General features: G+C 47.4%; 49 protein-coding genes and 1 pseudogene (2 of these 50 running past the window's edge). 29 read left to right on the top strand and 21 right to left on the bottom strand.

Features of this window, described 5'->3' with window-relative positions; translation table 11 throughout:
* On the bottom strand, window positions 1-221 hold the 5' portion of the coding sequence (locus Q0V21_RS06680) for an alkaline phosphatase (protein WP_079351174.1). It extends 1,426 nt beyond the left edge of the window; 221 of the gene's 1,647 nt are visible here — the first part of the coding sequence; its start codon is at window positions 219-221; its stop codon lies beyond the left edge, outside the window.
* A 259-nt stretch (window positions 222-480) separates the two neighbouring features.
* On the opposite strand from Q0V21_RS06680, the gene Q0V21_RS06675 reads away from it, so the two are divergent.
* Window positions 481-2,115, top strand: a complete 1,635-nt coding sequence (locus tag Q0V21_RS06675; protein WP_079351219.1) for a carboxylesterase/lipase family protein — start codon at window positions 481-483, stop codon at window positions 2,113-2,115.
* Window positions 2,116-2,262: 147 nt separating this feature from the next.
* Here the strand turns inward: Q0V21_RS06675 and Q0V21_RS06670 are convergent, their stop codons facing one another.
* Window positions 2,263-3,849, bottom strand: coding sequence for a choice-of-anchor I domain-containing protein (locus tag Q0V21_RS06670; RefSeq protein WP_301878133.1), 1,587 nt, complete (start codon window positions 3,847-3,849; stop codon window positions 2,263-2,265).
* Window positions 3,850-4,081: 232 nt separating this feature from the next.
* On the opposite strand from Q0V21_RS06670, the gene Q0V21_RS06665 reads away from it, so the two are divergent.
* A complete protein-coding gene (locus Q0V21_RS06665) occupies window positions 4,082-5,038 on the top strand; it encodes a helix-turn-helix transcriptional regulator (RefSeq protein ID WP_301878132.1) in 957 nt (318 codons plus the stop codon).
* A 110-nt stretch (window positions 5,039-5,148) separates the two neighbouring features.
* Window positions 5,149-6,336, top strand: a complete 1,188-nt coding sequence (locus tag Q0V21_RS06660; protein WP_301878131.1) for an MFS transporter — start codon at window positions 5,149-5,151, stop codon at window positions 6,334-6,336.
* Between the two features lie 215 nt (window positions 6,337-6,551).
* Here the strand turns inward: Q0V21_RS06660 and Q0V21_RS06655 are convergent, their stop codons facing one another.
* The 3 genes from Q0V21_RS06655 to Q0V21_RS06645 all read right to left on the bottom strand — a co-directional run bounded on the left by Q0V21_RS06655 (window position 6,552) and on the right by Q0V21_RS06645 (window position 7,834).
* Window positions 6,552-7,109, bottom strand: coding sequence for a DUF1697 domain-containing protein (locus Q0V21_RS06655; RefSeq protein ID WP_301878129.1), 558 nt, complete (start codon window positions 7,107-7,109; stop codon window positions 6,552-6,554).
* Between the two features lie 73 nt (window positions 7,110-7,182).
* Window positions 7,183-7,617 (bottom strand): hypothetical protein, encoded by a 435-nt coding sequence (locus tag Q0V21_RS06650; protein ID WP_301878127.1) that lies wholly within the window; start codon window positions 7,615-7,617, stop codon window positions 7,183-7,185.
* The gene (locus Q0V21_RS06645; RefSeq protein ID WP_301878126.1) at window positions 7,595-7,834 is read right to left on the bottom strand and encodes a hypothetical protein; all 240 of its coding nucleotides are present in this window, start codon (window positions 7,832-7,834) and stop codon (window positions 7,595-7,597) included. The genes Q0V21_RS06650 and Q0V21_RS06645 overlap by 23 nt, the downstream gene beginning before the upstream one ends.
* A 249-nt stretch (window positions 7,835-8,083) precedes the next feature.
* Here Q0V21_RS06645 and Q0V21_RS06640 point away from each other — a divergent pair, with 249 nt between their 5' ends.
* The 3 genes from Q0V21_RS06640 (at window position 8,084) to Q0V21_RS06630 (ending at window position 10,816) form a co-directional block, all read left to right on the top strand.
* The gene (locus Q0V21_RS06640) at window positions 8,084-8,890 is read left to right on the top strand and encodes an alpha/beta fold hydrolase (RefSeq protein ID WP_079351180.1); all 807 of its coding nucleotides are present in this window, start codon (window positions 8,084-8,086) and stop codon (window positions 8,888-8,890) included.
* A gap of 30 nt (window positions 8,891-8,920) precedes the next feature.
* Window positions 8,921-9,922: a sensor domain-containing diguanylate cyclase gene (locus Q0V21_RS06635; RefSeq protein ID WP_079351181.1), complete on the top strand. Its 1,002-nt coding sequence runs from the start codon at window positions 8,921-8,923 to the stop codon at window positions 9,920-9,922.
* A gap of 63 nt (window positions 9,923-9,985) precedes the next feature.
* Complete coding sequence (locus Q0V21_RS06630; RefSeq protein WP_079351182.1) at window positions 9,986-10,816, top strand: methyl-accepting chemotaxis protein; 831 nt, start codon at window positions 9,986-9,988, stop codon at window positions 10,814-10,816.
* An 89-nt stretch (window positions 10,817-10,905) separates the two neighbouring features.
* On the opposite strand, the gene Q0V21_RS06625 is transcribed toward Q0V21_RS06630, so the two are convergent.
* Complete coding sequence (locus Q0V21_RS06625) at window positions 10,906-11,400, bottom strand: nuclear transport factor 2 family protein (RefSeq protein WP_079351183.1); 495 nt, start codon at window positions 11,398-11,400, stop codon at window positions 10,906-10,908.
* A 159-nt stretch (window positions 11,401-11,559) separates the two neighbouring features.
* Between Q0V21_RS06625 and Q0V21_RS06620 the strand changes: the two genes are divergently transcribed.
* Window positions 11,560-12,114 (top strand): TetR/AcrR family transcriptional regulator C-terminal domain-containing protein, encoded by a 555-nt coding sequence (locus tag Q0V21_RS06620; protein ID WP_301878124.1) that lies wholly within the window; start codon window positions 11,560-11,562, stop codon window positions 12,112-12,114.
* A gap of 38 nt (window positions 12,115-12,152) precedes the next feature.
* Here the strand turns inward: Q0V21_RS06620 and Q0V21_RS06615 are convergent, their stop codons facing one another.
* The gene (locus Q0V21_RS06615) at window positions 12,153-13,088 is read right to left on the bottom strand and encodes a right-handed parallel beta-helix repeat-containing protein (RefSeq protein ID WP_301878123.1); all 936 of its coding nucleotides are present in this window, start codon (window positions 13,086-13,088) and stop codon (window positions 12,153-12,155) included.
* Complete coding sequence (locus Q0V21_RS06610; protein WP_301878121.1) at window positions 13,078-13,647, bottom strand: DUF1565 domain-containing protein; 570 nt, start codon at window positions 13,645-13,647, stop codon at window positions 13,078-13,080. The genes Q0V21_RS06615 and Q0V21_RS06610 overlap by 11 nt, the downstream gene beginning before the upstream one ends.
* 204 nt (window positions 13,648-13,851) lie before the next feature.
* Between Q0V21_RS06610 and Q0V21_RS06605 the strand changes: the two genes are divergently transcribed.
* From Q0V21_RS06605 to Q0V21_RS06595, 3 genes are read left to right on the top strand one after another with little or no spacing between them, the layout of a single operon-like run.
* On the top strand, window positions 13,852-14,508 hold the full coding sequence (locus tag Q0V21_RS06605) for a DUF2625 domain-containing protein (RefSeq protein WP_301878119.1): 657 nt from the start codon (window positions 13,852-13,854) through the stop codon (window positions 14,506-14,508).
* 32 nt (window positions 14,509-14,540) lie between these two features.
* Window positions 14,541-14,678, top strand: a complete 138-nt coding sequence (locus Q0V21_RS06600; protein WP_301878117.1) for a hypothetical protein — start codon at window positions 14,541-14,543, stop codon at window positions 14,676-14,678.
* Window positions 14,653-14,985 (top strand): SMI1/KNR4 family protein, encoded by a 333-nt coding sequence (locus Q0V21_RS06595; RefSeq protein WP_301878115.1) that lies wholly within the window; start codon window positions 14,653-14,655, stop codon window positions 14,983-14,985. The genes Q0V21_RS06600 and Q0V21_RS06595 overlap by 26 nt, the downstream gene beginning before the upstream one ends.
* Window positions 14,986-15,103: 118 nt before the next feature.
* Here Q0V21_RS06595 and Q0V21_RS06590 read toward each other — a convergent pair whose 3' ends face one another.
* Both Q0V21_RS06590 and Q0V21_RS06585 read right to left on the bottom strand, forming a co-directional pair.
* On the bottom strand, window positions 15,104-16,447 hold the full coding sequence (locus Q0V21_RS06590) for an MFS transporter (RefSeq protein WP_301878114.1): 1,344 nt from the start codon (window positions 16,445-16,447) through the stop codon (window positions 15,104-15,106).
* Window positions 16,448-16,687: 240 nt separating this feature from the next.
* Window positions 16,688-19,339 (bottom strand): cation-translocating P-type ATPase, encoded by a 2,652-nt coding sequence (locus tag Q0V21_RS06585; protein WP_301878112.1) that lies wholly within the window; start codon window positions 19,337-19,339, stop codon window positions 16,688-16,690.
* A 443-nt stretch (window positions 19,340-19,782) separates the two neighbouring features.
* Here Q0V21_RS06585 and Q0V21_RS06580 point away from each other — a divergent pair, with 443 nt between their 5' ends.
* From Q0V21_RS06580 to Q0V21_RS06570, 3 genes are all read left to right on the top strand, one after another.
* On the top strand, window positions 19,783-21,396 hold the full coding sequence (locus tag Q0V21_RS06580; protein WP_301878111.1) for a helix-turn-helix domain-containing protein: 1,614 nt from the start codon (window positions 19,783-19,785) through the stop codon (window positions 21,394-21,396).
* A 112-nt stretch (window positions 21,397-21,508) separates the two neighbouring features.
* Window positions 21,509-22,483, top strand: a complete 975-nt coding sequence (locus tag Q0V21_RS06575) for an ABC transporter substrate-binding protein (protein WP_079351190.1) — start codon at window positions 21,509-21,511, stop codon at window positions 22,481-22,483.
* Window positions 22,484-23,521, top strand: coding sequence for an NAD(P)/FAD-dependent oxidoreductase (locus Q0V21_RS06570; RefSeq protein ID WP_079351191.1), 1,038 nt, complete (start codon window positions 22,484-22,486; stop codon window positions 23,519-23,521). It begins immediately after the preceding gene.
* A 113-nt stretch (window positions 23,522-23,634) separates the two neighbouring features.
* Here Q0V21_RS06570 and Q0V21_RS06565 read toward each other — a convergent pair whose 3' ends face one another.
* The gene (locus Q0V21_RS06565; protein ID WP_301878109.1) at window positions 23,635-24,348 is read right to left on the bottom strand and encodes a MerR family transcriptional regulator; all 714 of its coding nucleotides are present in this window, start codon (window positions 24,346-24,348) and stop codon (window positions 23,635-23,637) included.
* Window positions 24,349-24,502: 154 nt separating this feature from the next.
* Here Q0V21_RS06565 and Q0V21_RS06560 point away from each other — a divergent pair, with 154 nt between their 5' ends.
* Window positions 24,503-25,390, top strand: coding sequence for an alpha/beta hydrolase (locus Q0V21_RS06560; protein ID WP_301878108.1), 888 nt, complete (start codon window positions 24,503-24,505; stop codon window positions 25,388-25,390).
* Between the two features lie 33 nt (window positions 25,391-25,423).
* Here Q0V21_RS06560 and Q0V21_RS06555 read toward each other — a convergent pair whose 3' ends face one another.
* Window positions 25,424-26,194, bottom strand: coding sequence for an undecaprenyl pyrophosphate synthase (locus tag Q0V21_RS06555; protein ID WP_301878107.1), 771 nt, complete (start codon window positions 26,192-26,194; stop codon window positions 25,424-25,426).
* Between the two features lie 271 nt (window positions 26,195-26,465).
* Between Q0V21_RS06555 and Q0V21_RS06550 the strand changes: the two genes are divergently transcribed.
* The 4 genes from Q0V21_RS06550 (at window position 26,466) to Q0V21_RS06535 (ending at window position 30,622) form a co-directional block, all read left to right on the top strand.
* Window positions 26,466-27,008 carry a CueP family metal-binding protein gene (locus tag Q0V21_RS06550; RefSeq protein ID WP_301878106.1) on the top strand — a complete coding sequence of 181 codons (543 nt, stop codon included), beginning with the start codon at window positions 26,466-26,468 and terminating at the stop codon, window positions 27,006-27,008.
* Between the two features lie 161 nt (window positions 27,009-27,169).
* On the top strand, window positions 27,170-27,427 hold the full coding sequence (locus tag Q0V21_RS06545) for a hypothetical protein (RefSeq protein WP_443145467.1): 258 nt from the start codon (window positions 27,170-27,172) through the stop codon (window positions 27,425-27,427).
* A 154-nt stretch (window positions 27,428-27,581) separates the two neighbouring features.
* Window positions 27,582-28,577, top strand: a complete 996-nt coding sequence (locus Q0V21_RS06540) for an ABC transporter substrate-binding protein (protein ID WP_301878105.1) — start codon at window positions 27,582-27,584, stop codon at window positions 28,575-28,577.
* The gene (locus tag Q0V21_RS06535; RefSeq protein WP_301878104.1) at window positions 28,574-30,622 is read left to right on the top strand and encodes an iron ABC transporter permease; all 2,049 of its coding nucleotides are present in this window, start codon (window positions 28,574-28,576) and stop codon (window positions 30,620-30,622) included. Before Q0V21_RS06540 ends, Q0V21_RS06535 begins: the two co-directional genes overlap by 4 nt.
* A gap of 130 nt (window positions 30,623-30,752) precedes the next feature.
* Here Q0V21_RS06535 and Q0V21_RS06530 read toward each other — a convergent pair whose 3' ends face one another.
* The 3 genes from Q0V21_RS06530 to Q0V21_RS06520 all read right to left on the bottom strand — a co-directional run bounded on the left by Q0V21_RS06530 (window position 30,753) and on the right by Q0V21_RS06520 (window position 34,441).
* The gene (locus Q0V21_RS06530) at window positions 30,753-31,301 is read right to left on the bottom strand and encodes a pyridoxal phosphate-dependent aminotransferase (RefSeq protein WP_301878102.1); all 549 of its coding nucleotides are present in this window, start codon (window positions 31,299-31,301) and stop codon (window positions 30,753-30,755) included.
* Window positions 31,243-31,935: an aminotransferase class I/II-fold pyridoxal phosphate-dependent enzyme gene (locus Q0V21_RS06525; RefSeq protein WP_301878101.1), complete on the bottom strand. Its 693-nt coding sequence runs from the start codon at window positions 31,933-31,935 to the stop codon at window positions 31,243-31,245. Before Q0V21_RS06525 ends, Q0V21_RS06530 begins: the two co-directional genes overlap by 59 nt.
* A 220-nt stretch (window positions 31,936-32,155) precedes the next feature.
* Window positions 32,156-34,441, bottom strand: coding sequence for a helix-turn-helix domain-containing protein (locus Q0V21_RS06520; protein ID WP_301878100.1), 2,286 nt, complete (start codon window positions 34,439-34,441; stop codon window positions 32,156-32,158).
* Window positions 34,442-34,807: 366 nt separating this feature from the next.
* Between Q0V21_RS06520 and Q0V21_RS06515 the strand changes: the two genes are divergently transcribed.
* The 8 genes from Q0V21_RS06515 (at window position 34,808) to nagZ (ending at window position 47,666) form a co-directional block, all read left to right on the top strand.
* On the top strand, window positions 34,808-35,449 hold the full coding sequence (locus Q0V21_RS06515) for a hypothetical protein (protein WP_301878099.1): 642 nt from the start codon (window positions 34,808-34,810) through the stop codon (window positions 35,447-35,449).
* Between the two features lie 941 nt (window positions 35,450-36,390).
* Entirely contained in the window at window positions 36,391-37,359 is a 969-nt protein-coding gene (locus Q0V21_RS06510; protein WP_301878098.1) for an ABC transporter permease, read from the top strand.
* Between the two features lie 13 nt (window positions 37,360-37,372).
* Entirely contained in the window at window positions 37,373-38,242 is an 870-nt protein-coding gene (locus Q0V21_RS06505) for a carbohydrate ABC transporter permease (RefSeq protein ID WP_053781400.1), read from the top strand.
* Between the two features lie 55 nt (window positions 38,243-38,297).
* Window positions 38,298-39,857: an extracellular solute-binding protein gene (locus tag Q0V21_RS06500; protein ID WP_301878097.1), complete on the top strand. Its 1,560-nt coding sequence runs from the start codon at window positions 38,298-38,300 to the stop codon at window positions 39,855-39,857.
* Between the two features lie 59 nt (window positions 39,858-39,916).
* Window positions 39,917-42,193 (top strand): Ig-like domain-containing protein, encoded by a 2,277-nt coding sequence (locus tag Q0V21_RS06495; protein ID WP_079351200.1) that lies wholly within the window; start codon window positions 39,917-39,919, stop codon window positions 42,191-42,193.
* Between the two features lie 40 nt (window positions 42,194-42,233).
* Complete coding sequence (locus tag Q0V21_RS06490; RefSeq protein ID WP_079351201.1) at window positions 42,234-43,016, top strand: glucosamine-6-phosphate deaminase; 783 nt, start codon at window positions 42,234-42,236, stop codon at window positions 43,014-43,016.
* Window positions 43,017-43,018: 2 nt separating this feature from the next.
* Entirely contained in the window at window positions 43,019-44,176 is a 1,158-nt protein-coding gene (locus Q0V21_RS06485; RefSeq protein ID WP_301878438.1) for an N-acetylglucosamine-6-phosphate deacetylase, read from the top strand.
* 10 nt (window positions 44,177-44,186) lie between these two features.
* Entirely contained in the window at window positions 44,187-47,666 is a 3,480-nt protein-coding gene (gene nagZ, locus Q0V21_RS06480; RefSeq protein ID WP_301878096.1) for a beta-N-acetylhexosaminidase, read from the top strand.
* Between the two features lie 381 nt (window positions 47,667-48,047).
* Here the strand turns inward: nagZ and Q0V21_RS06475 are convergent, their stop codons facing one another.
* The 3 genes and pseudogenes from Q0V21_RS06475 to Q0V21_RS06465 all read right to left on the bottom strand — a co-directional run bounded on the left by Q0V21_RS06475 (window position 48,048) and on the right by Q0V21_RS06465 (window position 50,333).
* Window positions 48,048-48,911, bottom strand: a complete 864-nt coding sequence (locus Q0V21_RS06475; RefSeq protein ID WP_301878095.1) for a type II CAAX endopeptidase family protein — start codon at window positions 48,909-48,911, stop codon at window positions 48,048-48,050.
* A 296-nt stretch (window positions 48,912-49,207) separates the two neighbouring features.
* Window positions 49,208-49,927, bottom strand: coding sequence for an SDR family NAD(P)-dependent oxidoreductase (locus tag Q0V21_RS06470; protein ID WP_079351203.1), 720 nt, complete (start codon window positions 49,925-49,927; stop codon window positions 49,208-49,210).
* A gap of 45 nt (window positions 49,928-49,972) precedes the next feature.
* Window positions 49,973-50,333, bottom strand: a pseudogene (locus tag Q0V21_RS06465) (winged helix-turn-helix transcriptional regulator).
* Between the two features lie 609 nt (window positions 50,334-50,942).
* Between Q0V21_RS06465 and Q0V21_RS06460 the strand changes: the two are divergent.
* Window positions 50,943-53,129 carry a TniB family NTP-binding protein gene (locus Q0V21_RS06460; protein WP_301878094.1) on the top strand — a complete coding sequence of 729 codons (2,187 nt, stop codon included), beginning with the start codon at window positions 50,943-50,945 and terminating at the stop codon, window positions 53,127-53,129.
* A 112-nt stretch (window positions 53,130-53,241) separates the two neighbouring features.
* Window positions 53,242-54,282, top strand: a complete 1,041-nt coding sequence (locus Q0V21_RS06455) for an NAD(P)/FAD-dependent oxidoreductase (protein ID WP_301878093.1) — start codon at window positions 53,242-53,244, stop codon at window positions 54,280-54,282.
* Between the two features lie 89 nt (window positions 54,283-54,371).
* On the opposite strand, the gene Q0V21_RS06450 is transcribed toward Q0V21_RS06455, so the two are convergent.
* The gene (locus Q0V21_RS06450; protein WP_079351206.1) at window positions 54,372-54,632 is read right to left on the bottom strand and encodes a sulfurtransferase; all 261 of its coding nucleotides are present in this window, start codon (window positions 54,630-54,632) and stop codon (window positions 54,372-54,374) included.
* A 301-nt stretch (window positions 54,633-54,933) separates the two neighbouring features.
* Here Q0V21_RS06450 and Q0V21_RS06445 point away from each other — a divergent pair, with 301 nt between their 5' ends.
* Window positions 54,934-55,884 (top strand): DUF5050 domain-containing protein, encoded by a 951-nt coding sequence (locus Q0V21_RS06445; protein ID WP_079351207.1) that lies wholly within the window; start codon window positions 54,934-54,936, stop codon window positions 55,882-55,884.
* A 101-nt stretch (window positions 55,885-55,985) separates the two neighbouring features.
* On the opposite strand, the gene Q0V21_RS06440 is transcribed toward Q0V21_RS06445, so the two are convergent.
* Entirely contained in the window at window positions 55,986-56,831 is an 846-nt protein-coding gene (locus Q0V21_RS06440) for a sulfurtransferase (RefSeq protein WP_301878092.1), read from the bottom strand.
* 107 nt (window positions 56,832-56,938) lie between these two features.
* On the bottom strand, window positions 56,939-57,671 hold the 3' portion of the coding sequence (locus tag Q0V21_RS06435) for a DMT family transporter (protein ID WP_301878091.1). 212 nt of this gene lie beyond the right edge of the window; only the last 733 of its 945 coding nucleotides appear in the window; its start codon lies off the right edge, out of view; its stop codon occupies window positions 56,939-56,941.

The following is a 57,671-nucleotide window of genomic DNA, read 5'->3' as shown; positions in this document are numbered from 1 at the left end:
GAGTCCAATGTCAGAGAGGATCCTTTATACCAGCGAGCCAAAGCTGTTGCGTCGTTCGCCATACCATCCGGGATCAGGATGATAACATTTTTGATCGGTGAAGCAGATGAGGTGGTGTCTTCCACAGCCCAAGCTGCACTACTGCCTCCCAGCGTAGCCGTAACAATCGTCGTTACCGCGAGCATCATTTTGGCTGCACGGGTATTGAATCGGTTTAACATGAACACATCCTCCTAAATAATATGTATAGTTTGGTATCCAAGACCAGTGTATACAATGAATGCTAAACGAGCGTATGTATTGCATTAACTAAATGTAAATTTTACGATTAGAGAAGAACTGGACGGATTGCAGCATTCTCTTGTATGTTAGGGGAAAATCAGGCACAGGTAGTTCATTATTTCATTGATCAGAATAAGTTCTAGAGGTGGTCAGCTTATCCTATTGTTAAGGGGGTGAAGATGCTTGGAGCAGAATCGGATGAAACATAGACAGGTTCGAACATTTCAACCTCAAACGCTGCAACAGACAACATATGGGCCAATTGACGGCAGAACCTACGAGCCATTCGGTACGCTGGGTTGGCTTGGTGTTCCTTATGCCGCTCCTCCGGTAGGTGAATTGCGCTGGAAAGCTCCGCGTGAACCGGAGGCATGGATGGAAACAAGATCAGCCAAGGAATTCGCTGCAAGCAGTTTGCAATTATCCGGTATAGATACTACAGGCAGTGAGGACTCGCTATATCTGAACATCTGGCGTCCGGATACAATCAGTTCTAAGCTTCCGGTTATGGTGTTTCTGCATGGCGGCGGAAATATGACGGGATCAGGCAAAGATTTTCAGGGGGAACAGCTTGCGCGTAACACGAACAGCATTATTGTTTCGGTAAACTATCGATTGGGAGCCCTTGGATTCTTTCAACATGCTGCATTGAAAACTGGAAATGCCCTAGATGATTCGGGCAATTATGGTTTGCTGGATGCATTACGTGCCTTACAGTGGGTTCAGGATAATATAGAAGGTTTCGGTGGAGATACTGCCAATGTTACGTTGGCCGGACAGTCTGCGGGAGCACGTGACGTCCTGGCAGCGATGATCTCACCGCTTAGTAAAGGGCTGTTTCAGAAGGCAGCTGCTTTCAGCGGCGGCCTGACCACTGCTGCACCGGAAGAAGGAGAGCAGAAATCCGAGGATGCCCTCGTTAAATTACTCGTGGGAGAAGGGATAGCGACTTCTGTGCAAGAAGCGCAAACATGGATCGGCACTCAGTCTAAGTCACAGCTGGAGAGTTATCTGCGTGAGTCGCCTGCGGACAAAATTGTTACTGCATTTGGTTCAACAGCAATCCGTATGGAGTCATTCCCGCATCTGTTTCGTGATGGGTCGGTCATTCCAAAAGAAGGTTTCGAGGCTATTGACAGCGGTAACTATGTACAAGTGCCTGTATTGCTCGGCAGTCTGGAAACGGAGTTCTCCAGCTTTGCCTTAGGTGATGAGAACTTTACACGCTCGATTAATGATGAAACGTTGTTCACCGATGAGACCAAGGCAGAGCAGTATGCTGCGGCCCTGAAATACGGTAGTGAGGTTTATGCTGGTTTTAATGCAGAGCGGGTAGCTGAACGCTTGACAAGTAAAGTAGGGCAGCCGTCAGTATATGCCTATCGTTTTGCTTGGGGTACACAGCCAAGAGTTATCTCGGAAAGACTGCAAATGTTGCTGGGCGCACCCCATGGAGCGGACATGGATTTCTACACAGGACACGCAGACGGGGTAGCCACCTCTTTCCCTGAAGAATATTTTAGCGAAACCAATAAACCAGGCCGTGAGGCGTTGTCTGCCGCGATGACAGCATATCTAAAGCAGTTTCTATACACTGGCAACCCGGGCAAAGGCGGATCGTCGGAGTTGGCAGCATGGACACCTTGGACCAAAGATGCCAAAACACCAATCATGCGTCTGGACGCAAGCAATACTACTGCAGAGATTGGAATGTCCACACCGTACAATGGAGACAAAGAAGCTGTGATGGCAAAAATGAAGAATGAATTGTCTGGTGAGACTTATAAGCTGCTGACAGAGAACGTATTTGCGGGACGTTTCTTCTGGGAATAAAGGCTGCATAGCTAGATAAGTCTATCGTTAAAAGGATTGGTTTCTTACAGTAGTTAAGTCACGTGAAAGGACGCGAGAGAATGATCTCTCGCGTCCTTTTCTAGTTATAGGAGAATACCTAATTTAGTTGTTCAGAAGACATCTGATCTATTTTGTTGCAAAAAAACTAAGTGTTCCCGTACTCTCATCTGCACTCACAAACAGGTCGCGTCCATTGACACGATGAATTCCTTCCGGTGACTCTCCAGCAGTGGGGATAAGCCCCAGATAAGCGGGATTTACCGGATCAGCAAGATCGAAGAACAAAATGGCATCTGCTCGTTCGGAAGCGACCGCTGCATACGTTTTGCCTTTAATCGTAGCAACCGTCAGATTCTCGACTTCACTACCTTTGTTCGGACTGCGATCATCCGGGTATAAGCCAACCTGGGCTGTTGCTTCATCGATAAGGTTCTCACTGTCATACAGCCGTTTGCCCTGCAAATCCCAGACAGCGATGTTGCGTCCGCCTGCTTTTACACCATCATCAAATTCATTTTTACCCAAATCACCTTCATTGGCGGTCAGCAGATATTTACCGTCAGCAGAGAAAGCAATGCCATCCGGTTCGTAACGAGCAGTCAATTTCTCGGTAAACTTGACTACGCCATCATCCTTCATATCGGCAAGATGTGAAGTAGTCCCCAGCGCAAAGATGGAGGTAATCTGCTTCGTTTGCAGATCGACGATGGCAACGGCATTGTTTTCCTGCAACGTAATGGCCGCTGTTTTGCTGTCCGGACTAATTGCAACATACTCCGGTTGTGGATCATGCGGATAACTGACTCCAGCTACATGATCCAGAGAAACGGGCAAGTTGGTGATCTCACCTTCCAATACGTTTCCGCCTGCAAAAGAGACAATCATAATGCTGCCTGGACGTTTCGCATTCGCATAATCAATTTCATCGGCTGCTTTGTTAATCTCTTCATCTTCAATGGCGATAACCGCATGCAGGCCATCAGGGGACAGGGCAATGGAGTCAGGTCCTATACCAAGTTCATACGTTTTGACTGTTTTGTAAGTTGTGAGGTCGACAACCGCCAGCAATCCCTGACTTGCTTCCGTGTCTGTATCACCTGTACGTATGACCGCCAGTCCATATTTGCCATCCTTGGATACCGTTACGCTCGTTACTTCCGCTTTGGCGGAGAGTTCATGGAAGCTGATGGTACGCAGTACGTGGATATTATTCAAATCGGCAATATCCACGACGGAAATGCTGCCATTGTCCGCTTCGGTTACGAGCAGCCGTTGTCCATCCGGAGTGGATGCTGATATTTCAGCTTTGCCGCCGGGCATTTGAAAGGAAGCTGTACGTTCAAATCCGGTTTTATTTTGTTCGAGGATCAATTGATCCGTAATCAGCTTTATTGTTTTTGGAGATACATAGGTTGTTCCTTTGGTGATGTAGCTTTTACTATCGAGGGAAGTGTTCACACCATTAATGGTAGCTGAGGATGTCCCTACTGGGATTTGTACTTTAGTGCTTCCAACCTGAATATCGACACTGCGACGTTTTCCGTCCCAAGTGACCGTTCCTTGCATATTTTCGATAGCGGTACGTAAAATCACATGATCGTTGACGGGTCCAGATGCGTTAGCCGCACTGACCATGGATGTGTAACTTGTTGCTCCTGCCGTTAAGATGGCTGTCATAGACAGGACGGCTAGCCACTGTTTTCTCTTTTTCAATGTAACAGATCCCCTTTACCGTTTCGTATGTGATGACATGTACTGTTTTAGTATAGATTTGAAATGTTATGAAAAGGTAAAAGTATAAAGGGACTTGTGTAAACTGAATATGGATTTAGGTCGGGGACTGGTGGGAAAGAAGAAATTGAGGTAGAATCAAGTGAGAATAATTCTCATTTGTCTCATCCTTTTTATGAGAATCATGATTAAGATATAGACGAGGTGAATACACATGGGCTTTGATTCGTTAGCCGTTGTATACCAGCATTACTTAACGCAGGAACCATTCAGTCAGCAGGATGAAAACACGTACCTGCTCTCTGCTAAAGCGGGCAGTGGCAATATTAAAAGAGTAACCACGTATAGTGGCATCGAAATTGTGTATTCTCAGATTCATTATAGTGAGCCGTGTTCTACGTTCTTTGCGTCGAATATTCCTATCATTGAGCTGCAGTTTGCCTTGTCAGGTGCGCGTTATGTAGACATATCCGGTCAGGAATATACCCTGTCCACTGGACAGGGAGCACTTCTGATGATGCGTGATTTTGAAGCCTGGTTCCATCCGCCTGCGCAGGAGAATTATACTTCTTTTGCTCTCGGGATTCCGATCTCGTTGTTCAATTATGCGGGTGCACATTTGGCAACAAGCCAATGCATTCGGTTTCAGGACATTTTGGGACATCGTATTTTCAAACCCATCGTATTTCAGTTGGATCACAGAATACGAACGATGATTGACAGTCTGATTGTGGAATTGAATAATCCCTATAGATCGTCTTTGATGATGGAAGCGACAGCATTGGAAATATTGAATCGGTTTATGATTCAGCTGTTTGATCTGGCGCCGATTCCGGCGGGGTTCTCCAGAGAGGATATACGGAAGCTGCATACCGCTCGGGAGATCATGGAGGCTTGCATGGTGGACCCGCCATCCTTGTTGGCATTATCCAAACAGGTGGGCTTGAATGATTTCAAGTTAAAAAAAGGCTTCAAGGCGCTGTTCGGTACCACCGTCTTTGAATATTTACGCCAGATTCGTCTGGATAACGCCATGAAATTGCTGCGCAACCAGGAGAACAACGTCACCGACGCAGCGATAGCGGTTGGTTACAGTAATATCAGTGCCTTTTCCCAGCAATTCTATTGCAAATTCGGCGTTAAGCCTTCGGAAATGAAAAAAATATATTAATAATCCGTCTTACCGTCAATTGTTCCGTATGGAGGCAGTCGAGATACACAGAGCCTTGTATACTCCAGGTACAGTGGATACTGTACTGATAAATAAAGGAGTGTATGAGCGTGAACAGAATTAGAGGAAGTATCTTTTTTAGCGTGTTTGCAGCTATGTTGGGTCTTATGCTTATTGCTCCCATTATGCCGCCGCTTATTCGCGAACTGGGGATGAAAGAAAGTCATTCCGGGCTTATTATTTCGCTCGGGTCGATTGCAATGGCTGTAATGGCTCCGGTGTGGGGCAGATTGAGTGATTTGAAAGGCAGAAAACCAATTATTTTAATTGGATTCATAGGTATGTCCATAAGTTGCGCTTTGTTCGCTTTGGCCTTGTATGGTGGATTGAATGCTTGGAGGGGAGGGGGGCTCCTGTTAACCCTTCTGATTGTGACGCGTAGCTTGATTGGGGCATTCATACCGGCGGTGCTGTCTTCTTCCCAGGCATATATGGGAGATGTGACAGAAGGGGAAGATCGAGGAAGCGGCATGGCTATTATTAGTGCAGCGAATGGACTCGGGCTTGTATTTGGTCCTGCGATTGCAGGGGCTTTTACCATCATAGGTCTGCTGTGGCCGCTATATTTTGGCATCTTTATTGCCATTGCTGCCTTTATCATCGCGTTGTTGCTTATTCCAGCAGCCAGACCCGTCATTCAGGATAAACCGCCGAAGGTCAACCCGTTCCAACGCGGATTACGAATGTACCTTGCTGCAGGATTGGTGACGATGGTGGGCATTATGACGCTGCAGGTCATTGGCGGATTTTATTTTCAGGATCAACTCAACCTATCTCCAGCCGCAACAGCCAGAATGGTTTCGTTTGGGCTCATGTTCTCCGGGGCAGCGATGCTGATCATGCAGGTGATTCAGATGAAGTGGCTCAAATGGCGGCCGCGGCCCATGATTCTGCTCGGTTCTCTTTTTCTGCTGGGAAGCATGGTTCTGTTTCTGGTCTCTACTCAGCTGTCCATCTATTATTTCTCGTTTTTCCTGTTCGGTATGGGCTCGGGTCTGATGATGCCTGGTTTTATGGCGGGAGCTTCTCTCTCTGTCAGCAAAGAACAGCAGGGCGGTGCAGCCGGATTGGTTGCAGCGATTCAGGGCATATCGGCCGTGATTACCCCATTGCTGACAACAACGCTGTATCAGGTAGATAAACATATTCCGTTTATGCTGGTAGCCCTATTGGTTGTTGTCATGGGCGCAGTCATGCTGGGGATGAAAACGAATCAACCGAGTTCGGTAACCGGGTAAATTAGTAAGGGGCTAGTATACAGCTGGACCGAATCTGGGCCGCATTCTATCGCAGTTTCAATAAATGCGGCCCGCCTGCTGTTCCAATCTCACCAACTGTTATCCAAATCTGATCTTGAGCACACGCACGCAGCTTTACTTCGCGATCGGATTGGAAGTGCACTCGAAAAAGCCCGTGCTTGCACCTGAAAACATAAGACTTCACTTGGCCTTGATCATCTCTCAGCCGCAGCCTGCATCAGCTTGTAAATCTGGCGGGTCGTGTTTACGTTCCGGACCGTCATATATTTGTACACCTTGGAGCCTACGAGCTTGCTCATACCACTCTTGGTGACAAGTTCTTTACTGACGGAATACAAAATGGCTCCGGGAACATATAGCAATGTGCCGATTTCCGGTTTGATGGGCAGCTTGTCCAGCACTGAAACGTCATTCACCTCATCCCAGAGGAACATGACATCACTTTTAGCCATCGCATCATTGGTCCATTCCTCCGGCAGTGCCTGAACAACAGTCCGGACTTCATCCAGATTACGTACCATGACCTTGATCTGTAAGCCAAAATCGACAGTTATGGCTTGTTCAAGAATCTGGGCTAATTCCACATTCGCATTGACGCGATCCTGATGATCGGCAAAGATAATATTGCCTGAGTTGATATACGTCACCACATCCAGCAAGCCTGCTTGTTCAAACGTTTCTTTCAGCTCTTTCATATTGATTTTATTGTTCCCGCCTACATTGATGCCTCGAAGCAAAGCAACATAAATCATATTCACGCCTCCATATCCCTGGTTGGGTCCTGTACTCTTGGGACCTTGTAAATGTATGTTTTATTTCTAACCATTAGCGAAACGACAAATACTCCAATACATGCACCACATGCTCTTCTCCCAGCAAATCATTCAATCGAGGTTCCACAAGCTTCAGATATTCGGGTTTGGTTTCGTAAGATTCCTCATCCTTCAATTCTCCACCATAAGTCCGTGCAGCTTCTATCAGGATAGCGACTGCGGTAAAAAAGTCAGACAATGACTCAGCGACCCGTGTTGGTTCGCCGCCTTCAAAGGCTGCATACACAGGCGAGTCAGGTGCTGCTGTGTCCACAATCAAGGGATTATCATTCACATTGGCGATGACAACATGACCTGGTTTCCATGAGGCAGCTTCCTCATAAGGCTCGTTCATGCCGACCCATCGATAGCCTAACTGCTGCCGATACAGATGTTCAGGTGCAACAAAGAAGATCACGGCTGCATCATCCGATTTCGACAGCCGCATTTTTCAACTTGAGTGTACCTTCGGCCTTCGCATCGACCATCTCATAGTGACTGTATAGATATTGAAGCTCTAGGGAGAGAGGAATTCGTTCGTCCGCTTCCGGTTGATGATGTTGTGTGAGAGGACGAAGATCATGGTTTTTGAAAAGTCCATAAGCTTCATTATATAAGTTCTGCTGTTCCACAAAACGGGTTAAGGCAGCCTCCAGTTGTTGCATGGGGATTGATTCCTCCTGGTCTTCTGGTATGTGTTCTTGCCTAAGTAGCTACTCCGTTGATCATAAGAATTATACTATATCAGAATGGGAAAGGCTTACAGATTTATTCAGTCTCAACGGGCATCGGATGTAGGATGGGCTGAGCTACAGCAGGAAAATTAATATTTATTATTCATCTCCCAGCATTTTCCGATATAATAACTTAATAGAACGAAAGCAAGAGGATACTACCTCAGAGAGGTGATTGGAATGACGGTTGACGTCCTAGTACGCAACAATGTAAAGGTACTTGGTACCGGCGGGCAAACCATTGTGTTTGCTCATGGGTTTGGATGTGATCAGGATATGTGGCGCTACATTGTTCCGAGTTTTATGGATAACTACCGTGTCGTTTTGTTTGATTACGTAGGCTCGGGCCAATCTCAAATTGACTATTATGATGCTGACAAGTACAGCAGTCTGCAAGGATACGCACAGGATGTGCTTGAAATTATGGAAGCGCTCAATCTGAGAGACGTCGTATTTGTCGGGCACTCTGTAAGCAGCATGATTGGCATGCTTGCATCCATTCAGGCAGCCGAATATTTTAGACGTATTGTAATGCTGGGGCCTTCTCCCCGTTACGTAAATGATCTTCCGAATTATTACGGCGGTTTTGACCGACGCGACATAGATGAGCTGCTGGAGATGATGCAGATGAATTTTGTTGGTTGGGCGAGTTATCTTGCTCCAATCGTGATGCAGAATCCCGAGCGCAAAGAGCTGACAGTGGAGTTGGAAAAAAGCTTTTGTTCAAGGGACCCGCATATTGCGAGGCAATTTGCCGAGGTGACGTTTTTCTCGGATTGTCGGGATGATCTGGAGCGGGCTTCTGTACCCACGTTGATTCTCCAATGTTCAGACGATAGCATCGCTCCAGTTGAAGTGGGGGATTACTTGCATGCTCATCTGAAGAATAGCAGACTTCTACAGATGACGGCGAAGGGACATTACCCTCATTTGAGTCAGCCAGAAGAAACAAGTCGTTTCATTAAAGACTATTTGCAGAGCGTGTAAAGTAAAAGGAGAGGAAAGTGCAATTATTCCATGGACCTACAATTAGATCTGGCACCTTGCGGATACTTCTCCATCTCTGACTCGGGAATCATTCAATCGATTAATCAAACCATGCTGGGCATGCTGAAATATGAACGCACCGATTTGTTAGGGAAGCATATTGAGTCGACGATGTCGGTGACCAACAAGTTGTTTTTTCACACGTATTTTTATCCATACATTCAGCTATATGGTCATGTGGATGAGATGTACTTCTCGTTTCGTACCAGTGATCAGCAGGATGTTCCGGTTCTTCTGAACGGGGTTCGCCAGACTCGCAACGGAGAAAGCATAATTGACTGTGTCGTGGTGATCATGCGCAAGCGAATTGAGCATGAGAAGGATATATTGCAGACCAAAACAAAGCTGCAGGAATTATATCAAGCTACGAATGAGGCGAATAAGGAGCTTGAGCGATTGCATGAGGAGTACAAGGTAAAACAGCAGGCATTAATCAAAGTGAATGATCAGTTGGAGACGATGGCTTCTACGGATTTGCTTACCGGACTGAAGAACCGCAGATATTTCCAGGACAAAATGGTTGAAAGCCTGACGTTTTTTCGGGACTCCCAACGTTGTTTTTCCCTGCTGGTCGTTGATATTGATCATTTCAAAAATATTAATGATACGTACGGGCATCCGATCGGGGATTTGGTGCTCGGCAATCTGGCGGGCCTGCTACAATCGGTGTCACGCAGTACGGATGTGGTCGCGCGTTATGGCGGAGAGGAATTTGTCATTATTCTTGCGGATTGTGATCAGGAGCAGGCGATGCATACCGCAGAGCGATACCGTTCACAAGTCGCTTCCGCTGATTGGGGCGAATATAACATCACGGTGAGTATCGGCGCAGCTACTGTTGCGGAGGAAGACACGGAGCAGTCCCTGTTCCAAAAAGCGGATAAGGCGCTGTATGTCTCCAAAACCGGAGGAAGAAATCGGGTGACACATGCGTCAGAAGCAGAGCGTAACAACTCAAACCTTCATAATTAAATGATAACTGTCGATATAGTATTTAATGCTATTATCCAAATTAGAGGAAGTGAGCACATCATTATGAATCAGGTTGAGGCTGTTTTGACTGCCATGCCGTTCATTCGGGAAGCTGCACGTCAGGATGTATCCATCTCGGTAATGGACAGGGAGAAGTTTTTGTTTTTCCAATCTGGGAATGCCTTGAAATATGATTTTAAGGCAGGAGATCCGCTCCCGGATATCCACAGGGATTTTAAGATGTTACAGAATGAGTCGAAAACAAGGGAGCATTATCCGGCCGAACTATTCGGTATCGCTGCGGATTCTTATTTCCATCCCATCAAGAACGAGCAGAATGAAATAGAAGCAGTGATTTGCATTACATACAGTATGGATACGCAGGATCAATTGAAAAAGCTGATGAATCAGGCTGACGAAGTTACCGGCCGACTGATTGAGGGCATTCAGCATGTTGCTGCTCATTCCGAGGAATTGAGTGCGACTTCGGAAGAAATCTTGAGTAATACGAAACGGGCGGTTGAGGATTCCGGAAACGTTAATGAGGTCGTTCTATACATTAAAGAGATTTCGGAGCAGACCAATCTGCTTGGCTTGAATGCTGCAATTGAAGCAGCGCGGGTCGGTGAGGCCGGGGCAGGATTCGGGGTGGTCGCCACCGAAATTCGTAAGATGTCCACGGGAACCAAAGAAGCTACCGGACGGATTGAGCAGTCGCTTGACGCTGTAAAAAAATCCGTATTGAGTATGGAGCAAGAGATTGCCCAGATTTCAGTTTCTTCGCAAGAGCAGGCGAAGCTGGTCACAGAGTTTATGAATGTGATCGATCAATTGAATGAAACAAATCACGGCTTGCGCAGGCTGGTCGAAAAAATAACGGATGACGTGGAATAATTCCGTCGATACATGAACGAAACGCTCAACCACAGATGTGGTTGAGCGTTTTCTTATTTGCTTCAGGATGAACTTGGGTCAGCTTCCTTTTAGGAATACTGTTTATTCAGCAAAGCGGTATCGTAGTATTCTTCAAATGACTTGATCTTGTTGTGTTCAAATTTGAAGATTTGCACGTAAATGCCGTTATACTTGATTTTTTTGTCGTTACCCCAGGGTCCGTTGGCAGTGATGTCGATGTTGCTCCGTGTTTTGGTAACAATGGTATTCGGATTTTCGCCGACTATAAACTCGTCAATCGTCCATTCGAATGTACCTTTCATATCAGTGAAAATCGGATTGAAGAAGCTTTTAACAGCGTCCCAGCCTTCTTGAACAGCATTGTGCAGGACGGCGACATCTGCTGTAACAAACGGTGTAATCACTGCCGGGTTTTCCTCAACCCACAGCGAATAAAATTGGTCCGTATCACCCAGATACAGCGAGAAAAATTCTATAATGACATCCATGTTTTTGCGGGCGTCTTCATTTGCAGTATCCATTGACGCGTTAACGGTTACATTTTTGATCGTTTTGGAATCCATATATTCCACTCCCCTTTCACATCAAAGTATAAATTAAAGAATCTCAAATCATAATAGACTGTTTCAGTAGAGTGTAAAAAAACTGTACAAATACGTCGATATGTAAAGAGAATGGCCAAGACACCATAGCAGCGTTAGAACCTCAGGAGGGAGATACCTATGCTTAGAAAAATCACGCCCAAAGAACTCCTGGCTGAATCCCTGATTGATTTGGCCAAACGGAACCCGATTCAATCCATTACTGTCACCAACATCACGGATCATTGTCAGGTAAGCAGACAGATGTTCTATTATCATTTTTCGAGCAAGTACGATCTGATTGCCTGGATCTATAGTGACAAAGCGGATAAAATCATCAATCAATATATAGAGAAGGAGCCTTGGGGGCGCGTGGCCGGAAGAATTGTAGCGTTTATTAAAGAGGACTATCTCTATTTCAAAAAAGTATTTGACGACGATACACATTTATCATTCTATAATATTATTTTTCAATATACGGTCGAGTGCCATACCAAGCATATCCAGAAAAAATTGGGTCTTGCCTCATTGCCACAGGATATTGCTTTTGCGATCCAGTTTAATGCCTACGGAGGAGTCAATGTCACCAAAGACTGGCTTGAAAACGGCATGAGGGAATCCCCCGCCGAATTGGGGGAATTAATTTTTTCCGCCATGCCTCAGCCTATTAGAACGTATTTTAACAACGAATCGTAGAATCACTTTACCGGCATTATCCTGGTCACTCTTTCCGGTTACTCGTGGCTCATAAATCCATATCCCTTGGCAGGGGAACTGGCTTGGAGAGTGAAGTCTTCGTTGGCGTCATCCATAAACTTCGGATTCACATACAATGAATGAGCATCATTTCCTGATCCCTCGACGTAGGAGGTGAAGCCGGCATACTCCCTGTTTTTCCAGACCCAGAGCGCATCTTCTTGTGGTGCAGGGGAGTAGTACACGTTATGATCAAACACATTCCCCGAATTACTGGTGTATTCATTGTAGATGAGCACGTCAGAGCTATTTGATACGAGAATGTTCCGCTTGAACGTATTGTTCTTCGTTTGGGCTTGCATGAACAGCTGCCCATTGCCAGCATCCAGCAGGTCGTTATCAACTATTGTATTGTACATAATCGTACTGTCCACGGTAGAACCGCGTTCCTCATCATAGCCGCCCATGGCGATACCTGTCAGCCTGTTATGAAAAATGAGATTATCCTGCAACGTAATGTTGCTCGTTGAACGTCCGGCGTGCTCCGAAGCAATCTCGATCCCGATATCGTTGCGGTATACCCGATTATGGTCGATGATATGATTTTTGCCTCCATCTACATAGATTCCCCCGGCAGAATTGCTTTCATTGGGGAGGTTCGTTCCATAGGAAGGGTTGAGATTGGAAGAAATATTATAGATTTCGTTTCCTCGTACAATGCCGTTTCGCACTTGATCATACGTGTCATCTTCGGATGTACCTTCATAACCGATCAGATCAATACCAATGTTGTCGCTGTCATGAATGGTGTTGTCCAAGATGGCAAACGTATCGACATTCCCGTTGACTGCAAGTGACTCACTTGAACCGAGCACGAGATCATACAATTCATTATCCTTGATCATAATGTCCCGTAAGGCTTGGGGATGCTCCGTACCATAGATTGCAATTCCGTGGGCATCTCTACCCTGCAAATCCCGGTCCTGAGGGCTTGGCATCATTTGCAATGGAATGAACGGTGTTGCCCAGGATTTGAATGTGTTCCCCTGCTCCGTGAATATAGATGCCAGTAGGCACTTGACCCCGAAGAGAGGTTGTAAAGTTGCGGATATCGAGATTTTGAATCGTAATAAAGCTGGCATTTTCGACTTCAATTAAACCTTCTATACCGCGTACCGACAGACCTTCACCATCAATGATGACTTTCTCCTGTGGATAACTGGAGAACAGGGTGGGATTGCCGGAGGCATTTCCGCTCCGGGTTATTTTCACCTTTTGATGATATACCCCTTCCCGTAAATAAACGGTACTGCCTGGCTTGGCATGATCTGCAGCATGCTGTAGCGTTCTCCAGGGTTCTTGAATGGTTCCTGTATTTTGGTCATTTCCATCGGGTGCTATGTAATAAATTTCTTTGGTGGCGGGTGTATGAACCGAATCTGGTGAAGGCATGGAAGAGCCCTCATCCTGACAACCTGTTGCGAGAAGCATTAGAATCAGGGCCAGAACGTATTGTGTGACTGTACGAAGCAAAGTGTTTCCTCCTTATGAATTTGCTATAAAGTTTGATTATAGCAGATTTGAATGGAGGAATAGGGGTGTGATATGTTCATAGAAAACTAGCATGAGTGGAAGAATGGAGGATTAAGATGTGGAATGGTATTTTTGAACGGGAATGGATAAATCCATAGGGGGGGAGCAAGCAGAATGTAAAGTAGGCTGAAGGGAGCAATAATTATGCATAAATTAATCGCAAACGAATTAGTGGATCGGGAGAATCATGCTTGGGAGGAACTCAAGGAACTGTTGGACCATGGACAAAATAAATATACCTATGTTCCTGCACAGCGAGAGGTCGGAGAGGACGCGCTTTATCGCCTACAAGTAAGTACTAAATCCTATTTGGGGGCTGTTGCCTATGAGACAGCGGGCATTGTGCTGGATGATGGCTGGATTACGTTGCTTGGATCGGGAGGTGATCAAACCTTCGGGAGTCTGACCAGTTGGAATGGTGTGGCTGACAAGCCTTGTGTACCCGCACTGGAAGGCATGATGGTCGTCGCTTATGATGCTGCGGGTGGATTTTTCGGAATGGATACGGGTAAGTATGGCTGTACAGGACATGTATACTATTTTGCCCCTGACACGCTGGAATGGGAATCGACAGAACTGGCTTATTCGGGCTTCATCAACTGGTTGGCTAATGGTGATCTGGAGCAGTATTATCAGACCTTTCGCTGGAAGGGTTGGCAGAACGACATGGTACAGCTTCAGATAGGACAAGTATTCGCCTATTATCCACCGCTTTGGACGGAAGAGGGCAGCGGCGAGAGCAGCAGCAAAGCTCCTGTAGCTGTGGAAGAAGCCTGGAAAGCAGCATTGGCTGGGAAATGATGTGCTATGACAGGACTGTATGGAGGGAGTGTATGAATAACTTGAATATCGATAACATTCAGAAGCATTACGGCATTTTGTTTCCGCATGAATATCTGGAGTTTCAACGGGAGGCCGATGGTCAAGCATTTGATATGATTGAAAATGGAGAGGTCATCGACTGGGAGTAATCAGTTCATTGCGAATAACATCAATCTGGTAGATGACGTGAATCCCGATCCACGCCGGATTATTCCGTTTGCTTGGAGTGTCAGCAGCGGCAACAACTACTTATTGGATTACCGAAAGAATTCAGAATCTCCTGCCGTACTGGTTATGGACCATGAAGAAGCGATGGTACGCGAAGATGCCGAGAGTGAATCAGAGACGCCGGAGGAAGCCCAGCAACTGCTGGAGGAAAATGTACGAGAGATCGCTGCCAATTTCAATGCATTCATAGCTTGTTTAAAAGCCAGACCGAGTGATCCAGTTGAGTGATTCACCGTTTGAATATCCTCGTGAACGACAAAAGGCTCGCGCTATTCGCGGGCCTTTTACTCCATCGAATACATGAATGTTTTGATTGAATGATATAGAATACATCCTAGTTTGCAACCTATCCAGTCTCAGTCATTGTAACCGTAGAAGTCGATCGTGCAGCTTTGTTATGCCAGACCACGATGACTAGCGAGATCAGACAGACTAAGAGCAGACATCCATATACAACATGATAGGCTTCCTCTACTGGAACACCCGGAATGCTATGCAGCAGCAGCCCACAGACAGCCACGGATACCGAACCGCCAAAAAACTGGATCAGCTGTAACAAGCCCATGCCGGAGCCGATTTGCGCTTTGGGCAGCACCCGAGATGCTTCGTTATTCAGGGAAGCTATGGAGGCTGAGAGTGCCGGGGAGAAAAAGAGATATCCGCCGGTGATAATCAAAGCAGACTGATTCAGTCCCAGCATAAACAGAGCTAACACTCCGGCAAGCAAAATGTGTCCGATCATTAGAAAACGCATATTGCCATATCGATCAATCCAGCGACCTACGAAACGGGTGCAGAATGCCGAGACGATGGCTCCAGGAGCAATCAGCAGACCAATAGCCAGTGACGAACGTCCAAACAGATCAGCGAGCACTAGCGGCATCAGGAACAGATTGCCCAGATTTACGACCAGAACGCAGAAGCCGATGATCAGTAGCCGGGAAAACCCGGGTGTTCGGAATACATGTGGATTCACAAAAGGCAGGCTTGCCCTGCGAATATACACGATGTGCACAATAAGTGAAATGACACCGATGGACAGCCATAACCATGACTGCTGAGTGATGGCAACCAGAAGGGTAGTTGCATTAATCACGGTTAATGCTGCACCGATCATATCAAAAGGATTCTCCGGTTTGGCCGTTTCACGCGGGAGAAAATAGAGCAGTACGGGCAGTGCAAGCAGGACCAGCACCGTAATAGCGAAAAGTCCATTCCAACCCCAGTACTCACTAATGAGTCCACCTACGATTGGACCGAGCCCAAATGCCATGGCACTGCCTGATGAAATAAGTGCGATGGCAGCTCCGCGCCGTTCCAACGGGATGTAACGGCTTGCGATGACAAGCCCAAGCCCGGCCATGACCCCTGCACCCGCAGATTGCAGAATGCGTGTCAGCAGAAGGATCGCAAAGCTGTGAGCAAATAATCCGAATAATGAAGATAAACCCAAAATAAGCAATCCCACCGTCAGCAGTTTGCGCACCGGGATACGATCAGATAATCGACTGTAAATCACCGTCGACAAGGCGTAACCAATGGAGTAGCTTGAGATGACCCAGGACCCCAGGTCCGATGTAATCTGAAGATCATGAATAATAACGGGTAAAGAGACGTTAAACATGGTGGTATTCATCACAACGATGAACAGGCAGCAAGTCCAGAGAGGCATTACAATTTTATCTTTCACGTAACCATTCCTGTCTATGAATTCAATGGAGTCATGATAAATGTACCTGTTTTCTGATTCGAACAGGTAACCAAATCAATAAACCATTTTACGCTCAATCTTCTTATATGGCAATAATGTCATAATTACAGTGGGTTGAAAAAATTAGACTCCATTTTCCTTATCTAGCTAGGATCGTCAAGGTTGTATAGGATGCTATAAAAAAATAGGCGCCCTAAATTTAAAGGGCGCCTATTACTGTTAGGCTACGCTGGCTTGTTTCCCCCGATTGCGAATCCATTTGATGACATCCATCAGAATGACGGCTGCGAGAGCGAGTCCTCCTGCGATCAGGAACTCATTCCAGCCAAACGCAGCCGGGATGGCAAAGATGCCGCGTACACCCGGGATCAGCGTGATCGCGTAAAGGCAGAGACAAACCAGGATGGAACCAAGAACTAATTTATTGGTGGTGAAGCCGACCTGGAAAATCGTCTGTGTATTGGAGCGTGCTGCAAAAGTTTGCAGACTCCGTGCCAGAATCAAGGTTGTAAAGGCCATGGCCACACTTATTTCCTCCGAGATCCCAAGTCCGATATATTGGGACACGATGACCGCCACCCCGATCAGGACACCGCGAGTAATGACAGCCTGTAACGTTCCGCCGGCAAAGATGCCTTCGTTAATATCTCGCGGTTTGCGTCGCATGACATCCGGTTCAGCTTTTTCGGTACCGAGTGCAATGGCAGGCAGGGAGTCATTCACCAGATTGATAAAGAGCAGTTGCAGCGCTGTAAAAGGATTCACCCAACCGACCACAAGTGCAAACAAAATGGCGATAATCGCCCCGAGGTTTCCTGCAAACAGGTACGCAATGGCTTTTTTGATATTATCAAATACCATTCGCCCGACACTGACTGCATTCACGATGGACACAAAGTTATCATCCGTCAAAATCATGGCTGCCGCATCTTTGGCGACATCCGTCCCGCTGCCCATCGCTACGCCGATGTCGGCTTGTTTCAATGCTGGTGCGTCGTTGACACCATCTCCAGTCATGGCTGCAATCTTGCCTTTGCGCTGCCACGCACGCACGATGCGGATTTTATTTTCAGGAGATACACGTGCGTACACCGAGATATGTTCGAGCTGCTGGTCGAGTTCTTCATCCGACAGTTTGTCCAGCTCTGCTCCGGTAAGGGCCAGGTCGTCCGGGCCTGCAAGTCCGATATCAATACCGATGGCTTGGGCTGTTGTTTTGTGGTCGCCGGTAATCATGATGGTACGAATGCCCGCCTTCTTGGACTCTTCGATCGAACCATATACTGCTTCACGCGGGGGATCAATCATGGCTGTCAGACCAACAAGTGTTAAATCATATTCGTCCTCTATCGTAACCTGATTTTTGTCATCAAACTTTTTGTAGGCGTAAGCCAGCACACGGAAGGCGCGTTTGGAGAACGCTTCGTTCTTCTCTTCAAATTGCGTGCGAATCTCAGGCGTCAATGGCTGAACTTCACCGTTTATGAAAACATGACTACAACGGCTAAACAGCACATCCGGGCCACCTTTGGTCAGCAAAGCGGTCTGTCCCTCAAACGTATGCACCGTACTCATCAATTTCCGATCCGAGTCAAAAGGAAGCTCGGCTTCACGCGGAAACTGGTCACGAATTTCATTGTAATCCTTGTTCACCCGGTTACTGAAGGCGATGAGCGCTACCTCGGTGGGATCACCAAGTTCCTTGCCTTCCTGGTTAATATTCGAATCATTGCAGAGTACTGCAATATGTAACAAGCGGCGTTCCTCTGCAGACCACTGTTTGGGATCATCGGGGAATTGGTCTTTCGTGCCATGGGGAATGTAATAGTCCACCACAGTCATCTTGTTTTGAGTAAGCGTTCCTGTTTTGTCAGTACAGATAATGCTGGCAGAACCCAAAGCTTCCACGGCAGGAAGACGTCTGATAATGGCGTGCTGCTTGGCCATTTTATTCGTTCCGAGAGATAATACAATCGTTACAATAGATGAAAGGGCTTCAGGAATGGCTGCGACAGCTACGGCAACTGCGAACATTAGGGCATTCACAATGGATGGGCCGATATTTTCCGTTCCTTCCGTTAACCAGACACGACCTGCTTCAATAGCAAAAATGAGGATCGACAAGCCCAGGATAAAGAATCCAAGTTTCTTGCTGAACGATTCCAATTTGCGTTGTAACGGTGTTTCTTTGGCTTCAGCATTTTCAATTAATTCGGCGATTTTGCCGATTTCCGTTTTCAGTGCGGTGCCTGTAATAACGAGCATGCCACGACCATACACGACCAGTGAACCACTAAATGCCATGTTGCGACGGTCTCCGATCGGTGCTTCTTCGGGAATGGCATGCGCATGTTTCTCCGCAGCTTCGGATTCTCCGGTCAGCATGCCTTCATTGATTCGGAGACTTCCTGATTCCAATATGCGTCCATCTGCAGGCACGTAATCTCCCGCATCGAGCAGGACAATATCGCCGGGAACGAGTTCCCTCGCCGGAATCGTCTTTTTCTGACCATCACGAATGACCTTGGCTTCGGGTGCAGACATTTGCCGCAGTGCATCCAGAGAACTTTCGGCTTTTTTGGTCTGTACGACACTAATGACGGCATTTAACAGAATGACGAGAAAGATAATCAGCGATTCAATCAGGTGTCCGAGTACTATCTGGACAGCCGCTGCAATGAGAAGCACGATCACCATGGGATCTTTAAAATTTTCAATAAATAGCTTCCAGATGGGGGTTGCAGCTTTTCCTTTTAACTCGTTATAGCCTTCCGTCTCAAGTCTCTTTGCAGCTTCGGAGGTGGTGAGCCCATCCCTGGAACTCTTAACGTCCTGAAGTGTCTCCTCTGCACTGTGTCTGTAATGTTGCAAATGACCAGCTCCTTGGATCATAGATTTCGGATATTAGATTTCTTTGTGTATATAACCTTGCAGGCGTCTAAGAATCAGTAAAACTTCATCAAATTTATGAACTCCATAGGTAGAATCTCCGCGTCTGGTGAATCTCATTCGTTTGCTATGATTGCGCATTGTATATTACAGCTACTTCGTTGCCGAATGACACGGTTATAATGATTACGTTGTGGGACAAATTTCGTTTTATAGATGGGGTTTAAACTATAGTGGGGATACGGTGTGTTCACCTACTGGATGTTAGGAAAAGAACGGAAACACGTATAAATTAAGAAAAGCCCGTACCTGATGGTGCGGGTTTTCGTGTATTGTAGAGTTAATAACACGACTTCATTTAAATATATTTTTGATGTAGTAACACTTAAAACTATGGAGTCTTCAGCCACAGAAAGGATTACAATATGTCCAACAACATAGATTGGGTGGCACAATGGAAGTTAACCAAGCCACTGACAGACCAATGGATGACTGCGGGCAAGCTGCATCACTTTTCAAGTCATGCCTTGCTGCTCATCCTTGACGGGAAAGCCATCTGGAACATCAATAGTCACAGGGTTCAGGTATCTTATGGAGAGTTAATTGCTGTGGAAGAAAACTCTGTAATTGAAGTGATTGAGGGTGGCAATCTGGATCTGGCCGGATGGCATATTCAGTTTGATACATATGCGATGTTTCCTGACCGAGGTGAAATGGAGAAATATGAATGGCATGTACCGTCAGGAGATACGTATCAAAAAGTACAATTAACCGCTGGCACGCTGGCGATTCTCAGTCAGCAATGGAGTGAACACGGTTCTCCTGATTGGAATGCAACCCGGGTTAGAAATCAGTATCTGATATATGAATTGCTGCAACATGTATATCGTGAGCAGCCGGAAGAGCAGTCGAATATTGAGCAAGGTATTCTCCGCTCTGTGGATTACATGCAGCAGCATTATGACCAGGTCATCACACGAAAGCAATTGGCTGAGATCGCTGGTATCACTCCCTGGCATTATTCCCGCAAATTCAGTGAGCGATATGGAAAGCCACCTCTGGATTACCTGGCTCATTACCGAATCTATCGTGCTCAAGAGGAGCTGTTGTTAACAACGGCGACCTCTCAGGACATTGCCAAGAAGACCGGATTCGAGGATGCTCATTATTTCAGTCGTCGTTTCAAACAGCTAACAGGCGTTTCCCCGAGAAATTATAGACAAACGTTGCCCCTGCGTAATATCGTATGTCTTTCCCCGCTTTGTGCGGAAGTGTTGATTCACTTGGGGGTTATTCCACATGCCGTTATGGTGACACCCTTGCTTTTGCCTGAACATCAGCATGAACTATTTGAATTGCATCAGGTGAAGATGCTGGAAGTCCCGCAATATGAGCTGGATGTGGAACGGATTCGGCAAGTTCAGCCTGAATGGATTATAGGAAACGTATGGACAGAAGAGATCAAGCAAAGACTGCGCACCATTGCACCCATCTTAACGGGTCTGAATAACGATGTGGAGACCCTGCTCCATCAACTAGCCGGTTTGTTTCACCGTGAAGATACAGCCTATGAACTTCATTTGCAGCTGCAATTGGAAGTGAACGCAGCACAGCGACAACTGGAACATCTAGTCCAATCTTCCTCCACTGTGATGGTACTGAGGGTAGAAACGTTTGGTTATCGATACATGGGTGGTCATTCTAATGGGGTATCCCATGTGCTGTATGAACAGCTCCCATTAACTCTGCCACAGCCGCTGCAAGCAGGGGAGGCGTGGTTTAATCCTTGCTCACTCGACTTATTGGCCAAAGCTAATCCAGATTACCTGTTTGTTGAGAAACGGGTCATGCAGCACTTTAGTGCTGAAGATAATATGAAGAAGTTAGTGGAGAGCTCCCAATGGAATGACTTGGAGGCTGTAAAAAACAACAGGGTATTTCTCGTGGATACTCGCCTGTGGGTGGATGGTCGCGGAATTATCGGACACAAAATGATTTTGAATGAAATTGTGAATAGTCTGGTCACCAATGTATTGTAGAGCACAATAATCCAACTGAATACGCACCATCTCCTATGGAAGGATCTCTTCCTATTTGCTAGTATTTGATAATAATAATCATTATCAATATTATATAAGGGGCGAGTAGATCATGTCACGAAGGTTTAAGAGTTTTGGAATGGTGCTGTTGGTGTTAAGTTTGGTACTTTCAGCCTGTTCCGGTACTTCCAATAAGGAAGCAGGAGCTTCAACTGAAGATAGAGGGAATAATGAAACGAAGGTTGTTCGGGATCAGTTCGGTGAAGTGACGATTCCTGCACATCCCCAGAATATGCTAGTCTTCGATTCGATCTATGCCGAGTATCTCATTGAGATGGGTGTGATACCGCAAATGGTTATATTCGTTCCGGAGGTTGAACCGGAATATCGTTCTTCTTATTTTGAAGAACACGGCGTGCAAATGATAGAAGCAGAACAATATCAATATAATTATGAACAATTGCTTGCGTTGTCACCAGATATGATTATTACCGTAGGCGAAGGTATGGATAAGGGAGCATATGACGAATTGACCAAAATTGCTCCAACGGTGGCTCTGGAATCCAACAGTGAAATGAAGCAAGCGATGCCGAAGCTGGCTACCCTATTTGACAAAACAGAGGAATCTGTCAAAGTGCTGGCAGAGTTTGATGAGAAGGCGAAGCAGGCACAGCAGAAAATTGCTCAGGCCATCGGCGACAAAACTGTGCTGGTCCTTCGAGTGGAGCACAATCGATATCGTTTCATGGGCCCCAAAGGAGGAAGCAGCAGTGTCTTTTTCTATGATATTTTGGGTCTAAACAGTCCAGAAGTCATCAAAGACTCTACAGACTGGTTTAGCCAGTTTTCCCTGGAATTTTTGCCTGAAATGAATCCGGATTATATTTTTCTAGAAGACAGAACACTGAAAGGCTATGATACGAAAGAATCTATGGATAATCTGAAAGAAAGCAAAGTATGGGCAAGTCTGAATGCGGTCAAAGACAATCATGTCTTTCCGCTGAAAACGAGTGATTTTGTAACAGGTGTAGGCCCTATCGGATCGGCCAAGTTATTGGATTATGTCGTTGGAAAGTTGGTGCCCTAGATGAATACTGGAGCGAAGCAGCCATTGGATATTTACGATATAACGATCGTTGGTGGTGGACCTGCGGGAATGTATGCTGCATTTTACAGCGGGATGAGAGCAATGCGCACCAAAATTATTGAAGCCAAAGAGGAATTGGGTGGATTTATGCGTACGTACCCGGAGAAGCTGGTCTGGGATGTGGGCGGGGTTGATCCGGTTCGTTGTGAGAAACTGATTGATTCTCTGGAAAGACAGGCAAGAACCTTTGACCCCACAATTGTGTTCGGCCAGGAAATTGCGCAGATGGAACGAGGTGAGGACGATATATTCGTGCTTACTTCGAAGACGGGTGAGCGTCATTATACACGGACTATCTTATTATGTGCAGGTAGAGGTATGACGCAGGTTCAGAAGCTGGATATCGAGGGTTCCAATCGGTATGAGCTGACGAATCTTCACTATACCATTACCGATCTGTCGAGATTCAAGGATAAGCGTGTGCTGATCTCCGGAGGAGGGGATTCTGCGATAGATTGGGCGAATGAAATGGAGGGATTGGCGCAGGAAGTCATTGTGGTTCACAGACGACATGAATTTACGGCACATGAGCTGCCGGTTGCCCAGATGAAAGCTTTTGCCCAAGTCTTGACCCCTTACAGCATCTCTCGCTTATATGGTTCAGGAGATAAAATAGGCCGTGTTGACCTCGTGCATGTAGACAACGGGGAAATCATGCCAATTGAAGTGGATGAAGTGGTAGTCAGTCATGGATACGATCGTGATTTCGGTAACCTGGTCCACTGGGGACTCGAACGTGAAGATTACGGTATCTCGGTTGATCCGCGAATGTGCACGAGTCAGCCAGGTATATTCGGAGCCGGTGATTTCATCACCTATGGCAGTAAGGTTCGGCTGATCGCTGGTGCCTTCAACGATGCCGTACTGGCGGTAAACAGTGCGAAATTGTATATGGAACCTAGCGCTTCCGATATGGCAGGGGTATCGTCCCATAATGCAAGGTTCTTTGAGAAAAATAAAGCCATTTCTACCCTGTAAATTACCATGAGTAGAACGGGAAAATAAAATAAGGAGCCCGACCCGTGTTGAGAATTTCTCGAATATGAGTCGGGCTTTTTTTAATAAAACTTCCATGCTCAACTAACCATAAGTTAACCCTGTGGTTCTTGATACAAATCAATATATGCCATAAGTTCCTTCACTCCTGCAAATTGCAGGGCTAGTTGGGTGTTCAGCTTTTGCAGTGCAATCTGGAAGGCTTTATTAATCTGTGAGTAATCCTGCGTGCCGACGGTATTTAATAGTTCTTTCATATGCTCAATGTAGTAGACTGATTTTCTTAAGCTGCTAATGACTAATATCTTTCTTAATTCAACTCGGGTATACATTCGGTACCCATTCAGAGGGGCTCTTTCCGAGCGAATTAAGCCCTCTTTTTCCCAATGTCTGATCGCAGAAGTGTTGACCCCGGCAATATCAGCCGCTTTACCAATGGTAATCGACTCCGTCGTTCCAACCTTTCGATCGTTAGCAAAATCCACTTGTTGTACCATATTCCAAATGTCTTCCATTCGTTGCTTCTCCAGTTGGCTGTTGTACAGCTGGTGGTTCATCAGCCAGAGAGCATCAATTGTATCGCTCTGTTTTACTTGTCTCATGACCTCATATACAACAGGAATCTCGTATCCTTTCAATAATGAACGAATGGCAACAAACGCCTGAAGATGAACAGGGGTGTAGTACCTGTGATTGCTTAGGGTTCGTGGGACGTCGGGAATCAGGTTTTCCTTTTCATAGCGTCGAAGTGTTGTCGTACTGACCTCCAGCCTAGTGGCAATTTGCCCAGGTGTATACGTAGGGTTCATCTGCTTCTGCTCCTCATACTTCAAGTAAAACCTTCAAGTGCTACACTAACATACAACGAGCCAAGTCTATATTTTATCCACATTTTATAATGAAAACCGAAAGATTGCATCAATGTTATACACTGAGGATATCAACTGTAAAGGACTGGTTCAATTGAAGAAAATAATTACATTGTTAAATGGCTCGCAACTTGAAGCGGGTCTGACGGGAGCGCAAAATCGTCGCGTCATTATGCTGCCCATAGCCAAAAAGTCCGTGACCGGACAAGAAGCGGAAACCCTGAGGTTGTGGGGTGTTGATCCTGAATTGGGTGCAAAGTTTATCGCTGGACTTTCGGATGAATTTCAGATTCTGCATTTTGATTATGAAGGCCACTACATGGCACATCCCCATCCGGAACATTTTACGCCCGAATATATAGCTCAGGATTTGTTACGAATTGCAGATCAGATGAATGTGAATCGATTTAGTTATTATGGATACTCCTGGCTGGCTCTCGTCGGGTTGCAGCTCGCCCTTCGGACCGAGCGGATGGAAAGTCTCATTATGGGAGGGTTCCCGCCTTACGAGGGGCCGTATGAGGAAATGCGAGTAGTTATCACAAAGACATATGAGGGAGCAATGGATCAGCATAAGTCAACGAAGGAGAATAACGGAGCAGAAGCCTTTATAAATGAACAGTTTAGCCCGGATGAGGTCGATTGGGACAACATGGAGTTGAAAATTGATCCGGCTCAAACAAAGCAATTTGCGACCTTGTATCAAGATTTAATTGATTTTGATGACCAACATATTCAAACTCAGTTGAAGATTCCCAGATTGGCTTTTGCAGGGGAGAGGGATACGATTGTATACGGTGAGAAATTCGGCAGTGTGACGGTGGATATCGCTGGACGGCTGCAAAAGAATAAATCCATTCTTGAAAACTTCGGTTGGACCGTCGAAATCATTAAGGGAGAGGATATGGATCACACCAAAGCGATGCAGCCCAGTACCGTTCTCCCTGTTATTCATCCCTGGTTAAAAGCTCATTTAAGCTGAGGATCGGCAGGAACAAAGTTGGTAAAGTTGGTATTACTGTATGACATCGTCCAAAGCTCTTAGTTTGCGCTGCTGATAATCCAGAATGGATTCATATAACAACTGTTCGTTGAAATCAGGCCACATCACATCCGTAAACCAGAGCTCGGAATACGCCGCTTGCCATAATAGAAAATTGCTTAACCGTTTCTCCCCACTTGTTCGGATCAGCAGATCGGGGGCAGGATTTAGTCCGGTATACAGAAACTTTTCGAATTCCGCCTCGGAGATTTCCGAGGTTTCGTTGTTTTCTTCTTTGTTTTCCTCAATGTACGTTTTGATGGCTTGTACAATATCGTTCTTTCCTCCATAATTCATCGAAAAATAAACAGCCATCCCGCTGTTGGTTTGAGTTAGTTCTACCACTTTGCGCATCGCTTCCTGGGTTTCTTCTGGGAATTTGGAGATATCACCAATAAAATTAACTTTGATATTATTCTGATTCAGCTCCTGGACCGTTGTATCCTGTACAAATTCGACCACCAGACTAATGATGTAATCGACCTCTTCCTTGGGCCTTTTCCAGTTTTCCGTAGAGAAGGCGTACAGCGTGAGAGAGGCGATTCCGTTTTTGTGGCACATGCTTATCGTTTCCCGCATCGTCTGCATTCCTGCATAGTGTCCGGCACTTCGAGGTAATCCCCTTCTTGTCGCCCACCGGCCATTACCATCCATCATAATTGCGATATGTTTAGGTACAAACCCGTTCCAGTCGATGCAATCTTTAACATTTGGTTTTTCTTTAACTACTCGGTGCCACTTCAATGAATGTTCCTCCCGCTCCTCAAGCTAAAATGGGTAAGACATGTATAATGAATTTAATTTGTTCGAGTTGATTTCCAGAATTTATATATATTATATAGGATTGTATAGGAACAGTCATGACTCGCTTATAACCCTTCAATGTTTATAAAGAAACATGCTGCGAAGGAATCATACAAATATGTGAATTTATGGTGAATTCGATGCGCTTTCAGTCCATGATGGTTCGTTCTCCATTATAATAAATCAAAACGGACGAGGAGATGAACTCCAGATGAAAAAACAAATGTGGATCATTGGCGGCTTAGTGATTGTAATTGTGTTGGGAGCTTATCTGATTGCAAGCAATGCAGGGAAGGAAGAAGCAGGTAACGCCGAAGCACCCAATGTCAAAAAAATGGTTGAAGATATCAGTACACGCAAGGTGACACCGGAATCAGCCTCCATTAATGCCACCCAGTTAATTGTCACGGATAAAGGCAACCAAACGACAACCTACGACTTGCCTGAAAATGAATTTTTCCTTTCCATTGCGCCCTACGTAGAGCAGACCCATCCATGCGCAATTCATAGTCTGACCGGTTGTCAGGGCGAAATGGAAAATAAGAAGTTCATGGTGACGATCCATGACTCCGAAGGGAATACGCTCATGAAGGATGCTGAGATAAAGTCCGGCTCCAACGGTTTTATGGATTTCTGGTTACCCAGGGATAGGTCATATCTTATTCGTATGGTGCATGATGGAAAGGTGGCAGAGACCCAGCTGTCTACATATGAAGAAGATAATACGTGCATCACAACGATGCAGTTGAGTTAAAATATGAAAGGTGTATTTATGCAGTTGTTTGATGCAGTGGAAAAATAGGCTACGTGTAGTAGCGAACGTAGCCGTATTTGGGAACAGGATGTCTCCTTTGTTCTGGATGAAGTGATCCGCGGCGATTTTGATGAAGCTTTCAAGCCAATTGGTTTCTACTCTTGAATGCCGAGGCTTATCATCGTAATCAAACCATTCAGAAACCGGGTGCATATACGGCCACTATTCCCAAAACCAATCACGGGGGCTATACCGATCTGGCTGGCGTATCTCCAATCATTAATGAAGCAGGCGCCGATGTAGCAGCCAATTTCCAGCTTATTAATGAACTGTCGCTGAGCTTCTTTGACCAGCATCTCAAAGAAATAACCGGCATACCCTGGATGACATTCGGACTGCGCATCCTGAAATTAACTTGATCAAGTATTAGATTAATAAGTGTTAAGAGAGCCCGCCTTGAATGCGGGTTCTTTTAATTTTGAATTGACAAAATGGCATTCCTACGGGATAATCCATTAGTGATAATGATAATTGTTATCATATAAATACATATAAATAGGGGAGAATTAGGATATGAAAAAAAGATTAAACGGATTTTTATTGCTGACGGTTCTGGCACTTGCTCTAACAGGTTGCGGTAAGGCCAACAGCACAACAGATACAAATGAAAATGCTTCTTCCGGCAGCACACCGACTGAAGAGACCGCAGGTCCAGTTACAGTTAAGCATAGTGGTGGTGAGCTCAAGCTGGACAAACCAGCTAAGAGAGTTGTTACGCTGGAATGGACATATACGGAAGATGTAGTTGCACTGGGTGTTCAGCCAGTAGGTAGTGCGGACAACGCCAACTATAAAGTCTATGTGACGCCTGAAGCAGCTCTGGATGATACGGTGACGGATGTTGGAACACGTGACGAGCCAAATTTGGAGGCGATTGCAGCTTTGAAGCCAGATCTGATTATCGCCAATTCCAATTCGAATATCTATGATCAGCTCAATGCCATTGCACCAACGCTTGAATATGACCTGTATACGGGTGATGGCTATACTTATGACAAAATGACGGAAACGTTTAATAATATCGCGGTTGCTCTTGGCAAAGAAGACCAAGCGAAGAAGGTACTCGATGAACTCGATCAGCATTATGCAGAAGCCAAAGATAAACTTGCTGCTGCGGATAAATCGGAGTTCCATTATGTACTGACACAAGCATTTACGTATCAAAATGCAGCGAGTCTTCGTATGTTTACCGATAACGCTGTCGTTATTGGCACATTGGCGAAGGTTGGATTGATTAACGATTGGCAGCCGGACAAGATCGAGGGGTATGGTTTTTCAACAGTAGGTATTGAATCCCTGCCTGCTGTTCAAGACAGTAACTTTATCTACATCACACAGCCGGACGATGACGTTTTTGGCACAGCGATGAAAGACAATTCGGTATGGAAAGGACTGAATTTTGTCAAAGATAAACGCACCTATCAACTGGATAGTACAACATGGACGTTCGGTGGACCTATCTCGTCCAAAGCTCTGGTTGACGGGGTTGTCGGGGCGATTACCCAATGAGTTCGGTCCAACATTCCCGACCAGTGTTTAACTGGCGCACAATAAGCATTTATGGGGGCGGTCTAACCGCTCTCATCGTGCTTTTTTTTGTAAGTCTGTGTTATGGTGAAGCTTCAATTCCACTCCATACGGTTGTGGACTCACTTATGGGCAGGCAGGATACACTGGAACATAATATGATCTGGGATCTGCGCATGCCGCGTACGGTAATCGGTATACTCGCTGGAGGGGCGCTTGCTGTTGCCGGTTCGTTGTTACAGACCATTACACGCAATCCGCTTGCGGCGTCCGACACACTCGGCATTAATGCTGGGGCCTATTTTGTCGTGGTGTTGGGAACGATTTTTTTCCCAGGCTTGATGCACCAATCGCCATTCCTTTTCGCCGTACTCGGTGGATTACTGGCAGCTGCCGCAGCGTTCTTCATGGGCGGGGGAAGAACGTCTAGCCCGGTACGACTTGCGTTGTCAGGCATGATTGTTTCGATGGTGCTTGGTTCTTTTACAAGCGCGCTGCATATTTTCTTCTCTCAGGAGACTCAGGCATTATTTCTGTGGGGCTCCGGAACGCTCGTTCAAAATGACTGGAGCGGTGTGGTGTACGCATGGCCTTGGGTTGTTGGAATTACGATCGTTGCCCTGGTGTTATCCCGTCAGTGGGATATGCTGGAACTGGATGAATCAACTGCTTCCTCATTAGGACAAAAAGTAGGCATGGCGCGTGCCACTGGATTAATTATTGCTGTGTTACTGGCTGCGGTGATTGTCAGTGTAATTGGACCGATTGGCTTCGTGGGACTGGTGGCACCTCATCTGGTTCGATTGAGTGGAATCCGTTCCAACCGATTACTGCTGCCTGGTGTTTTTTTATGGGGTGCAGCACTGCTGGTTGGTGCAGATGTACTTGCCAAGATGGTTCATAACTCCAGTATGGAGTTGCCGACAGGAGCCGTGATGGCGATCATTGGTGCACCATGGCTGATCTGGCTTGTACTTACACGCATGAAAGCAGCGAATGGATCAGGCATGTCTACCTCAATGAGCACAGGAGCACGTTCACGTCGCTGGGCATTCGGCCCCATCGCTGTGATCTTTACTGTACTAACGTTAGCATTGGTTCTGCTCAGTACGATGTTTGGCGGAATGCGTATTCCTATGGCTGATCTTCTGCCAAGCCTGTTTCAATCGGATGGGCTATTTTCTGCCATTATTCAGCTTCGCGTTCCACGTACGCTTGTCGCCGCTGGTGCAGGTGCTGCGCTGGCGATTAGCGGTGTGCTTATTCAGATGGCCGTTCGCAACCCGCTGGCTGATGCGTCCATCGTGGGCGTGTCGTCAGGCGCAGGACTGGGTGCGATGATGGTCATTATCCTGTGGCCGGGTCTTCCGGTGTTCTTGCTACCCATTGCAGCGATTGTTGGAGCAGGGATCGCCGCAGCAATCGTATTCTCCTTGTCCTGGAAGAAGGGACTGAATCCTTCTGCAGTTGTATTACTGGGTATTGCCATGTCTGCTATTGCAGGCGCAGGCATTCAGGTTCTCATCGTTCGCGGCGCTGTATACGGCAGTAGCGGCTTTATCTGGCTGACAGGAAGTACCTATGCACGCACGTGGGATCAAGTGAAGATCATTGGGGTGTTCCTGTTGATTTTGATCCCGCTTGCGTGGTGGCTGGCACGAAGATTCGAACTGTTGGTATTCGACGATAATAGTGCTTCAGGGCTTGGCTTGAATGTTCGCCGGACGCGTCTGTTGGCTATGACAGTTGGTGTTCTGCTCGCCGCAGGTGCAGTGGCCTGTGTGGGAACGGTTGGTTTTATCGGGCTAATCGCTCCACATATGGTCCGCCTGTTGACAGGAAACAAGTTAAGACGGTCGATGTTTCTGTCGGCATTGGTCGGTGCAGTAATGCTGGTGCTGGCGGATACGATTGGGAGGACGGTTATGGCACCAACCGAGATTCCATCCGGTTTGTTGATTGCGATCATTGGAACGCCGTATTTCCTCTATTTAATGTACCGCTCCAACTGGCGCAAATCGGCTTAAACATTCGATCCTAAACAATCCTAAATAATAAAATCCCCTCTGGTTTTCAGTGTTGAGTTCATGTAGACATGATCTCTTTATTCACTGATTACCTTGAGGGGATATTTTCGTATGAGAGCTTTATTTCATGTTATACATGAGTTGTTTTTCTTAGAATTCCACTGTTGTCTACGGATAGGATCGCTTGCTGCAATGTCTCTTTATCCTGAACCAAAGCAAGTCTCACATATCCTTCACCCGAAGGGCCGAAAGCACTCCCGGGCGTTACGATTACCCCGGCTTGGGTAACCAGATCCATGGCAAACTGTTCTGAAGTATCGTAGTGGTCTGGAATCCGACTCCAGATGAACATGGTGGCTTCGGGTTTGGCGATAGGCCAACCGAGGTTGGTGAAGCCATCGCACAGAACGTCTCTACGCTCCTCATAGGTATCTCTGACCTGCTCAATTTCGCTCTGATCCCCTGTAATTGCAGCAATGGCTGCCTTCTGAATCGGCAGAAACATGCCGTAATCCATGTTGGATTTCAACTTCTTAAGCACGGATACGATATCCGGGTTCCCTACACAAAAGCCGATCCGCGCCCCGGCCAATCCATAGGTTTTGGATAGCGAGTTGAATTCAATGCCAACATCCATCGCGCCGGGATAAGCAAGGAAACTTCCGCATGTTTTTTTCATCGAACACCAGCTCGCTGTATGCATTGTCATGGAGAATGATAATGTCATATTTCTTGGCAAACTCAATCAGATCCAGATAAAACTGTTCGGGTGCCATCGCTGTCGTGGGATTGTTGGGATAGGATACAAGCATGAATTTTGCTTTGCGCGCAATATGCTCCGGTATGTCCTGAAGTTGAATGACATATCCGTGTTCTTCTTTTTGGGGCATATAATACAGCTCGGCTCCTGCGAGAAGAGGTCCATCGGCAAAGACGGGATAACAAGGATCGGGTACCAGGACCAGATCTCCTTCATCCACGATGGCCAAAGAGATATGCGCAAGTCCTTCCTGTGATCCAAGCAAGGAGCATATTTGGGTTTTCGGGTTCAGTTCAACAAGGTAACGGCGCTTGTACCATTCACTGACCGCTTGCAGCAATTCACTCTGATCATTTACAGCATATGTATAGTTTGAAGCATCTGCTGCTGCCTCGCACAAAGCCGTCATGATATGTTGGGCCGGGGGAATGTTGGGTGTGCCAACACTTAGATCGATGACCGCGTCTCCGTTCTCCAGCCGCTTGCGCTTGATTTCCAGCAAACGGGTGAAAATCCCTTCACTAAAGTGTTCCATACGTTTAGCAAACTTCATGATGATTTATCCTCCATCCTTATAACCCCTTGGGGAATAACACTTGGAGGTATTATAGCAAAGTTTTCAGGTGATAAGTAAGCGCGAAATGCACCTTGAAGATGTTTGCATCTGTTATCCGTACTTAAGCCAAAATTCTAATGTAAACAAAACACATAGGCCCGCTTCCGAGCGGGCGTTGGTGTATTTACAATCCCCGGTCTTGCCCGCTCATGCCTGGTTAGCCATGGCTGGAGGAGACGAATGGCTCATCACCCGCATGACGCTTGCGATATTCTCCGGGGGTCAGCCCGTACCGACGCTTGAACATGCGGATAAACGAGTTTACATTTTGATAACCGACCTGTGTCGCAATGTCCTGAATTCGCAGATCTACATTCACAAGTAGTTCCTTGGCCCGCTCAACCCGCAGATTGTTCAGATATTCGCTGAAGTTGATGTTCGTCTTTTCCTTGAAAATACTGGAGAGGTACCCCGATGTTAAATTCAACTTGTCGGCGACAATATTCAAATTAATATCTTCCCCATAATGATGATCCAGGTAGTCCAGTACAAAGCTGATAACCGGATCACGCGTTTCCAGCTGGCTGCGTACTGCCTCCAGTACAGGTTGAGCCTGAGTCTGAAGCCATTCTCTATATTGTTGCATGGAATGGAAACCATCAAATAACTCTCTCGGAGAAGAAGAGCGAAGCTCTGATTCGATGTGCGTTAGATTCAGCTTCATCACCGTCTTGCCAATTTGTTCTACGGCGCCGATTGCAAAGGTGCGGAAGTCTTCTGCGGCTGCATCCTTGTGCTGCAGTTGTTCCAGCTGGCGATCCAGCCAAGCGAATACGGCCTCATCATTGCCAGATTGCAAGAGGTTGTGCAGTTCCTCCCCATAGGATACCTTCACATGGAAGGCATTCGAAGAAGAAGCACGTGGCTCTACTATAACCTGTGTCTCCCCGTTCAGCCTTCGTTCTTTCAACAGCATGGACAGATTGCTGTACGCATCGGTAAACGGAATCTCCCCGGAATAAACCGGACTTACCGCGATCGTCAGATAGAGCGTTTCTTCGACAGCCAGCAACTCCTTCAGGGTATCCAGCGCCTGCAAAATACCGCTCTGCGGACCAGGATCGAACAGCAGCAGAAGCAGTTGGTCCTGCTCGGGCTGAATGGCAACGCTATTGGTTTTGCTGCTGGTGAAGAGGCTCTGAATCAGCTTCCACAATAACAGGGTATGCTGCCCGAATTCATCCGGCTGGGATTTGAAGCCCACCTGGAACAGAATGGAGACATAGGGCTGCTCGGATTGCTGGGCATCCTCAAGCTCCGCCAGATAGGAGCTGAGCGGGATATTTTTTACTTTATGGATATAAGCGTACTGGCGTACGAGAGAGTTCTTCTGCGCAAGATCGCTTTGAATGAAACGGTTATTCTCCAGAATGGAGCTCAGACGGTCGCCGATCATGGCGAATTCTTTTACACTGCTCCATTTATCTGGCCCGCTGTCCGAATTTCGGTCCAGAGCGGCAATAAGGCGCTGGAGCGGCTGGTTTAAGCGTAAGCTGAAAAATAGGGAGGAAAGCAGGCTAATCAGTATAGCAGCGCCGAGCAGGACAGCCAACAGCAGCTGCATACCTCGCATTTCCGCGGCAATCACTGCGGCTTGGGTAACCCGGACATAGGTAAACCCGGTTTGCTTACCTTTTTCATAGAAGTAATACTGATCGCCGATACGTTCATGTTTGCTTCCATCTGCGGGTAGCTGCGTATTCAGCATCTCCCCCTCCATTGTAGTGAACAGCAGGCGTCCCTCATTGTCCAGAATGTAGAACGGATTATTGCCGGCATCGCCATACGTGTCCTGCATACGCTGTGGATTCAGCATAACAATGCCGTACACATCCTCGTAAGGAATGGCTTTCATCATGATTGGCATCAGTTGACCGAGGGAGCGGGAGGAATGAAGAGTGTTTTCCGTAAAAGCTGCGGCAGGCATCACTTTCAGGAACTGGTTGTTCATCGTTTGAGTTTTCCAGTAATCCGGCGGATATTCTTTACTATAATAATATTTACCGAACATATCGCTGGCACTGCTAAGTCCTTCCTTTTCCAGGACATAGTCTTCTTGCTTGAAATAGAGAATGAAATTGTCGATATGCAAAAAAGGATTGGCATACAGCGTGGAGAGGTCCGACTTGACCTCAGCGGGAATATCGTAACGGCGGTTTTCCTTAATGTGGCTCAAAATGCCTAGGTTGGCTGTCCAGGTATCCGATTGAGTGAGGGCCAGAATCATATTTTGGGTCAGTCGAAAGTGATTCTCATACCCTTCAACTGTCTGAGCAAGGCCCAATTCATTTTGTCTGACCATCTCCTGATATACTTTGTTGCTTAAGTACAGATGGGAGAACAGGTTAAATGAAGCCAAAATCAGGATGACACTGAGGAAGCTCAGCATTAGCTTGACAAACAGTCCATTCAGCGCAAATTTGCTTGTAAGCAGTCCCTTCATTATGACATTCCCCCTTGTAGTACAGCCCCGGATCGAGTGATTTAATCCTATCATAGCGGCATAAAGCTGACACAAACAATATACACTTTTACTGAATTATACGCAGATATCTGGAAAAAAGGTGTAAAGGCGAAAAGTTATATAACATGTAGATAGCGCTTTCTTAATGATAACTGGTATAATGTGGAGATGAACATCGGATTTATAGGGGAAGTTACCTCACATTCAAGTTCAAGTCAACTTACGATCTACTAAGCAAGAGAGGATGCGTCTCACTCCAATCTTTGGTTGAAGTGTCGTGCTTCAAAAAGAACTTCTTCTGCTTAATTACAGGAGTTGAACAATATTTTCACTGGAGGAAATGCAATGAAACGTGCGTACCTGTTTTTATTGATTTTATTTACCCTTAGTGCATGCCAACAGACTAATACGAGTACCAACGAAGATAACACTGCTAAAAATACTGAAATTTCGCCGAGTATGAAAGGGGATTTATTAAAAGCATCCTCAGAATTTTCAGCTCAGAACGAAAGTGATCTATCTGCTTGGGATTTTGAAACGGCTTATAAAATGTGTGCAGCAGCTCTGTCTGAATATTACAAAGCGATTTGGAACGGTTCGGACATTGATTTGGATACTTATATTGCTAACGAAAACCTTAAACAGTATACGCAAAAAAAAGTTACATCTCAATATGATTTATTCCTTAAGAACAAGCTCACTTATAATCAGGTGACAAGCGTTGATATTGGTACTAGACAAGTAGATTATGTTGGAGGGGATAAGAGTTTTTTCTATTTGAAATTAGATGCAAGTGTTCATAAGGATATAGGTAACTTTGCTGAACCTACTGAATTTCTTGTGCAAAGTTTGAATGGGAAGTTAGTTATTGTTGATTGGTATACTAATAGTAAGGATAGCTATGATTCCACTGTACGGGGAGAAAATGAGGCTATTAACAACCCCGATATCTGGAATAACGGTGAATGGGTGAGAAAAATCAACTGATTGAACTTTACATACAAGAGACCCTTGTGTCTTCTTTGATTCTGTTTTTTTGCTGTGTAAGAAAAAAACGTTGAGCCTTTTGAGGTTTTATTTAAGGTCAAAAGAGGGCTGTAACAAACCTCGCACCCCTTCCAACAAGGCATTATCACTTTCACTATCCCCCTGTAGCAATTGAATTCTTGTACTCAATGGTTTAAACGGGCACATATTTTAATATACCTCAACGGGCATTACTCGCTTTAGAAGTGGTATCCACTGCCCCATATCCCGTTTTTAGTGCGAAACCAACCTCCGGTTCTTTATCCGGTAAAGGTACGGCCTATTTACACCGTTTTTTTAGTGGACAATCCGTCAGACTGAGTACTTGTAGGACAAAGATTCATTGTATGACCGATTGCGGCGGTTCGTTTGCTTTCAAATCGGAACGTTCATGACCTTCCGGGCATTGCCACGTATCGCCACCTTCCTCGCATGTCCAGTTAGTTGTTGTTTCTTACTGATGTCATTCGTCCAATTTCTTTGAATTTTCGTTGTAGTAGATACTGTGTATGATCCCGCCTTGATCTTGTTCTCTTCCACATATCTGTAATTCTCTTCACTGTTATAGCTAACGTTAGCGGTTCTGATGTATTCGATTAAGCGAGGGCCAGAATCTTGTTTTGGACAGTCCATTCATTATGACATTCCCCCTTGAGTACAGCCCCGAATCGAGTGATTTAGTCCTATCATAGCGGCATAAAGCTAACACAAACAATATACACTTTTACTGAATTATACGCAGATATCTGGAAAAAAGGTGTAAAGGCGAAAAGTTATATAACATGTAGATAGCGCTTTCTAAAGGATTGTAGCTATAATTCGGAGACGAACCCCGGAATTTCAGGGTAAGTTATCTAACATGTAAATCGATTACAATCATCTAAGCAAGAGGGGGCATGCCGATGGCTGATGCTGGCGTAACGCAACGTACACTGCAAAAGAAAGCGCACCGGCCGCCTCGGCGGAAGTCGCGTTTGATCAGAACCTGGAACAGGAACAAGGCGCTATGGCTGCTCTTCCTGCCATGCCTCCTGTATTATTTGATCTTCCGCTATGCGCCGATGTTTGGTCTGGTCATCACGTTCAAGGATTACAATCTCTTTAAAGGAATATGGGCCAGCGATTGGGTGGGATTCAAATATTACCGGATGTTTCTGGAGAATCCCGATTTTTGGCCGCTGATGAAGAATACGTTTCTGCTGGGACTGTATAAGCTGGTGTTTGGCTTTCCAGCCCCAATCCTGCTGGCCATTCTGCTCAATGAGGTACGCAGGGCGGCATTCAAACGTTTTGTACAGACGGTCAGCTATCTGCCGCATTTCATCTCGAATGTGATTGTAGCAAGTATGGTGATTATGTTTCTCTCCCCAACCGGAGGGCTGATTAACAATTTGCTGGCAGGGATCGGCATCGGACCGATCAATTTCATGAATGAACCCGGGCTGTTCCGGGGCATCTATGTCCTGTCGGAAGTCTGGCAGCACATCGGCTGGGAGACCATCATTTATCTGGCCGCGTTGACGTCGATTGACCCGCAATTGTATGAAGCCGCGGATATGGACGGAGCAAGCCGATTACGCAAAATCTGGCATGTCACGCTGCCCGGTATATCCCCCGCCATCGTCATCACGCTGATTCTGAATATCGGCAAAGTGCTCGAGATCGGCTTCGAGAAGGTCTTCCTGATGCAGAATCCGGCGATCTACGATACGGCGGATATTATCAGCACATATGTTTACAGGGTGGGCATGGTACAGGGGAATTTCAGCTATGGTGCGTCCATTGATTTGTTCATGGGAGTCATCAGTCTGATCTTCATTTATACAGCCAACTGGCTCAGCCGCCGATTAAGTGAGACCAGTCTATGGTAGAAAGAGGTGTGGCGTGAAATCACTGCGATTCTCCTGGTTTAACGTTGTGGCATCCCTGATTCTGCTATTTGTTGTTGTGGTCACACTCTATCCGTTCCTTCATATGCTGGCGGTTTCCCTCAGCAGCAATGTGAATGTCATCCAAAACAATATTTCCTTCTGGCCCAAGGGCTTCAATCTGAGCATGTACAAACTGGTACTGGGCGATCCGCAAATCTGGACGGCTTACCGCAATACAATCATTTACACCGTGCTTGGTACACTAATCTCACTGGTGGTCACCTCGACCGGAGCCTACGCATTGTCCAGAAAAGACATGGCACTACGCAATAGTTTCACCGTCCTGATTGTCATTACGATGTTCTTCAGCGGCGGGATGATTCCGACCTTCCTGGTGGTCCGTTCCCTGAATCTGGTGGACACCGTATGGGGCATGGTTCTCCCGGGGGCAGTCAGCACCTGGAACCTGATTCTGATGCGCACATTCTTCTCGGGCATCCCCAAAGAGCTGGAGGAATCGGGACGTATGGACGGTCTGAATGATATTGGCATCTTCATCCGTATTATTGTGCCGCTGTCTAAGGCATCCTTTGCCACGATTGCCCTTTTCTATGCCGTGGGCATGTGGAATAACTTTATCTTTCCATTGCTCTATCTAAGGTCTCCCGATCTGTTTCCGCTCCAGGTGCTGCTGCGTAATCTGGTGTTGGCTGGCAGTGCAAGTTCAGGTGACGTAACGTCCATTGGCGGAGATAACCTGGTGGTGGAGGAATCCCTCAAATATGCGACCATCATGGTCTCAACGCTGCCTATTCTGGTCATTTATCCATTTGTACAGAAGTATTTCGTCAAGGGAGCCATGGTAGGTGCGGTCAAAGGCTAAAGTCTATAGGCGAACAAGGAATGTATCGCAAATTCAGATTAAGGGAGAGAAGCTTATGGGCAAATGGAAATCGTTAATACTTCCCCTGCTGATCGCAGTAACGATGGTGGCAGGGTGCAGTGGTGGCAATGGTGCTGACCCTCAAACGAATACCAAAGGGAACAGTACCGGAATCACCGATAACTCCACTGGAGCGGAAAAGACCTTCACGGCGCTGCTGGACAATAATGCCACGTTCCCTTATTCCAAGAGTTGGCCCGTTTGGAGCTGGTTAAAAGAAAAGACTGGCGTCACGCTGGAAGTACAGACACCTTCCGGCAAGCTGGATGAGAGCCTGAACCTGGCGATTGCCTCCAAAACGCTGCCTGATCTGATGTATATGCCCAATCGCAAGGATTCGAATAAGTTCGGTCAGCAGGGCGCACTGGTGGATTTGATGGAGCATATGGACAATATGCCGAATCTGAAGGCATGGATGAAGGAATATCCTGAGGAGGCGAAGGCTGCCCTGTCCGCTGACGGCAAAATGTATATGTTCCCCAACCAGGGCTTCGGCGAGACGAATCGTATGATCTGGATGTACCGGAAAGATGTTTTTGACAAGGAAGGCATTCAGGTTCCAACAACCTATGAAGAGTTGCATACGGCCCTTAAGACGTTGAAGGAGAAATACCCGGACAGTTACCCGCTCTCCATCCGCTACGGCCAGATCCCGGATGAGATGAATGCGAATATGACGGTGAACTACGGAACCGGTGAAGGTGCCTACTATGATTTTGATCAGAAGGAATGGCGTTATGGACCGACAGAAGATAATTACAAGGCCATGGTGGGGATGTGGAAAAGTTTTTATGACGAAGGGTTGGTCCCACCCGACTTCTTATCCCTGCAAACCAAGCAGTGGCAGGATATGGTCTCTACTGGCAAATCGTTCGTGACCATTGATTATATCAGCCGGATTGATTTTTTCAATAATGCTATGCAGCAGGAGAATCCAGAGTTCAACATGCAGTTTATGGCCCCTCCGGCAGGTATTTCAGGCGGCAAACAGCTGAATCCGTATTTTCATTATATGGAAGGCGGACTGACGGTGGCTTCCACCTCCAAGAACATTGATGATGTGATGAAGTATATGGACTTTTTCTATTCCGAGGAAGGGCGTACGCTCAGCAGCTGGGGAGTAGAGGGCGAGACCTTTATAAAAGAAGGCGATACGATCAAGTTCAAGCCGGAGTATAACGATGTCATTGAGATGCGCAAACAGACAGGGCTTCAGACCAGCGGAACCTATACCTGGATTGATTTTAACGCCCATTTGTCGCTGTTCTCGGACGATCTGAAGCATGCTTATGAAGAAGCGGTCAAATATGATCCTCCCGCCATGCAGCCAAGACCTGCTTTTAGGGAAGTAGAAAATGAAGTCATATCCATTACGGGTCAGGCGATCAAGAAGCACCGGGACGAGAGCTTTGCCAAATTTGTCACCGGCTCCCGGAGTCTGGCGGATTGGGAGAAGTATGTGGAGGAAATCAACAATCTTGGCGTAGATAAGCTGCTGAACACCTATAAGGAAGCGTATGACCGTGTTCAGAATGTACAGCTGAGCGCGAAATGAGCGAATGTACGGCACAGGAATCCTAGACCATTACAGAATGGCAAAGGGAGGCTTCGCTTATGAAAAAGCAGCATCTGCGTGTGTACTCCGGATTCAGACTGGGATTGTTTCTGTTGATCTGGTTGGTGACGATTGGAATAGCTGTTCCTGGAAAGGCAGAAGCGGCGGGTTCAATTTCACTGGACGCGCCTGCGGGCGGATATGTGTCGGATGGAGGGCTGGTGGAAATTGGGGGCAGTTATACGGATTTGTATGACATTCGGTTGTTTGTGGACGGAACGGCCCAATTCGAAGTGGTATTAAATGATCCGGATGGGGATGACAGCGGTACCTGGTCTTATATGCTGGATACCTCAGGCTATAACGGTACGGTGGAACTGGTGGTCCGTGGACTGGATACGTCCACTCGTTACGGGGTGTGGGGCCAGCCAGCCATTCTTACCGTTAATAACCCGGCAGGTGCTGTTCCCGTTGTAACCATTACCGGACCATCTGAGGGTGTGGCTCTTAGCGGTCAGGTTGAAATCTCTGTCGAGACCAGTGCTCCACTTCCAATCATGCTGGTAGAGGTTCGGGTGAACCGTGGACCATGGGAAGAGGCTGTTCAGCAAGGCTCTGCGTATGTATATACCTGGGACACGGTGGGACTTGGCGATCGAACGGTCAGCTTGGAGGCTAGAGCGGCCAGTACGCCGGAGCGTTATGGTTATAGTCCAACGGTGTACGCCCAGGTTGGAATCGGGACGCATGAGACAGCCGTTCCCCTACCTGTACAGGAGCGCGCCATGTGGATCTGGGAACCGGAGAGTTACAAGCTGCTGCTGAACCCTGGATCTCGCCAGGTGCTGGAGTCATTCATCACCGATACGCAAACATTCGGTCAAACGCCAGTCCAGACACTCTATCTCGCAGTGGGTGGTTATGCGGGATACGATGCGCTAGAAGCGCAGGAAGTGGAACTGCGTTCTTTTGTGAGCTGGGCGCACAGCAAAAATTTACAGGTGCACGCGCTAATTGCAGGTGGAACTACACCGGCCTATATGGGCGCTTACGAGAAATATCACCATCATGCCGTGCAGGAAATGGAGCAGGTGATCAATTACAATCTTGCAGCAGGGGATTTGGAGAAATTTGACGGAATCAATGTGGATATAGAGCCGTATATCTCTCCCGACTTTAAAGATCCGAGCCATTTCCTGCAGAAGGAATACTTGGATGGCCTGCAAAAGATGATTGGACGCCGGGATACCGCAGGCATTCGTCTTCCATTCGGCCCTGCGGTGCCCAAGTGGTATGACACATCGGACCAGGCGGCAAATATTATGTGGAACGGCTCCAGCAAATGGCTCTCCGAGCATGTTCAGGATATCTCCGACTATATCTCCATTATGGATTACCGGGATACGGCGGATGGCTCCGCTGGCATTATTGCCGGGGCTGCTGGAGAACTGGTTTATGCGGATCAGATTGGCAAGCCGCATTCCGTGGTCATTGGTGTGGAAACGCTGGATATTGCCAATAGCGGCGACCCGGAGACCATTACCTTCTGGGAGGAGGGCCGCATCCACATGGAAGCAGAGCTGGATAAGGTGTATGCAGCTTACGGGCAGAGCAGCAGCTTCGGTGGTATTGCTGTCCATCACTATGACTCCTACCGGGCACTTCCTTCTTATTGGGGACCAGGCGGTGTAGTGTGGACAGCGCCGGATGACCTGGAAGCCCCTTCAGCCCTTCCAGGGGTTCCGTCTATTCAGGCCACTGATTATCAGACTGTACATCTGAATTATGGAATGGCTTCAGATAACATGGAAGTGGAGCGATACGTGATCTACCGAAGCACCGTGCAGGGTTTCACGCCTGTTGCTGCGGATATCGTCGGATTCGCCCGCGCCCTGAATTACCAGGACAAAGGACTGCTACCGGATACGACATATTATTACCGTATTGCGGCCCGCGATCTGAGCGGAAATATCGGGCCACTCACCGATGAAGTGTCGGCAATCACCAGTAGTACCCCATTGAAGCCTATGATTGTCACAGATATGAATCTGGTTTATAGCGGATCAGGAGTATCCGTCACTCTTAAGGTCAGAGATTATGATACAGGCGCGGTACTGACGGGTGCGACAGTGGAGGGGAGATTTACTTATGCGGCGGGACGTTACACCAGCGGGACAACAGGAGTGAATGGAAGTGTGACGCTTGGCTCAGAAGCGGTGGGAACGGGCAGGCAGGTTGGTTTTGAGCCGCGCAGAATCCGTTACAACGGCTATTATTATGCAGCGGGTCATGATTCGCCGCATACAACGCTGCTGATGCTGAATGCTGGCAATTGATTTAAGCAGGTAAGAAATGTCTTGAAGGAGGAGGAAGCACATGAATGCGGATGAATTGGTGGAACCGCTAAAGAATCATATCGTTGAGCACATGCCAGTGCAGGTTTATGCTGATCGGGATCAGATGGGGGCAGCGGCTGCCGCTGCGGTTGGGGCAAGATTAAGACACCTGCTTCAGGATACAGAGCGCCAGGTTCGCATGGTTTTCGCTGCAGCCCCTTCGCAAAATGAATTATATGAGGGTCTGGTACGAGAGCAAGGCATCGATTGGTCGCGGATCTGTGCCTTTCATATGGATGAGTATATGGGTCTGGAGGATACGGCTCCACAGCTTTTCGGACGATATTTAACGGATCGGCTGTTCAGTCGGGTGCAGCCTGGGCGTGTGGAGCTGTTGGATGGGCTACACGATGTGGAGCAGGAGTGTCTGAGATATGGAGACCTGTTGCGTGAAGCTCCTATTGATATCGTCTGCCTAGGGATTGGAGAAAATGGACACATCGCCTTCAATGATCCGCCAGTTGCCGATTTTGAAGATCCGAGAGTCGTCAAAGCAGTGGAGCTGGAGGAAGCCTGCCGCCGTCAGCAGGTGAACGATGGGTGCTTTGCTCGACTGGAAGATGTGCCTGCAGAGGCGTTGACCATGACTGTTCCGGCGTTAATGGCTGGAAGGGAGCTGTTTGTGATTGTGCCAGGGGCTTCCAAGCGGAATGCGCTTGCAGCAGCTTTACATGATCCGATTAGCACGGCATGTCCCGCTACCATCCTGCGTACACATCCCGGAATCACGATGTTCACAGACCGGGAAGCCTACGGCCTGTGAACATGCCAATGATCGGGAAGCATTACAGAACGGGGATGCCCATTGAGGTGAAAGTCAGAGATGGACGTATCACGGCCGTTTCTGAGCTTGAAGTGTCGCCTCCTGTAGACTGCTTGCCTTGGCTGGCGCCAGGACTGGTGGATTTGCAGGTGAACGGCGGATGGGGGCTGGATCTGAACACGGCCCCGCTGTGTCCAGATACGGTATTGCAGCTGACCCGAAAGCTGCAAAGCCAAGGGGTAACAAGCTATTGCCCGACGTTGATTACAAACAGTTCCGTACAGCTGGTTGAGGTGGCTTCCACTATTGCAAAAGCCGTTCGTCTGAACCGGGATGCGGCCGAGGGAATTGTGGGCATTCATCTGGAAGGTCCATTCCTCTCGCCGGAGGATGGCCCACGCGGCGCCCACCCAAGGCAGCATATTGTTCCGCCTGATTGGGAGGCGCTCAGCCGTTGGCAGGATGCCGCCGATGGGTTGATTCGCATCATTACCCTTTCCCCGGAGTGGCCTGGTTCAGCTTCATTTATTGCCCGGTGCTGCGAATCCGGCATTCTTGTCTCGATTGGACATACGGCAGCAACGCCAGAGCAGATCAGGGAAGCGATCTCCGCAGGAGCGGTGATGTCTACACATCTTGGCAACGGCGCGCACCTGATGCTTCCCCGTCATCCTAACTATTTGTGGGAACAACTGGCGGCCGATGAGCTGTATGGCTGCATGATAGCGGATGGTCACCATCTTCCGCTGTCCGTGCTGGCCGTAATTCTACGGATGAAACGAAACCGTGCCATTCTGGTCAGCGATGCTGTCTCGCTGAGCGGTATGCCGCCAGGCTCCTACCACCTGCATATCGGTGGAGATGTGGTATTGACGGCGGAAGGTCGGCTACACCTTGCTGGCCAGCCTGAGCTGTTGGCTGGCTCGGCGATGATGCTGCCGGATCAGGTGGGGTATCTTGTTGATGCGGGGTTATCCGGGGTTCCCGATGCCTGGGATTGTGCATCGGTGCATCCGGCCCGGCTGCTTGGGCTTGAACAGGCCGCAGGACTTGCGATCGGAGCCCCTGCGGATATCGTTAGCTTCAACATGGACGATGGCAAGTTGAGTGTTTTGCAGTGCTGGAAGAACGGCCGAATCAGTCCACAGAGCCAAGAATAGGGGGAGAGCGATGCAGAGCTTAATACCACAACCGAAGCAGATTGCAGCGACCGAGGGAGGTCCCTTACGTCTGAATGGTGAGGAAAGGCTGAGCCTTTTCATGGAACAGGATGATCCCAGATTGGAAATTCATTGCCGCCGGGATTTTCCGGGGATGGGATATACATGCTCCAGGGTAATAAAGGGTTATTTGCTAGTAATCGAACGTCTTTCAGGACAGGAAACGCAGCAGGAAGTCCATGGGGTTCAAGAAGCCTATGCAATTCATGAAGTCCAAGAAGTCCAAGAAGCTCAAACAGTTCATGAAGCTCCTGAAGCTATGGGAGCACAACCGAAAGGTCTAATCATCTCTGATGTTAGTTCATTCATCGGAAAAGACGAGACAGACCCGTCCGGGCTGGACGGACATCCACAAGGATATAAGCTGGAGGTATCGACCGGAAGGGCTGAGGTGTACGCACTGGATGCTGCGGGTCTGTTTTACGGATTGCAGACATTGGTGCAGCTGCGCGGACCGGATGGTGTCATCCCGGCGGTGTGCATAACCGACTGGCCGGATACACCTTTGCGGGCCATGAATTTCGACCTGCGTCAGACGTTCTCGAAGCCGGAACTGCTGACGGGGTATTTGGCTGAATTCGCCCGTTATAAGACGAATGCGATTTTAATTGAATACGAGGATAAATTTCCATTCAGGACCTATCCCGAGTTCACACATCCCCGGCATGCGTTAAGTCTTTCACAGCTGGAAGAATTAAAGCGGAACGCCCATGAGCATTTTATAGAGATTATTCCGCTCCAGCAGAGCTTTGGACATCTGGAATATGTATTGCGTCACGAAGGTTGGCGGCATCTTCGCGAGACAGAGCAGTCCATCGGGGAGATCTGCCCGTCCCACCCGGAAACCTTTGCGTTGATTACTACGCTGCTCGGGGAGATGATTGATGCCCATCCGGACTCACGTTATATCCACCTCGGCTGTGATGAGGTCTACAGCCTATGCGAATGCGAACGCTGCAAAATCGAGTTTGGAGGCGTGCGGGAACGAGCGTTTATCGCCTTTTTGAACCGTCTGATTGCATTTACGTCAGAACGGGGGAAACAGCCGATTTTCTGGCATGACATGCTGGACAAATGTCCGCCAGAGGAGTTGGCTAAGCTGGATCAGCGAAGTATCGCCATGATCTGGATCTACAACGGGCGCAATATCGAAGCGGAGGTTACTTCGCATGCGGATAAATTCAGGTCGTTCGGCATTGAAGTTATGGGAGCGCCGGCAGTCCGCAGCTTTGACTGGGCTGAGCATCAGAATTATCCGGTACTGCTGAACCGGACAGACAACTTGCTTCAGTGGGCAGAGACGGCCGACAAGCTGAATCTTGGCTGCGTGGTTGCGACCAACTGGACGGGGCCTTTCAGCCTCGGTGTTCCGTATGGTATTTTTGAAACCACCTGGTACCCGATGCTGCTGCATGCGGATTTGGCCTGGAATCGCAAAGCGGATGCGGCTACCTTCATCGACCGTTTTCTGGAACGGTTTCATGGCATTGATCCTGTTACCGGACACAGTCTTCTCGGCAATTACAGGGTTGAGGATTATTATGATGTGATCTGGAAGCTGATGGACGAAGTGCGACAGCATAAGGAAGAAGCGGAACTGATTGCGATCATGCATGATTTTGAGGTGGCAACAGATCGTTCGCGGGCCATTCACAAATATGCCTACCGCTGGGAGCTCTATCCCGGCGACGATGCGGAGTGGCGCTCGCTTCATAACAATTATACGAGAAACCGTTGCGGACGTGATGGTGTCCTCCCTCGGATGAAGGCTGCGCTGGAGCGTTACCAGCCTTCTGATATGGCGGAGCATTTTGTGAAATCCAGGTTCTATCTGCATGATTATCTGGAGCGCACGCTCTATCAAGAACTAGGTCTAAATAAAATTCCTACACCATTCGAACTAACAGCAATGAGTCTGGAAGACAAAGTAGCCATGATGTGCGTAGTAGGCACTCCATCGACTCGGGCCGAGCCAGATTTTCGTGGCAGAATGACAGAGCACCGATTCGGGGGCATCGGCATCTTTCCCCATAATATTGAGAGTGAGCAGCAGACATATGCGCTGCTTGCAGAAGTAAAGAACATAGCCCAAGATAACGGCAGCCCTTTGCCTTATTATGTTTCGGTAGATGAAGAGGGCGGCACTTTGTCCAAATTTAAGTCCTTTTTTCCCTATATCCCTGGCAACCGGGCAGTTGGGTTAAGTGAAGACCCGGAAGCCGCCCGGCTGCTCGGTAAACTCATCGGCAGTGAGCTGCACTCCCTGGGTATTCCCATGAACTGGGCACCGGTGCTGGATGTGAACACGAATATAGAAAATCCGGTTGTGGGTGTTCGCTCCTTCGGAGAGGACCCACAGTTGGTAGCCCGGTTCGGTCGAGCCTATATAGAGGGAATGCATGAAGCAGGTGTGGCGGTAACGGCAAAGCATTTTCCCGGCCACGGGCAAGTGAGCGGAGACTCGCATATTGTTTTGCCTGAATGTGAACTCACGTTTGAGCAGTTAATGGAGGGGCCGCTACTTCCCTTTGTTGAAGCGATTGAAGCCGGGGCGGATTCAATTATGATGGGGCATCTGGTGTTTCCCAACATTCCGGAATCCGGTGGACTTCCAGCCTCCCTAAGTCCTTTCTTTACCACGGAACTGCTGCGTAAGAAGTTGGGCTTTGCGGGGGTGATCTGCACTGATGATATCGAAATGGGGGCAATTCGCAAAAATTTCAGCCCGGAAGACGTGGGTGTGTTGGCCGTTCAGGCAGGGAACGATATGATCCTGATGTGTCATACGCCAGAATTTCAGAGTCAGGTGATCGCAGGTATTCTAGCCGCTGTACGGGATGGGCGCATCAACGAGGCGCAAATCGACGAGTCGGTTCTTCGTATCCGGCAGCTTTATGCCCAATTCCAGCAGTACCAGGCGGCTGCACAGCCGATTGCAAGAGAACAGTGGGCGGATGAGGCACTGAAACTGGCTCGTATGACTGTAAAAGTTAACCGGGACCCGGACAGCTTGCATCCACTCAAAGATTCACTGAGATATTTACTGATTTTGCCGCAGCAGGAGCAGCTGACCCGAGCCGATAATAGTGGGTCTGCCGAGATTGGGCTGGCCTCCTTGTTAAAGGCGAAAGGCATAGCTGTGGAGACACGCTACTGTGCGATGAAGCCTGATGCGGAGGAGATAGAATTCCTGGTACAGCAAGCTGCTGATGCGGATGTCGTTATCCAGGGCACCCTTAATGCTCATCTGTTCACAGGTCAGCTGGCGCTGTCCAAGGGCTTGGCTGCGGTTAAACCACTGCTGAATCTGGTGCTGCGCAATCCCTATGATGACGCCGTACTGCCGCAAGCGGCTGGAAGCATATTGCTGTGCTCAACCTCCGATTATTCACTGCAAGCGCTGGTGGAATGTATGACAGACTCAACGTGATATGCAGTAATGAGCTGCTCAACAGGGCAATGAAATATATATATATCCAAAAATCACAAAAGCACAAAAGCACAAAAGCTCATATGCACTTGTCAACCTTTAATCTCAAAACACCCCCCGCTGATCTAGCCTGAAATCACAGGGTCCAGGAGGGAAATCCCAAAAGCCCGCTACTGTGCGGGCTTTTGGTCAATCTTTAGACTTTGGTTTTCTTCCCCAGGCAACCGTTTTCATCTTAGCTCTGAATTCCGTCACCCACGTCTGTTTCAAAGACGTTATTGGGCCATTGGGTTATACCCAGTGGCTAACTAGACTGAAATACAACAACATCGTCTTCTAAAAAAAGTTTTATATATCCTTACCTATAGCAATAGCATTTGTTTAAAGCTGTCTCATGACAAGTGGCTTTCTCGACATCACCCATGCTGAAATGAGCAAGGCGAGAGCCACTAATATTCCCGATTCTCCAGTCCATAGCAGAACGTTCTTGCCACTGGAAGATATATCGAAGGCATCCTGAATCACGGCATTCCAACATGCATGAAGGAGAATCGCAGGCCATATGCTGCCCGTTGTTAAGCGCAATCGGCTGATCATATAGCTGAAAGAGGTTACTGAAATCATAAACAGGACAACCGATAAGGCTGGATATGGACCGGAATAATAAATTCCTAAAAGCATTACAGGAAGATGCCATACACCCCAAATAATTCCGCTCGTCAGCACGGGTTTAGGTACACGGGCATTAATTAGTCGAGTGAGCATGTAGCCCCTCCAGCCGAGCTCTTCTCCTGAACTGCTGATCACACCAATTGCAGTACCCGCAAACATCTGAAAAAGTATCGTTCCTGCAAGGATAACGCCAGATGGGCCTTGAATGAATGAATCCGGTGTGACGTACTGGACCAGTCCCGTAATCCAGGCAATTCCATAAGCAAACAAACCAATGACGACTGGAAACAGCAAGATGAAAGGTAACGACTTCAATGTCTGCTTCCCCCCAATCCGCAGGGAAATGTCTGAGATGCCTTCACGTAGGACGATACGGGCGAAGATGGAGGACAAGCCCGGTGTCCACATAAGCAGCAGACCAAAAATCGGTGCTTTCGTGATCAGTACATAACTGAGGATGGAGAGCGGGATGAGCATGGCGAAGTATACATACAGCCCCCGCCTGGCCGATTGAATCTGAGCCTTTTCCTCGTCTGAACCTGTGTTAGGGTTGGTGCTAAGATTTGTTCTCATTGTGATAGCTCCTTTAATCAAAATATGTATGTCGCTTTGCAGTATAACAGTGGATATATCCTGATCAGAACAAACTCCAGCCCAGTTTTTGACCAAGACTCTAGCCCAGTAGGAACAGGACTAAAGTATAGCAACGAGGTTTGAAAAATGAGGTGAACCGAGGCAATCCCTAAACAGTATAAATTCGCACAACAACTTGTTGACAGCACAAAGAGCACGTATCAAACGCGCTCTTTGTGTGTTTATTTTTCTCTGGCTGCCATATTTTTTATAATCGCGCTGGCAATTCGATTCGATTATGCGTTCATATCCGTGATCGCCGGAATGTTGATCTCTTTTACACAGGCTGCTTTGGACAGGCTGACGATGCATTTTACGATAGAAACCATATCCTGAAGAGGGATGCGTGTACCATTATATTCGGAAAGAGCGCGGTCAATGCCATCTTTATACGGAACTTCCGCTGCAAGCTCCCCCGGGTTAATACACGTAACCGCAATCCTGTCGTGTCTTGTATGTTCTCTCAAGGCCTCCGTAATCCCTCGAATGGCAAATTTGGAGGCTACAAAAGAAACCTGGCTACTGTTTGCATTGCTTAGACCTGCAGTTGAGCCGATCAGAATTATTTTGCCAGCTGTGGATTGTCTGAGATGGGGCAATAATGCCTGAATGCAAACAATAGCGGATGTTATATTCACATGAATCAGATTACTGATGTCGGCAGGGGTGTCCTTATCGAACGTATAGTGGTCCTCAAACCCCTCTTTTTCCCAAATGCCTACATTGTAAATGAGAACATCCAGTGCCTCGTTCTGGAGTTTATCGACTACAAGTGTGGCTGCATTGAGATCAGACAGATCTGCCTGTATCCATATTCGTTCTACACCATCGTTAAGCTTCAAATTATCAGGTTCGGTTCGAGACACTACCCATACTTTATCGCCTTGATCGGGCACCCCTCTCACAAATGCATCTCCTAATCCTTTGCTAGCACCAAATACGAGATAGGTTTTCAATTAAATCGCTCCTTCTTTTTAAAGTGTCAGTCTATGGGTACCCGCTCAAAAAGCAGGCTCTTTATTTTCCACCAGTATAATTTCTTTTCCTTGTTGTTGCCTTAATGCTATATTTTCCCGCCCCCATGTACACATTACATCCATAATCTTATTAGCGGTAACTCCATACTCCGTAAGACTGTATTCGACTTTAGGGGCATCTGTTGTTACACATGTCTTCTGACAAGGCCGTCCCTCTCAAGCTCGCGTAATTGCTAGATGAGACCTTTTGCGAGATACCGTCTATACTGCGCTGTAATTCTCCTGTCCTTTTTACGCCGGACATTAATAAACAAATGATTAGCGCTTTCCATTTGCCGCCAATAATTTCGAGTGTCGCTTCGATTCCCAGGTTATATTGCTTCATGACATACCACCTCGTTCATGTTACATCTTGTAAATGTGGTATAACTATTCATTTTCTCACAATAGCGCTGATGAAGTCCATACATACTTTGAAGTAACCATCTTACTTTCGGGTGTGTATTTTCTTTTTTTCGGGCTGTAGAGAGGTAGTCACACCATTCAAAGCCAGCATCAATCATGTTGGCGCCGTAGCGTTACCGTATTTTGCAGTGTTTGGTGCCTCATTTCAAGCTACTGATGAAGAAATTAACCAAAGTGCACAAGAGTATATCCGTTATATCCATAAGTATCAGAGTGAAGTTGGGAATCTATTGATTTAAGAAATCTACTTCATTACCACTGCGGTATTTTAAAAAAAGTATGTCCAAAGTGGTCCTACGGTCCAGCGTCCCCGGTAGCTCCACAATATTGGAGAAGGTAAGGGCTGCGAGCGTAGATAATAATTGAAGCGTTCATTGCAATCCCCGATGTTTGTATGTAGGATTCCAGCCTGGAACGAAGGTTAGTAACCTCTGAGAGTCTCTTTGTGTATAAAATAGTATAGTATACTAGAGAAAACGTGTGGTCTCATTTTAGTCTCAACTCTAAGAGAAAGAGGTATAAACGCAGCATGTACCCGCTATCGGTTAACCAAAATGATTATGCAGCGCGAATCATCGGATTCGCTCGGGAAAAGCAGGATTTCGCCAGCTGGTTAAACTTGTCGGAGGCCGATTCACGGATCTTTTCCGTCTCCGGGATCGGAGGTATTGGGAAAACGACGCTTCTGACCGAGCTTGCCCATGTGGCAAGAACGGCTGATGTGCGGACCATCTGGATGGATGGAAGAATTTCCATGCAGACGACAGGGGCGTTTTTGACGCATCTGGAAATGAGCCTGGAGGTGGAATACGGCCGAATGCGCAGCGCAGACATGCCCCAGCTTGCACATGTCATAGAGGAATTGACGGGACAGCGAACGGTGCTCCTGATTGATAACTGTGAAAATCTGGAACGGATCGAAAGCTGGCTTCTGTCCAGCTTCCTTCCAAGACTGGTTGGAGCACAGTGTCTGTTCGTGTTTGCTTCACGGATTGGTCTGCCCGTGACGTGGCAGGCAAATCCGATATGGGGACAACGAATCGATAGTTTCCAGTTAGAGTTGTTCTCCCGCAAAGAGGTGTTTGATTACGTGCAGGCAAGCGGATTGCCTGTTTCCGTGCAACGGGAGCTTGAGTACCGGACAAGCGGTCATCCGCTGCTGCTTGCACTGACTGTCGACATGCTTCGGCGGCAAGACGGGGAACCGCGGTTGTCACAGCTTCCGGGCATACTAAGCGCGGAGTTTTTGAAGGAAGCGGCTTTGCCTTGGATGGTAGAGGCTTTGCAGGTGATGTCCATTCTCCCTTCCGCTGATCAAACGATCCTCAATCAGCTGTTGGAAAAACCGCTTACAGCCTCGGAGTATATGGACCTCGGCAGACTATCCTGTGTTCGAAGAGAAGCGGACGGCTTGAGTCTCCACCAGTTGGTCTCCTGTATGCTGCGCGAGGATTACGAAAAGCGTGACCCGGGACAGTATCAATCCATGCGCTCCAGGGTATTGGAACTGCTGGTGGAGAGATATCCAGCAGCAACTAAGCTGGGACAGATGCAGATCGCAGCGCATGTGCTGGAGCTGTACCGGGAACAACTGCCTGCTGTGCATGCCTATGCTGATTTTTCTGGCATACGTCAGCAGCATTATGAGCAACAAGCATCCTTGAATCCGAACGAACTGCCCCTGCTGCACCGCTATCTGGAGGCCTCGCTGGCCAGAGGCGATTGGCAGTCGGAACTGGTGGAGAGTGGGCAGCATCATGCATTGCTGGACGATATTGCACGCGTTGCTCCCGAAGGACTTCGCTTAATTCGCAACGGTGACGGCATGCCGCTGGCGTTCTGTGCGGGTTTGTGGCTGAGTGAACGCACATGGCCGTTGATCGAACGTTATGCGCCAGCTTTGGCTGAACTCATGCCCAAACTAGCTGATGATAACGGGTATGATGCGAGACGTGATGGAGATACAGTATGTGTATTGCTGGCTGCGGTGGATGTGGAGCAGCCGTATTATCGCCCGGAGGAGCTGGGGGCCATGCTGTTCCAGAACTGGCTCATTGATACGGCAAACGGCCTGCGTGCGATCATCCCCGCGGCAGACCCGCAACTCGGCACACTCCTCTCGCAGTTGGGCTTCGACAGAGGAGGCAGTATTCCAGATGAGCGCGTGCCATCTAGACGCACCGGGGGAGAGCAGGTAACGTTGTGGGAGCTGGATTTTCGCCAAATCACGTTCGAGATATGGGTCAAACGATTGCTGCAACAAAGCTTGCACGATAGCGGACGAGTGGAGGGGGCGCTGCGTGCCGTTCCCTGGAGTGAAATGAAGCAAATGGTCCAGCATATGTATGATGACTCGTTTTTGGAAGCCCTACCCTCTCTGAAAGCGGCCGGTTGTGAGCCAACGTCGGCAAGGGAACTAATTCTGTGCCTGCTTACAGAAGTGACACCGCGGTATCCGCTCACGGAGTTCGAGCAGCGCATTCTGAGGGATGGCTACCTTCAGCGGAACTTCCGCAAATCGCAGTTGGCTGAAGCCTTACATATGAGCCGTGCGACCTTCTACCGCCATGTACGGCAGGCATTCCAGCATCTGGGTTATGCCTTCACGGAGGCTTGGACGGAATGGATTGCGACGAAGCGATGTAATATTGGGCTGGTTCCAATGCTTCCGACTCAGCAGGAGCTTCCCCTCGGGGGAAGCTCCTGCCCTGTATGAATTCCCTTTGGGAGGAAATGGCCCACTGATTCTGGCGGAGTTGCAGCCAACATCGTTATGACGTCTGAGTATCATATCGCCTATGTTACATGGTGAAAAGGAGGAGTCATTATTGATTAAACAAAAAATTGTGATCATTGGCGCAGGGATTGTCGGGGCGTCCATGGCCTATCATCTGGCCAAACGAAACCAGGATGTAACCCTAATTGAACGACACTCCGCGGCGGCATGTGAAGTCACGGATAAATCTTTTGCCTGGATACATACTTCTCATAGAGTGGCTCCCGAATACTGGCATTTGTACGATGCAGCTTTGGAAGAATATCATGCGCTTCAGCAGGAGATACCCGAATTGAAAATTCATTGGCATGGAGCGCTGACTTGGGACACTCCGCCCCTAAGGGAGCAACTCCACTTTCAAAAATTAAATCGTGAGCAGCTTGAAGCATTGGAGCCAAATCTGAAGGAATATCCGGATGAAGCGATGTATGTTAGCGAAGAAGGTGCAGTAGATCCTATAGTGTTAACGGAGCTGTTGTTGAACAAAGCGCAGGAGTACGGAGCAAAGGTTCAGTTCGGTACCAACGTTACACAACTGCAGCAAGAAGATTCCCGCCTGGTTGGCGTCCATACGTCCAAAGGTTTTCTGGAGTCGGATGTCGTGGTATTGGCCGCAGGTACAGGTGTCTCCGAACTTTGCAACCCGTTAGGTTGTTCCGTGCCGGTAACGTCGTCGCCCTCCATTCTGATTCGAATGAAAACGACGAATAAGCTGATCCATACATTGATCTCGAATGCGCAATTTGAAGCGCGTCAACTGACAGATTATACACTGCTGGCTGCGGAAGATTATATCGACGAGTCGGAGGAAAACGGACCAGAGGCTGTTGGTAAACGGGCATTCGACACGTTGCGTCGCAGTCTGAAGGGAGGAAATCAATTGGAACTGGAAAGCATAAAGGTCGGGCAGAGACCTATGCCTGAAGACGGCTATCCAATCGTGGGTTTCCAAGATCACATAAAGGGACTTTATCTGACAGTGATGCATTCTGCAATTACGCTGGCTCCGCTGATTGCACGTTTGGCTGCAAGTGAAATTATCGAACGAGAATCTAGAAGTGAATTAGAACCTTGTCGAATCTCCCGATTTTAGGACCATACGAAAAATAAAAGAGTACATCGCAAAATGATCGATGTACTCCATACTACAAATATTACATACTTCATATCTGCTTAATTCTGTTATTTCTCTCCGGTAGCCACCGGATTCTCCTCATAACTAATCCAGTCACTCCAGCTCCCGGAATACAACTTCACGTTCGAATATCCCGCTTCTTCCAGCGCAATCACGTTCGGGCAGGCAGAGACGCCAGAACCACAATACACGATAATCGCGCCATCCTTTTCCAGCTTACTGAAACGTTCCTCTAATCCTCCAACACCCGTCCAGCGTCCATCGGCATCCAAGATATCTTTCCAAAAATAATTCAGTGCGCCTGGAATATGTCCAGCCTTGGCAGTTCCTACAAATCGGCGAAGCGTCGAGCGTCGCGGGGGCTATCCACACGGTGCTGCCACTCCGCCGAAGTCTGCTTTATATCCTCAACACTTGCCGTCATCTGTGGTTGCAGGTTCACTAAGAACGAAGATGGAAAACTGGACCGGCACATCCACGGGGAGGCAACTATTTTTTATACTAAACAATGAAAAGCAAACTTGGAATTGAGAGGGAAATGATTGTGTTATATGTAAATACAATTTACAATAACAACTGTAGAAAAATACATATTTTAGGGAGCGTAAGATGAGAAGAAAATGGATGTTGGCGTTGTTAAGTGTGATTATATTGTTTGGAGTTGTACCTGTACCTGCATATGGGGCTGAAGCTTCTAGAAATTCTTTAGTATGGTACGGTTATAATGACGATGGAAAATTGGTTGGTATTAATGTTACGACATTCACAGGCAATAAAAGCATAACAAAATCTATTTTTCCTAAGGAAGTTTCAAATTTAAAATTGGTTGGAGAGTGGATATATTTTCTGGTTGTAGACGAGAGAGACGAGTGGACTTATCAGATCGCTAAAATTAAGAAAGATGGTTCAGCGTTTACTTATGTAAACAAAGATGCAGATTTTGCAAGTTTTGATGTTCTAGGGAACATGCTTTATTTTGTCAAAAAGGAAAAGCGCGAGAGTATGCCCGATGCGTTGTCTTTCGGCTCAATGAGAATAGATGGCACAAGCGAACAGACGATATTATCTAAATCTCCTTTTTATAGTTTTGAGATAAACAACGGGTACATATACTATACAAACCGTGATAATGACAAATTTTATCGTATGAAGACTGATGGTACAGGTGCTAAGGCATTGTCCTCAAAAGGTGTATCGACATACGCGTTTTTTGGCGACGTTTTGTTTTTCTCGGAGATGGTGGATGGAGGCTATAGTTACCTAGGTGTCTTTGCAGATCAGAATGGAACCAGAAAAAAAACATTTGCTTCATATCCTTATATTTATCCTATAGCATATGTAAATAATAAGTTATTTTATAGAAGTAATATGGTAGACAAAAATGGCTATAATAAGAGTGATATGTATGTTTATAATCGATATACAGGTAAAAAGAATAAGTTGCTTTCTTTAGATGCTAATGATCGATTTTTGGGAAAAGTAGGGGATGGTCTTGCATTCCTGTCTTTTAAGGAAGGCACTGTATATAAGCTTGGATATGATGGGAAAGTGAAAAAATAAATAATTTGCCCTGGTTCAAAATAGATATACCATCGCAACAAAGATTTCGAGACTAGTAAAAGCCCACGGTGATCGTGGGCTTTTTGTGTACTTAACTTTACTTATTTTTTATATTTCTCTCCGGTAGCCACCGGATTCTCCTCATAACTAATCCAGTCGCTCCAGCTCCCGGAATACAACTTCACGTTCGAATATCCCGCTTCTTCCAGCGCAATCACGTTCGGGCAAGCAGAGACGCCAGAACCACAATACACAATAATCGCGCCATCTTTGTCCAGCTTGCTGAAACGTTCTTCCAACGCCCCAGCACCTGTCCAGCGTCCCTCCGAGTCTAGCACATCTTTCCAAAAATAGTTCAGAGCGCCCGGAATATGTCCAGCCTTGGCATCAATCGGTTCCTCCAGACCGGCGAAGCGTCGAGCATCGCGAGAATCGATCAGTACAGCTGAGCCGTCAGTAGACGCTTGCTGTACATCCTCCACACTTGCCAGCAGTCCTGGCTGCACATTCACTTCAAATGAAGCTGGAATCTGAATCGGCACATCCGTGGTTACCGGAAACTTGGCATTCTGCCAGGCAGAGAACCCTTCGTCCATAACATACACCTGTTCATGTCCCAGATAACGTAGTAACCACCACAACCGCGAGGCGTTCATGCCGCCCTGATCATCGTAGGCAATAATACGTGCATTCGAGCCGATGCCAGCTTTGGAGAGGCGATTTGCCAGTACAGCCGGATCTGGAAGCGGGTGACGGCCTCCGTGGGTAGATACAGGAGCGGACAGATCCTTTTCCAGATCCAGATAAACTGCACTTGGAATATGCCCCGCTTCATAAGCTTCTCTCCCGGTATTGGGTTGACCAAGCAGGAATCGGCAATCGGCAATGACGACATCCGGTTCGTACATTCTGGCGAGCAGCCAGCGCATGGATACAATATTTTTCATGAAAACACACCGCCTTATATGTAATGGGATGGATTTAACCGGAATCTGCGTGATGCAGGTTCACAGGTTCCAGTTGTTTTTTTCAAATATTCAAATACAAACGCAAGTTACACCACTGTAGGTTCGACGGGTCCTTTTCCAGCTACAGGAGCATCTGAGGGAATGGGCTGTGGTTTGGTTTTGCCATACCGGATGAAGATCCATACCCCGAAAATAATGACAACCCCGGCTGACATCTGAAGCCCATTGAGAGATTCGCCTAGCAGCATCCAGGCCAGCAGTGAGGAAAATACAGGTTCGCCCAGTACCCCCATCGATACTGTCGTAGCATTCATATATTGAAGCAGCCAGTTGAAGAGATAATGCCCAAATATCGTTGGCACGATGGCGAGCAGCAGGAAAATTCCCCACTCGGAAGCCGCATAACCGCCAAACGGGTGACCATTAACCAGATTATATACCGCAAGTGTACAGGCAGCTACGAAAAATACCCAGAAGTTATAGGAGAAGGCACTTAGTCCAGCACGCAAAAACTGTCCTAGCAGCATGTGTACCGCCACAGCAATTGTCCCGAGCAAAGAAAGAATGTCCCCTCGCAGCGCTGTGCCTGCCAACTGGAAATCTCCAGCACCAATAGCGATTGATCCGAGCAGGGCGATGCCCATGCCGATGATCATCATACGGTTGATTTTGGCTTTGAACAGCCAGACGGAACCGGCCAGAATCAATATAGGCTCCAAAGCAAGAATGACCGTTGAACTGGCTACACTCGTGAGCCGAAGCGATCCCATCCAGAGCAGGAAATGGAGGGCCAGCATGACACCGGATGCGAGCAGCAAA

It is taken from the genome of Paenibacillus sp. 11B (assembly GCF_030487755.1).
In the GTDB taxonomy this organism is placed as follows: domain Bacteria; phylum Bacillota; class Bacilli; order Paenibacillales; family Paenibacillaceae; genus Paenibacillus; species Paenibacillus vandeheii.
This window is presented reverse-complemented; position numbering and strand designations above follow the sequence as displayed.

What these genes read in the sequence shown, in the direction of transcription:
- Q0V21_RS06675 (WP_079351219.1), top strand. Translation starts at nt 481, where the DNA reads ATGAAACATAGACAGGTTCGAACATTTCAACCTCAAACGCTGCAACAG.
- Q0V21_RS06665 (WP_301878132.1), top strand. Translation starts at nt 4,082, where the DNA reads ATGGGCTTTGATTCGTTAGCCGTTGTATACCAGCATTACTTAACGCAG.
- Q0V21_RS06655 (WP_301878129.1), bottom strand. Translation starts at nt 7,109, where the DNA reads ATGATTTATGTTGCTTTGCTTCGAGGCATCAATGTAGGCGGGAACAAT.
- Q0V21_RS06650 (WP_301878127.1), bottom strand. Translation starts at nt 7,617, where the DNA reads ATGCGGCTGTCGAAATCGGATGATGCAGCCGTGATCTTCTTTGTTGCA.
- Q0V21_RS06645 (WP_301878126.1), bottom strand. Translation starts at nt 7,834, where the DNA reads ATGCAACAACTGGAGGCTGCCTTAACCCGTTTTGTGGAACAGCAGAAC.
- Q0V21_RS06640 (WP_079351180.1), top strand. Translation starts at nt 8,084, where the DNA reads ATGACGGTTGACGTCCTAGTACGCAACAATGTAAAGGTACTTGGTACC.
- Q0V21_RS06635 (WP_079351181.1), top strand. Translation starts at nt 8,921, where the DNA reads ATGGACCTACAATTAGATCTGGCACCTTGCGGATACTTCTCCATCTCT.
- Q0V21_RS06630 (WP_079351182.1), top strand. Translation starts at nt 9,986, where the DNA reads ATGAATCAGGTTGAGGCTGTTTTGACTGCCATGCCGTTCATTCGGGAA.
- Q0V21_RS06625 (WP_079351183.1), bottom strand. Translation starts at nt 11,400, where the DNA reads ATGGATTCCAAAACGATCAAAAATGTAACCGTTAACGCGTCAATGGAT.
- Q0V21_RS06620 (WP_301878124.1), top strand. Translation starts at nt 11,560, where the DNA reads ATGCTTAGAAAAATCACGCCCAAAGAACTCCTGGCTGAATCCCTGATT.
- Q0V21_RS06605 (WP_301878119.1), top strand. Translation starts at nt 13,852, where the DNA reads ATGCATAAATTAATCGCAAACGAATTAGTGGATCGGGAGAATCATGCT.
- Q0V21_RS06600 (WP_301878117.1), top strand. Translation starts at nt 14,541, where the DNA reads ATGAATAACTTGAATATCGATAACATTCAGAAGCATTACGGCATTTTG.
- Q0V21_RS06595 (WP_301878115.1), top strand. Translation starts at nt 14,653, where the DNA reads ATGGAGAGGTCATCGACTGGGAGTAATCAGTTCATTGCGAATAACATC.
- Q0V21_RS06580 (WP_301878111.1), top strand. Translation starts at nt 19,783, where the DNA reads ATGTCCAACAACATAGATTGGGTGGCACAATGGAAGTTAACCAAGCCA.
- Q0V21_RS06575 (WP_079351190.1), top strand. Translation starts at nt 21,509, where the DNA reads ATGTCACGAAGGTTTAAGAGTTTTGGAATGGTGCTGTTGGTGTTAAGT.
- Q0V21_RS06570 (WP_079351191.1), top strand. Translation starts at nt 22,484, where the DNA reads ATGAATACTGGAGCGAAGCAGCCATTGGATATTTACGATATAACGATC.
- Q0V21_RS06565 (WP_301878109.1), bottom strand. Translation starts at nt 24,348, where the DNA reads ATGAACCCTACGTATACACCTGGGCAAATTGCCACTAGGCTGGAGGTC.
- Q0V21_RS06550 (WP_301878106.1), top strand. Translation starts at nt 26,466, where the DNA reads ATGAAAAAACAAATGTGGATCATTGGCGGCTTAGTGATTGTAATTGTG.
- Q0V21_RS06540 (WP_301878105.1), top strand. Translation starts at nt 27,582, where the DNA reads ATGAAAAAAAGATTAAACGGATTTTTATTGCTGACGGTTCTGGCACTT.
- Q0V21_RS06535 (WP_301878104.1), top strand. Translation starts at nt 28,574, where the DNA reads ATGAGTTCGGTCCAACATTCCCGACCAGTGTTTAACTGGCGCACAATA.
- Q0V21_RS06530 (WP_301878102.1), bottom strand. Translation starts at nt 31,301, where the DNA reads ATGAAAAAAACATGCGGAAGTTTCCTTGCTTATCCCGGCGCGATGGAT.
- Q0V21_RS06525 (WP_301878101.1), bottom strand. Translation starts at nt 31,935, where the DNA reads ATGAAGTTTGCTAAACGTATGGAACACTTTAGTGAAGGGATTTTCACC.
- Q0V21_RS06520 (WP_301878100.1), bottom strand. Translation starts at nt 34,441, where the DNA reads ATGAAGGGACTGCTTACAAGCAAATTTGCGCTGAATGGACTGTTTGTC.
- Q0V21_RS06515 (WP_301878099.1), top strand. Translation starts at nt 34,808, where the DNA reads ATGAAACGTGCGTACCTGTTTTTATTGATTTTATTTACCCTTAGTGCA.
- Q0V21_RS06510 (WP_301878098.1), top strand. Translation starts at nt 36,391, where the DNA reads ATGGCTGATGCTGGCGTAACGCAACGTACACTGCAAAAGAAAGCGCAC.
- Q0V21_RS06500 (WP_301878097.1), top strand. Translation starts at nt 38,298, where the DNA reads ATGGGCAAATGGAAATCGTTAATACTTCCCCTGCTGATCGCAGTAACG.
- Q0V21_RS06495 (WP_079351200.1), top strand. Translation starts at nt 39,917, where the DNA reads ATGAAAAAGCAGCATCTGCGTGTGTACTCCGGATTCAGACTGGGATTG.
- Q0V21_RS06490 (WP_079351201.1), top strand. Translation starts at nt 42,234, where the DNA reads ATGAATGCGGATGAATTGGTGGAACCGCTAAAGAATCATATCGTTGAG.
- Q0V21_RS06485 (WP_301878438.1), top strand. Translation starts at nt 43,019, where the DNA reads ATGCCAATGATCGGGAAGCATTACAGAACGGGGATGCCCATTGAGGTG.
- nagZ (WP_301878096.1), top strand. Translation starts at nt 44,187, where the DNA reads ATGCAGAGCTTAATACCACAACCGAAGCAGATTGCAGCGACCGAGGGA.
- Q0V21_RS06475 (WP_301878095.1), bottom strand. Translation starts at nt 48,911, where the DNA reads ATGAGAACAAATCTTAGCACCAACCCTAACACAGGTTCAGACGAGGAA.
- Q0V21_RS06460 (WP_301878094.1), top strand. Translation starts at nt 50,943, where the DNA reads ATGTACCCGCTATCGGTTAACCAAAATGATTATGCAGCGCGAATCATC.
- Q0V21_RS06445 (WP_079351207.1), top strand. Translation starts at nt 54,934, where the DNA reads ATGAGAAGAAAATGGATGTTGGCGTTGTTAAGTGTGATTATATTGTTT.
- Q0V21_RS06440 (WP_301878092.1), bottom strand. Translation starts at nt 56,831, where the DNA reads ATGAAAAATATTGTATCCATGCGCTGGCTGCTCGCCAGAATGTACGAA.